Origin of the sequence: Pseudomonas schmalbachii, assembly GCF_017589465.1 — a bacterium.
Taxonomy (GTDB): Bacteria; Pseudomonadota; Gammaproteobacteria; order Pseudomonadales; family Pseudomonadaceae; genus Pseudomonas; species Pseudomonas schmalbachii.
The window spans coordinates 518,559-576,229 of record NZ_JAELYA010000001.1; the positions used below are offsets into that span (position 1 = coordinate 518,559).

Sequence of the window (57,671 nt, forward strand, 5' to 3'; positions counted from 1 at the left end):
GTGCAATCTCGCGGGTCTGGTAGTGACCATTCCCTACAAGGAATCCGTGCTGCCGCTGTGCACCGAACTCACCGACGCGGCTCGGCAGATCGGTGCGGTCAACGTCCTGCGCATCGACCATGAGAGCGGAGCGCTGATCGGCACCAACCTCGACGGCGAAGGCTTCGCCCGCGGTCTGCTCGGCCAGGGCCACAGCATTCGCGGCCAGCACATCTACATCGCCGGCGCCGGTGGCGCGGCCAAGGCCATCGCCCATGCGCTGGCCAACTACGGCGCGGCGTCCATCGGCATCTACAACCGTACCGAGAGCCGCGCGCGGCAACTGGTGCAGGAACTGCGCGCCCATCACCCGCAGCTGCAGGCCGAGATCGCCGGACCGGCACCGGAGCACTGCACGCTGGCGGTGAACGCCACTGCGCTGGGACTGAAACCTGGCGATGGCCTGCCCTTCGAGCTGGATCGGCTGCCAGTCGGCGCGCTGGTCGCCGAGGTAGTGATGAACCCGGACATGACCCCGCTGCTGTGCGCCGCCGCCGAACGTGGCCACCCCGTGCATCTGGGCCGGCACATGGTCGATGCGCAGATCGGAGCCATGGCGCGCTTCTTCGGCCTGGCCTGAGCAGGAACGATGCGGCCTCGCCCTGCACGGCGCCGCGATACCCCGAGAACAATGACAATTGAAGGGCTGGATAGCGGTATGACTCGACAAACCACCGAACAAGCGACGACGCAGCGATACGCGGAACTGGCCGGCAAGACCGTCTTCGTCACCGGCGCGGCCAGCGGCATCGGCCTCGCCATGGCCAGGGCGTTCGCCGCCAACGGCGCGAACCTGGCGCTGTTCGACATCAATGGTGCCGCCCTGGAGCAGGTTCGCGCCGAGCTGGGCGAAGCGCATCCCGGCATCCAGCTGGAAGCCATCGCCGGCTCGATCACCGATCCGCAGGTGGTGGACGACGCGGTGCAGCAAACCGTGGAGCGCTTCGGGCGGATCGACGTACTGCTGAACAATGCCGGTATCGCCATGAACCGCCCGACCCTCGAACTGAGCGCGGATGACTGGCGCCGGGCAATCGATATCAACCTCAACGGCGTCTTCTACTGCGCGCAGTCGGCCGGCCGCCGCATGGTCGCCCAGGGTGGCGGGGTGATCCTCAATACCGCCTCGATGTACGGCCTGAGCGCCGCCCCCGAACGCGCGGCCTACTGCGGCAGCAAGGCCGCCGTGGTGATGTTGACCAAGGTGCTGGCCATCGAATGGGCCAGGTCCAACGTGCGGGTCAACGCCATCGCTCCCGGCTATGTGCAGACCGCCCTGGTCGACCAGCTGGTGCGCGACGGACGCATGGACCTCGATGCCCTGACCGCCCGCACCCCGGCCGGGCGCCTCGCCCAACCGGAAGAGATCGCCGGCGTCGCCCTGTTCCTCGCGGCCGACGCTGCCGCCTTCATCAATGGCCAGACCCTCGTCGCCGATGGCGGCTGGACGGCTTACGGCTACATCTGACCCGAGAGACGAACACCATGGCAGAACATATTTCGCTGTCCCCCGCGGCAGCGTGGGTGGAGCTGCGCGCCACCGAACAGGACTGGAAGGACGCCGACCCGACCGTGCTCGGCACGCTGCTGGCGCACATGCACCTGATCCGCGCCTTCGAGGAATGCGTGCTGGAGCTGGCCTCCGAGGGCCTGGTCCATGGACCTGCGCATTCCAGCATCGGCCAGGAAGGCGGAGCCGCCGGCTCCATCGTGCCGCTGGTCGCCGCCGACCAGATCAACGGTTCCCATCGCGGGCATCATCAGTTTCTGGCCAAGGCGCTCGGTTACCTGAATCCCGCCGGCATCGATCCCCTGGCGCCGCTGAGCAGCGAAGTCGAGAACCTGCTGCAACGCACGCTGGCCGAGATCCTCGGCCTGGCTGACGGCTTCTGCCGTGGACGTGGCGGCTCCATGCACCTGCGCTGGCAGGAGGCCGGCGTGCTCGGCACCAACGCCATCGTCGGTGGCGGCGTGCCGCTGGCTGCCGGCGCCGCCTGGGCCCACCGGCATGCCGGCACCGATGCCGTGGCGGTCACCTACTTCGGCGACGGCGCGGTGAACATCGGTTCGGTGCTGGAGACTATGAACCTGGCGGCCGCCTGGCAGCTGCCGCTGTGCTTCTTCATCGAGAACAACCGCTACGCGGTATCGACCACCGTCGAGGAAGCCACCGCCGAACCGCGCCTCTCCGCCCGCGGCGCGGCCTTCAACATTCCCAGCTGGCGCGTCGACGGCATGGACCCGCTGGCGGTCTACCTGGCGATGCAGGAAGCGCTGGCGCACATGCGCGCCGGCAAGGGGCCGACCATCATCGAGGCCAACGTCTACCGCTTCTTCCACCAGAACGGCGCCTTCCCCGGCAGTGCGTTCGGCTATCGCAGCAAGGAAGAGGAACAGGCCTGGCGCGAGCGTGACCCCATCGATCACCTCGGCCGGCGCATGCAGGAGCGCGGCCTGATCGACGCCGGGCAGATCGCTGCACTGCGCGGACGCGCCCAGGCGGCCATGCAGCGCGCCGCTGCCGCACTAACCGAAGCCGACGTCGGCGCCCGCGCGGGCAAGCGGCGGATTCGCCTCGACCTCTGGCCAAGCCCGGACTTCTGCAACGTCGGCGTGCGCGGCGATCTGTCCGAGTTGCAGGGCGCGCGTACCGCAGAGGAAGCCGGTTTCCAGGGCAAGCTGGAGAAGCACAAGTTCATCGACGCAGTGGCAGACGTGATGACTCGGCGCATGGAAACCGACCCGGGCGTGGTGGTCATGGGCGAGGACGTGCATCGCCTGAAAGGCGGCACCAACGGAGCCACCCGTGGCCTGAAGGAGCGTTTCCCGGATCGCGTGCTCGGCACGCCGATCAGCGAAAACGCCTTCGTCGGTCTCGGCGGCGGGCTGGCAATGGACGGCCGTTACCGTCCGGTGGTGGAGTTCATGTATCCCGACTTCATGTGGGTAGCGGCGGACCAGGTGTTCAACCAGATCGGCAAGGCCCGGCACATGTTCGGCGGCGACATCGAGGTGCCTTTCGTCCTGCGCACCAAGGTTGCCATGGGCAGCGGCTACGGCTCGCAGCACTCCATGGACCCGGCGGGCATCTTCGCCACCAGCCCCGGCTGGCGCATCGTCGCGCCCTCCACGCCGTTCGACTACATCGGCCTGATGAACGCCGCGCTGGCCCTCAAGGACCCAGTGCTGGTGATCGAGCATGTCGACCTGTATGCCTCGTCGGGCATGGCCCCGGTCGAGGATCTCGACTACCAGATCCCGTTCGGCAAGGCCGCCATCCGCCGCAGCGGCAAGGAAGTGACGGTACTGACCTACCTGTCGATGGTCGCCCATGCCCTCGAAGCCGCCGAACACAGCGGCATCGATGCCGAGGTGTTGGACCTGCGCTGGCTCGACCGCGCCAGTCTCGACTGGGAAACCATCGAGGCAAGCATCCGTAAGACCAACAACGTGCTGATCGTCGAGCAGGGCTCGGTCGGCACCTCGTATGGCGGCTGGCTGGCCGACGAAATCCAGCGCCGCTGCTTCGACTGGCTCGACCAGCCGGTGCAGCGCGTAACGGGCAGCGAAGCGTCACCGAGCATTTCCAAAGTGCTGGAGCGTGCCGCCTGCGCGCGCACCGAAGAGGTGGTCGTGGGCCTGCATCGCATCATGCGCGACAAGGGCGCCGCCTGAGCGGAGGGAACAGCGAAATGACCATTCACATGACCGCCCCCCTCGAAGTGGGCATCGCCTGCCGCGATCTGCTCGCGCAACGCGCTTTCTATGAAGGCGTGCTGGGCCTGCAGTTCATCAGCGAATTCCTTGTCCCGGCCGACAAGGCCAGCGCTGCCGCACTGTGCCCCGAGCACTACATCGTCGTGCGTCTGCAGACCAACCGTGGCGAGCGCATCAAGTTGCTGGCGCGGGCCACGCCGACCGCAGCCGAGGCGCCCGGCGAGTGGATTCTCGACCGGCCGAACGCCACCTATCTGACCTTCATCCTCGACGACATCGACGCCGCCATCGCCGATCTGCAGCGCGCCGGAGTCGAGTTCATGACCGGCCCGCAGCGTGTGGAAGTGCGGCCCGGCGTTTACCTGGCGTTCTGCCGCGACCCCGAGGGCAACGTCCTCGAACTGGTGCAGTACGAAAACATTGGCGACTACCGTCCCGACCTGATCAACGGAGCGAGCTGACATGGCAAAACTCATCCGCATGCCGGAAATTGCCGCCAACGGCACCTCCGCCGTGCTCAACGAATGGCTCAAGCAGGAGGGCGACGCCATTGCCGTCGGCGATGTCCTCGCCACCATCGAAACCGACAAGGCCCTGGTGGACTTCACCGCCGACGAGGCTGGCGTGCTCGGCAAGATCCTCAGCCCGGCCGGCGAGGATGTTGCCGTGGGCGCGCCCATCGCCGTGCTCAGTGCGCCGGGCGAGAATGGTGTGGACATTCAGGCGTTGCTGGGCGCGGCTCCCGAGCCTCAGGCCGCAGCGCAAGCGCCTGCAATCACCCCTGCCACCGGGAACACTGCCGTAGCGCCCGATGCCGAGCGCATCAAGGCCAGCCCGCTGGCCCGGCGTCTGGCCAGGGAACAGGGAGTGGATATTGCCACCCTGCAGGGCAGCGGCCCGCACGGGCGGATCGTCAAGCGCGACGTGGAAGGTGCCCGTCCGGCGCCCCCCGCACCAGTTCCCATGCCGCCACCGGTCGCTCCGGCGGCCAGCATCGCTGCGGTGGACTATGAGGAAATCCCGCACTCGAACATGCGCCGCACCATCGCCCGCCGCCTCACCGAGAGCAAGGCCAGCGTGCCGCACTTCTACCTCAAGGTGGAATGCCGGATGGACCGGCTGAACGACCTCCGCGCCCAGGTCAATGCCAGTGCGCCGCGCAAGATCTCGGTCAACGACTTCATCGTCAAGGCGGTCGCCGCGGCGCTGCTGGAGTTGCCGGCGATGAACGTCAGCTGGACCGATACCGCGCTGCGCCGCTACAGGCAGGCGGATATCGCAGTAGCGGTCGCCACCGACAGCGGACTGATCACCCCGGTGGTGCGCGATGCCGGCAGCAAGTCGCTGTCGCGCATAGGCAGCGAGGTCGCCGAACTGGCCGAGCGTGCCCGCAGCGGACGCCTGGCTCCGGCGGAGTACCAGGGCGGCAGCTTCACCATCAGCAACCTCGGCATGTACGGCATCGAGGAGTTCTCCGCGATCATCAATCCGCCCCATGCGGCGATCCTGGCCGTGGGCGCCACCTCGCTGCGCCCGCTGGTCGAGGATGGCGCGCTGGTGGTGGCGCCGGCGATGACCGTGACGCTCTCGGCCGACCACCGCGCCATCGACGGTGCCCTGGCCGCGCAGTGGCTGGCGGTGTTCAAGCGCATCATCGAAAACCCGTTGGCGATACTGGTCTGAGGCGGCGATGAGTACACAGGAATTCGATCTGATCGTCGTCGGTGGCGGCCCGGGTGGCTATGTCGCGGCGATCCGCGCCGCACAGCTCGGCATGCGTACGGCGCTGGTGGAAAAGGCCCAGCTCGGCGGCATCTGCCTGAACTGGGGCTGCATTCCCACCAAGGCGCTGCTGCGTTCGGCCGATGTACTGCGGCTGGTGCGCGATGCAGGACGCTTCGGCGTCACCGTTGGCGCCCCGCAGGTGGATCTGCCCGTCATGGTCGCCCGTTCACGTGCGGTGGCCGGCCAGTTGCAGCGTGGCGTCGAGCACCTGATGAAGAAGAACGGCGTCAGCGTGATCAACGGCCACGCCCGTTTGGCGGGACCGCACAGGTTGCAGGTGACCCGCGACAGCGACTCACTGATGCTGGCGGCCCCGCACATCATCCTCGCCACCGGCGCGCGGGCACGGCAATTGCCGGGACTCGAAGCGGATGGCTGCAGCGTCTGGTCGTACCGTGAAGCCTTGCAGCCCTCTGCCCTGCCCCGGCGCCTGCTGGTCATTGGCGCCGGCGCCATCGGCATCGAGTTCGCCAGCTTCTATCGTGCGCTGGGCAGCGAAGTCAGCGTGGTGGAAATGGCCGAGCGCATCCTGCCAGTGGAGGACGCGGAGATTTCCGCCCACGTCGCCGACTCGCTGCGCAAGGACGGCATCACCCTGCACACCGGCAGCCGGCTGAAGTCGCATCGCCGGGTGGCCAGTGGCTGGCAGGTTGAACTGGAGGGTGCCAGCACCGAGACCCTGGAGATCGACGTGATCCTCAGCGCCGCCGGCATCGTCGGCAATGTCGAGGATCTCGGCCTGGAAGGCACCGCGGTCAAGGTGGAGAAAAGCCATATCGTTACCGACCGCTACTGCGCTACCGGCGAGCCCGGCGTCTACGCCATCGGCGATGTCGCCGGCCCGCCGTGGCTGGCGCACAAGGCCAGCCACGAGGCGCTGATCTGCGTGGAGAAAATCGCCGGCCTCGATCCGCATCCACTGGACGCCAGCCGCGTTCCAGCCTGCACTTACAGCCATCCGCAAGTCGCCAGCGTCGGTCTGACCGAGGCCCAGGCGCGCGAAAGCGGGCGCGACGTGCGCGTCGGCAAGTTCCCCTTCGCCGCCAACGGCAAAGCCATCGCCCTGGGTGCAACCGGCGGCTTCACCAAGGTGGTGTTCGATGCCGGCAGCGGCGAACTGCTCGGCGCGCACATGGTCGGCGAGGAAGTCACCGAAATGATCCAGGGCTACGCCATCGGCCGGGAGCTGGAAACCACCGAAGCGGAACTGATGGCCACCATCTTCCCCCACCCGACCCAGTCGGAAGCCATGCACGAAGCCGTGCTGGCCGCCTACGGCCGGGCGCTGCACATCTGAATTCGAGGAATACGCAATGAACGATCTGAACAATGAGTCCCGCGAACGCTACGGTGTCGAGCCCGGCTGGGCATTCGGCAAATGCTTCGATGTGCGCTGGTCCGAGGTGGATGCCTTCGGCCACGTGAACAACCTAGCCTATCTGGGCTGGTGCGAGGAAACCCGCAATGCCTACATCGAGTCGCTGGGCGTGCCGTCCTTCACCCGCGACGCCCCGGGGCCGGTGATCAAGGAGCTCGGCTTCACCTACGACCGCTCGCTTGAGCACGCTGCAAGAATCCTCGTCACTGGCCGCGTCGCCTGGATTCGCAACACCAGCTTCCGCATGGAGTTCGCGGTCTGGAACGGCGCCCAGGTCGGTCACGGCCACGCCATCTGTATCTGGATGCTCAATGCGACGGGCGAAAAGGTGACCGTGTCGGACGAACTGCGCCGCCTGATCGTCGAGCGCGATGGTGCGGAGTTGCTGTCATCGCAGGCGCAATGACTTGGAAACAAATCTCCTTCGGGCGGGCCAGGTCAGTAACCTGTGCCCCGCCATATCAGCGAATGAGTCGTTTAACTTTCGCGCCGGGGCGCTGCGCACTCCGCTTGCCATCCGTACCAAATGCGAGTTGGGTGGCGGTCTTGCTGTTTCCCCTCAAGTGCAGCAACCGACATGCAGAAGAAGATTGCCGAGTTGGAACGAGGGTAGAACCCCACAACGATGAATACCTTTATAGCTACAGATGAGGGCGTGCTAACTACGCTGAGGCTCAATCAAAAAATCTTGGAGTGAACGAAATTTTCACCCTAGAAATAGCCCAAGAAAAAAGTAATAAATATCAACGAGAAATACTCACTGACTTGAATTGTTGGACTACTTTAGGATCACTTCCTTTGAAGAAGCGTTCGTAGGCCTCGATATCCTCGGTGACGATGCGCAGCATGAAGTCCACCGAGCCCATCAGCACATGGCACTCCAGCACCTCGGGGAACTCGCGGATCGCCTCGGCGAAGTCGGTCAGGTGATTGCGCCCGTGGGTGTTGAGCTTCACCTGGGCGAATATCTGCGCGTTCAGGCCGATCTTCTTGCGGTCCAGCAGGGTCACCTGCTTGCGGATCACTCCTTCTTCCTTCAGGCGCTGGATGCGCCGCCAGCAAGGCGATTGCGACAGGCCGATGCGTTCGGCGATCTCGGCGGTGGACAGCGTGGCTTCATCCTGCAACAGGGCGAGGATTCGCTGATCGTAGGCATCCAGCTCAGTGCGCATGAACAATTCCCAGATCAATTTATACGCGCATAGTTTATGCGTAGTTTCCGCCCATCCGCATCCAGATAGAACAACAAAACCATCCGACCGGCTGCAGAATGGCTTCATCCGATCCCACTCCCCGGAATGCCCATGAACCAGGCCCTGCACCTCCCCTCCAGTCCTGCCGACTGCCTGCCAGCCGACCTCCAATGCCGTCCCGATGGCTGGGGCGCCCGCCCGGAAGATGCCCATCACAGCGCGCTGTTCGACATCCAGGCGGAGGCGGAAGCCGACATCCTCTGCCGCCTGCTCAACCTGTTCGCCCTGCAGGGCTACCTGCCGGCGGAAGTCCACGCGCATCAGGAGGACGGCTGGATACAGGTGCGGCTGCGCCTGCATGCATTGCCGCGGCATCGCGCCGAAGTGATTGCCGCACGCATGCGCTCGATGGTGACGGTGAGCGAGGTCGGACTGAGTTTCCACACCTGCTGAGCGGCAGATTGTCCGTTCAGCGATACAGGCTGGCGCTATCGCGTTAGTCGGAAAGCCGGCGGCTGGGTAGATTCTCTCGAACCGTTCGCCTTGCCTGCGAGATCCGCCCCATGGCCCGCCCACGCCTGCTCCCCGACAACTTCACCCTGGCCCTGATCGCCACCGTGGCCATTGCCACCCTGCTACCCTGCGAAGGCAAGGTGGCGGTGGCCTTCAGCTGGATCACCAACGCCGGCATCGCCCTGCTGTTCTTCCTGCACGGCGCCAAGCTGTCGCGACAGGCCATCGTCGCCGGCGCCACCCACTGGCGCCTGCACCTGCTGGTGTTCGCCTGCACCTTCATCCTCTTCCCGATCCTCGGCCTGCTGCTCAAGCCAGTGCTGTCGCCGCTGGTGACGCCGGAGCTGTACCTGGGGATGCTCTATCTCTGCGCCCTGCCGGCCACCGTGCAGTCGTCCATCGCCTTCACCTCGCTGGCACGCGGCAACATCCCGGCGGCGGTGTGCAGCGCCTCGGCGTCCAGCCTGCTCGGCGTCTTCCTCACCCCGCTGCTGGTGCAGTTGCTGGTTGGCGCGCATGGCGATACCGGCATGTCGACCCTCGATGCGATCGGCAAGATCACCCTGCAACTGCTGGTGCCCTTCGTCCTCGGCCAGATGCTGCGGCGCTGGGTCGGCGCCTGGGTCGAGCGGCGCAAGCCGGTGCTGCGCTATGTCGACCAGGGTTCGATCCTGCTGGTGGTGTACACCGCCTTCAGCGCGGCGGTGATCCAGGGGCTGTGGCACGAAATCCCGCTGCCGGCGCTGGCCGGTCTGGTCGTCGCCTGCTGCGTGCTGCTGGCCCTGGCGCTGCTGGCGACCAGCCAGCTGGGCCGGCGCCTCGGGTTCTCCCGGGAGGACTGCATCACCATCGTCTTCTGCGGCTCGAAGAAGAGCCTGGCCACCGGCGTGCCGATGGCCCAGGTGCTGTTCGCCGGCGGCACCATCGGCGTGATCCTGCTGCCGCTGATGCTGTTCCACCAGATCCAGCTGATGGTCTGCGCTGCGCTCGCCCAGCGATATGCGCGGCGGCCGGAAGAACAATCGACAGGACTGATCGAAAGCTAACGAAAAAATCCAACGCCAGCAGAATGACGTTGGGCTTTCATGGGTAGGGCGGGTGAAACCCGCCAACTCGAAGATGCCTTGTGGCGGGTTGCACCCGCCCTACGATCGACGGTCGCTATGCCACCGGGGTGCGCAGGGTGACGAATTCCTCGGCGGCGGTCGGGTGGATGCCGATGGTTTCGTCGAACACCCGCTTGGTCGCCCCGGCCTTCAGCGCCACGGCGATGCCCTGGAGAATCTCCCCGGCTTCCGGGCCGACCATGTGGCAGCCGAGCACCCTGTCGCTATCGGCATCGACCACCAGCTTCATCAGGGTCTTTTCCTGGCACTCGGTCAGGGTCAGCTTCATCGGGCGGAAACGGCTTTCGAAGACCTTCACCTTGTGCCCGGCGCTGCGCGCCTCTTCCTCGGTCAGGCCGACGGTGCCGATGTTCGGCAGGCTGAATACCGCCGTGGGGATCAGCTTGTAGTCCAGCGGACGGTACTCTTCCGGACGGAACAGGTGCCGCGCTACCGCCATGCCTTCGGCCAGCGCCACCGGGGTCAGCTGTACCCGGCCGATCACATCGCCGAGGGCACGAATCGACGGCTCGCTGGTGTGGTAGGCATCGTCGACCTTGATGAAACCCTTCTCATCCAGATCGACCGAGACGTTCTCCAGCCCCAGGTTGTCCAGCATCGGCCGGCGCCCGGTGGCGTAGAACACACAGTCGGCCTCCAGCACGCGGCCATCCTTGAGGGTGGCGGCCAGCGTGCCGTCCGCCTGTTTCTCGATGCGTGCGATGTCGCTGTTGAACTGCAGGTTCATGCCCTTCTTGCCCAACTCGTCGCGCAGGTGCTCGCGCACGCTGCGGTCGAAACCGCGCAGGAACAGCTCGCGGCGATACAGCAGGGTGGTCTGCGCGCCCAGGCCATGGAAGATCGAGGCGAACTCCACAGCGATATAGCCACCGCCAACCACCAGCACGCGGCGCGGCAGTTGTTCGAGGAAGAACGCCTCGTTGGAGCTGATCGCATGTTCCTTGCCGGGAATATCCGGAATCTGCGGCCAGCCGCCGGTGGCGATGAGGATGTTGGCGGTGCGGAAGCGCTGGCCGTCGACCTCCACCGTGTGCGCGTCGCAGATGCGCGCGTGACCTTCCAGCAGGGTCACCCCGCTGTTCACCAGCAGGTTGCGGTAGACGCCGTTGAGACGCTGGATTTCGCGGTTCTTGTTGGCGATCAGGGTCGGCCAGTCGAAGGTCGCTTTTTCCAGGCTCCAGCCGAAGCCGGCGGACTGTTCGAAGTCCTCATGGAAGTGCGCTCCGTAGACCAGCAGCTTCTTCGGCACGCAGCCCACGTTCACACAGGTGCCGCCCAGGTAGCGGCTTTCCGCCACCGCCACCTTCGCGCCGAATCCGGCGGCGAAACGCGCGGCACGCACGCCGCCGGAACCGGCGCCAATCACGAACAGGTCGAAATCGAAAGACATCATCGTTCTCCGCAGGCAATTGCCGGGCAGCATACCTTATCCGGACTGGCCTATCCTGCGGGGAGACCCTGCTGGAGGAGCCGCCATGCGCCCTACCCTGACTCATCTGGCCCTGCACGTTCCGGACCTGGACGCCTGCATCGCATTCTACGAAGACTTTTGCGGCATGCGCGTGATCCATCAGCGCGAAGGCAAGGGCTCGCGGATCGTCTGGATGGCGGAGCCGGGCAAGGAGCACAGCTTCATTTTCGTCATCATGCCCGGCGGCGAATCCCGCCATCTGGCCGAGGACGACTACAGCCACTTCGGCTTCGCCGTGGACAGCCACGAAGCGGTGGACGCCATCGCCGCCAGGGCCGCCGAGGCCGGCTGCCTGATCTGGGCGCCGCGCCAGGAGCCTTATCCGGTTGGCTATTACTGCGGCGTTCGTGATCCAAGTGGTAATTACGTGGAGTTCAGTTACGGCCAGCCGCTGGGGCCGGGATCGGAGGCCATGCCGATTCCTGAACGCAGCCCGTAGGTTGGGCTGAGCGCAGCGAAGCCCAACGGTGCCATAGCTCGGCAGATGTTGAGCTTCGCTGCGCTCAGCGCCAACCTACAAATGAAAAAGCCACCCGAAGGTGGCTTTTTCGCAACAGGCGGGCTCAGTGCGCCTTGCCGGTCTTGTACAGGTGCTCGTAGCAGAAGTTGGTCGCGTCGATGTAACCCTCGGCGCTGCCGCAGTCGAAACGCTTGCCCTTGAACTTGTACGCCAGCACGCAACCGTCCTGGGCCTGCTTCATCAGGGCGTCGGTGATCTGGATTTCACCGCCCTTGCCCGGCTCGGTCTGTTCGATCAGGTCGAAGATGTCCGGAGTCAGGATGTAGCGACCGATGATCGCCAGGTTGGACGGCGCATCTTCAGGATTGGGTTTCTCGACCATGTTGTTCACGCGGAAGATGTCGTCGCGGATCATCTCGCCGGCGATCACGCCGTACTTGTTGGTCTCTTCCGGCGGCACTTCCTGGATCGCCACGATGGAGCAGCGGAACTGGTTGTACAGCTTGACCATCTGCCGGAGGACGCTGTCGCCTTCCAGATTCAGGCACAGGTCGTCCGCCAGGACCACGGCGAACGGCTCGTCGCCGATCAGCGGGCGGCCGGTGAGGATCGCATGGCCCAGGCCCTTCATTTCGATCTGGCGGGTATAGGAGAAGGTGCACTCGTCGATCAGGCGACGGATGCCGACCAGGTATTTTTCCTTGTCGGTGTTGCGGATCTGGCTTTCCAGCTCGTAGCTGATGTCGAAGTGGTCTTCCAGGGCGCGCTTGCCACGACCAGTGACGATGCCGATCTCGGACAGGCCTGCTTCGAGGGCCTCTTCAACGGCGTACTGGATCAGCGGCTTGTTGACCACCGGCAGCATTTCCTTGGGCATGGCCTTGGTGGCCGGGAGGAAGCGAGTGCCGTAGCCGGCAGCCGGGAACAGACATTTCTTGATCATGGGGGTCCTTCAGGGTGGACGTATGTGCCAGGTGCGCGAAGTCTAATGAGGCCGGGCACGCCTTACAATGCCCGCCCTCACTGGCATTGACCGGGGACAGAACAGCTGTCGCGCCCGATTCTGACCGCCCGGACAGTCGACGGTTCAACAGCGCCGCCGACCGCACCCTCAATCGCCGGCCGCATGCCGGTGCAGGTTCCAGCGCACCACGCCCCAGATCGACAGCTCGTCGCCCTCGGCGATGCGGATCGCCGGGTAGCGGTCATTGGCCGCCAGCAGGGCGAACTGCCCGTCGATGATGCCCAGCCGGCGGACCATCGGCTCCCCGTTCACCGCCGCCACCACGATCTCGCCGGCGGACGCCAGCAGCGAGCGGTCCACCACCAGCAGGTCGTCGTCATGAATGCCGGCGCCTGTCATCCCATCGCCATGTGCGCGGACTATGTAGGTATGGGAGCCGCCCAGGTCGAGCAGCGAATCCAGCGATACGCCCCCACCTGCCGGCACGGCAGCGGAAAACGGGAAGGCTGGAGCGGTGGAAGCGGATGCCAGGCATGCGGAGGCAGACATTGTCGGTTACCTGCAACGAATACTGTATATTCATACAGATAACAGAAGAAAGCAGGCCTGACAAGCGGCTCTTGGGCTGCATATGGCCAGATGCGACCATTCGGCTGCAGCCGTTGTCCGGCCAAAAGGCTGGGCTACCCTTACTGGGGCGAGGGCTATCAAGATGAATCCCGGTACGTTCGTGACACTCCTGATTCTCGGCTGGTTGCTGCTGGCTGCCGTCACCCTGTGGGCACTGCTGCGGGTGCATCGGCGCAAGGCCAAGCTGCACAAGGCCCTGGGCGCCACGGAAGAACGCTCGCGCCACCCTGCCGTTCCGCACTGACTGGCCTCGGCCCGCCCTCTCCTCCTCTCTCCTTCTTCTATAGGTCGCCGGTTACGCGGATCACTGCACCATCGGCGCGCCCATGCCGCTATCGGCCGCTCGATTCGTGGAAAGCCTGCCGGCAATCCGGTGAAACGCTTTCTGACGCACGGACAAAATTTTGTATACAAAGTCGTAGCCAATCACTTATTTCTTTGTCTACAGTAGCCGCACAACAATAAACATGAGCGTACCACCCATGAAAACGCCTTCTGCTGGAACGGCTTCCGTGCAACGTCCGGAAGACGAGAATCTCGGTATCGGTGCAAACATGGCCTATGGCCTGCAGCATGTTCTGACGATGTATGGTGGGATAGTCGCAGTACCCCTGATCCTCGGCCAGGCGGCCGGTCTGTCGCCCAGCGACATCGGCCTGCTGATCGCGGCCTCGCTGTTCGCCGGTGGTGTGGCGACGCTGCTGCAGACCCTCGGCATTCCCTTCTTCGGTTGCAAGCTGCCGCTGGTCCAGGGCGTTTCCTTCGCTGGCGTGGCGACGATGATCGCCATCCTCGGCGGCGGTTATGAAGGCGGCGGCATACCCGCGGTGCTCGGCGCGGTCATGGCGGCCTCCTTCATAGGGCTGCTGATAACGCCGATCTTCTCGCGCATCACCAAGTTCTTCCCGCCGCTGGTCACCGGCGTGGTGATCACCACCATCGGCCTGACGCTGATGCCGGTGGCCGCCCGCTGGGCCATGGGCGGCAACAGCCAGGCGCCGGACTTCGGCAGCATGTCCAACATCGGCCTGGCGGCGTTCACGCTGGCCGTCGTGCTGCTGCTGAGCAAGCTCGGCAGCGCTTCCATCTCGCGGCTGTCGATCCTGCTGGCGATGATCATCGGCACGCTTGTCGCTGCGGCGCTGGGCATGACCGACTTCTCCAGGGTCGCCCAGGGCCCGATGATGGCGTTCCCGACGCCCTTCCACTTCGGCATGCCGACCTTCCACATCGCCGCGATCATCTCGATGTGCATCGTGATCATGGTGACCCTGGTGGAAACCTCGGCCGACATCCTCGCCGTGGGTGAAATCATCGAGACCAAGGTGGACTCCCGCCGCCTCGGCGACGGCCTGCGCGCCGACATGCTGTCGAGCCTGCTGGCGCCGATCTTCGGCTCCTTCACCCAGAGCGCCTTCGCCCAGAACGTCGGCCTGGTCGCCGTCACCGGCGTGAAGAGCCGCTTCGTGGTGGCCACCGGCGGCCTGTTCCTGATCACCCTCGGCCTGCTGCCGGTGATGGGCCGGGTGATCGCGGCGGTGCCGACCTCCGTCCTCGGCGGCGCCGGCGTCGTGCTGTTCGGCACCGTGGCGGCGAGCGGCATCCGCACGCTGTCGAAGGTGGACTACCGCAACAACATGAACCTGATCATCGTCGCCACCTCCCTCGGCTTCGGCATGATCCCGATCGCCGCTCCGCACTTCTACGAGCACTTCCCGAGCTGGTTCGCCACCATCTTCCACTCCGGCATCAGCTCCGCCGCAGTGATGGCCATCGTGCTGAACCTGCTGTTCAACCACGTCAAGGCCGGCAACTCCGACCAGCAGTCGGTCTTCGTCGCCGCCAGCGACCGCACCCTGCGCTACCAGGACATCGCCGCGCTGAACGATGGCGACTACTTCCAGAACGGCAAGCTGTACGACGCCGACGGCAAGGAGGTGCAGATCGTCGACGACGAGCACGGCCACCACGCCCCGGAGTCCCGACGGCAGGGAATGCCGGCGACTGAAGGCAGCCATGCCTAGCGGCAGCTGAAACGAACGGGACCCCGCCAATTGGCGGGGTCTTTGTTTTTGCAGTCGTAGGTTGGCGCTGAGCTTGCGAAGCCCAACATTTGCCAGGCCATTGCAGTGTTGGGCTTCACTTCGTTCAGCGCCAACCTACGAACACGCCGTTCTGTTTCTACAACACCACATGTAAAAAATATCTGACCAACGCATACGACACTCTCTAGTCAACCCCAACAAATCAGCCGCTTACGAAACAGAACAATCGCTCGTCCGTCATTTTTTTCGTTCATCGACCATCTAATCGTTTGACATATTTTACGAGTTTGGCAGACTGCCCGACCGTTGTAGTAAGTGGTTACGCTTTCCTTGCGTGCTGGCTCCAGCACACCCGCCGCCCGCTTGCGACACACAAACAAAAACAACTCAGTCAGTCGCGGCGCCCCTGCCCAAGCCACGCTCGGCGGGACGGTGTCGGACGCGCCAACGGAAAGTACAAATGCTGATCTGGTTTGTAGCGGTATACCTGCTGATCACTGTCGCTGTCGGCTTCTACGCCACCACCCGCGTGCACAACTCCTCGGACTACGCTGCCGCTGGCCGGAGCATGTCCTTCCCCCTCGTCGTCACCATGGTGTTCGCCACCTGGTTCGGTTCCGAAGCCGTGCTGGGCATTCCGGCGACGTTCCTCGAAGAAGGTTTCGCCGGGATCGTCGAAGATCCGTTCGGCTCCTTCGGCTGCCTGATGCTGGTCGGCCTCATCTTTGCCCGTCCGCTCTACCGCCTGAACCTGCTCACCATCGGCGACTTCTTCCGCAAGCGCTTCGGCCAGCACGTGGAAATCTTCACCAGCCTGGTGATCATCATCTCCTACATGGGCTGGGTCGCCGCGCAGATCACCGCGCTGGGCGTGGTCTTCAGCGTGCTGTCCGACGGCGCACTGACCACCACCCAGGGCATGATGATCGGCGCCACCATCGTTCTGCTGCATACCCTGTTCGGCGGCATGTGGTCCGTTGCGCTGACCGACTTCCTGCAGATGATCATCATCGTCGCCGGCCTGTTCTACCTGGTCTGGCTGATCGGCGACATGGCTGGCGGTCCGGTCAATGTGATCAGCCACGCCGCCAGCGAAGGCAAGTTCACCTTCCTGCACGGCACCTCGGCCAAGGACATCGTCGCCTTCCTGGGAGCGGCGGTGACCATGATGTTCGGCTCGATTCCGCAGCAGGACGTCTATGCCCGCGTAATGTCGGCCAAGACCGAGAAGATCGCCTCGCGCGCCACCATGACCGGTGCCTGCTGCTACCTGGTCTTCTGCATGCTGCCGATCTTCCTGATCTACGCCGGCTCGATGATCGAACCGGAGATGGTCAAGCACTGGCTGGCCGAAGACTCGCAGCAGATCCTGCCGCACCTGATCCTGGAACGTACCCCGCTGTTCGCCCAGATCATGTTCTTCGGCGCCCTGCTCTCGGCAATCATGTCCTCCGCCTCGGGCGCCCTGCTGGCCCCGTCGGTGACCCTGACCGAGAACATCGTCAAGCACTTCCTGCCCAACATGACCGACCGCCAGGCCCTGCTGGCCATGCGTTGCAGCGTGCTGGCAATGACCCTCGCCACCTGCGTGTTCGCGCTGTACTCCACCGCGAGCATCTACGAGATGGTCGGCAACGCCTACAAGGTGACCCTGGTCGCCGCCGTGGTGCCGCTGTTCTTCGGTCTGTTCTGGAAGCGCGCCACCACCCAGGGCGCCCTGACCGCCATCGCATGCGGCCTGCTCACCTGGGTATCGCTGGAAATCGGCCATCAGGAAGGCGACTTCTGGCCGCCGCAGCTGGTTGGCCTGATCTGCAGCGCCGTCGGCATGATCGTCGGCTCCCTGGCCCCGCAGTTCAGCAAGCACCGCGGCGAGAGCGTCTCGGCCATGGCTGCCGCAGCCGGTAACTGAGTTGCAATGAAGAAGCCCCGCCTCGTGCGGGGCTTTTTCATTTCCGTCTCGGTAACGGTTGATACCGCCTGCTGGGCAGGGTGGTCACGAGCCCTGCGCACAAATAAATAGTCATTTATTTGACCATTGTGATTAATTTATCTTCCATTCGTCGGATATTTGACTCTTTTCCGTTACACCCATCTCCCTCCCTTCTGCAGCAACTCCTTGATTTGCAAGCCTCGCCGCGCACAAGCGGTGGGTCCGCCGAGCAAACGTCCGCGTTAAGCCAGCGAAACAGCAGTTTGGGCTGACCTAGACTCAGCCCATTGGCTCCCAGCGGAGGCGATCAGCATGCGCAAGTTGTTGATAGTCGTTCCTATTTTCGCCCTGGCGGCAGGCGTCACGGGCTTCTGGACCCGCCCCGATCCGGTGCCGGTCCGGCTGGCCGAAGTGAGCAGCGGACCGGTGGAAACCCTGGTCGCCAATACCCGCGCCGGCACCGTCAAGGCCTGCCGCCGCTCGAATCTCTCGTTCAAGATCGGCGGGCAGGTCAGCGAACTGCTGATCCAGCCCGGACAGCGGGTGAAAGCCGGCGACGTACTCATGCGCCTGCGCCAGGACGACCTGCAGGCACGCGCCGACGAAGCCCACGCCCGCCTCGACGACCAGCGCAACCTGCGCGAGCAGCGCTGCCAACAGGCCCTGCGCGACGGCCGCGACCTGCAGCGCCTGACCCACCTGGCCGAGCGCAACCTCGCCTCCCGAGACCTGCTCGACCAGAGCGCCACCCGCGCCCGCCTCTCGCGCCTGCAATGCGATGGTGCCGCCGCGCGCATCCGCGAAGCCGAGGCCGCGCTCGACCTGCAGCTCTCCCTGCTCGACCAGGCCACCCTGCGCGCGCCCTTCTCCGGCGTGGTGGCGGAAATCAACGGCGAGCTGGGCGAAGTGGTCACCCCTTCCCCGCCGGGCATCCCCACGCCGCCGGCGGTGGACCTGATCGACGACCAGTGCCTTTATGTGGAAGCGCCGATCGACGAAGTGGACGCCGCCCGCGTACGTCCGGGCATGCCGGTACGCATCACCCTGGATGCCCTCGGCGAGCGCAGCTTCGAAGGCGAAGTCGCGCGCATCGCGCCCTTCGTCCGCGAACTGGAGAAGCAGGCGCGCACCGTCGACGTCGAAGTGCGTTTCGCCCGCCTGCCGAAGGACGTGCCGCTGCTGAGCGGCTACAGCGCCGACGTGGAAATCCTCCTGCAGCAGCACCCGCGCACCCTGCGCGTGCCGACCGAGAGCGTGCTCGACGGCGGCCGCGTACTGCGCCTGGACCCCGCCAGCGGTCATCTGCGCGAACGGAAGGTCGAGATCGGCCTGACCAACTGGCGCTGGAGCGAAGTCACCGCCGGGCTGGATGCCGGCGACAGGGTGATCGCCGGCCATGACCGCGAGGGAGTGCGGGACGGCGCCCTGGTGACCGCCCTCGACACACGGGAGAACACGCAATGATCCACCTGCGCCAGATCAGCCGTTCCTTCCACCTTGGCGAGCAGCAGGTGCCCGGTCTCGACGCCATCGACCTGGATGTCGCCGAGGGCGAATACCTGGCGATCACCGGTCCATCCGGCTCGGGCAAGTCAACCCTGCTGAACATCCTCGGCCTGCTCGACGCGCCTGACTGCGGCGAATTCTGGCTGCGCGGCGAAGCCACCGCCGCCCTCGACGAAGCCCGCCGTGCCGCCCTACGCAGCGAGCGGATCGGCTTCGTATTCCAGGCTTTCCACCTCATCCCGCGCCTGACCGCCCTCGACAACATCGAACTGCCCATGCTGCTCGCCGGCATTCCTCCCGCCGAACGACGCCAGCGCAGCCTGGCATTGGCCGAGCGTCTGGGACTGCAAAGACACCTGCAGCACCATCCCGGTGAACTGTCCGGCGGCCAGCGCCAGCGCGTCGCCATCGCCCGCGCCGTGGTGATGCGGCCGAGCCTGCTGCTGGCCGACGAACCGACCGGCAACCTCGACAGCCAGTCCGGCAACGAGGTCATGGGCCTGCTGGAAGAACTCAACCGCGACGGACTGACCCTGATCCTCGTTACCCACGACCTCCAGCACGCCGCCCGCGCCCACCGCCGCGTACAGATGTGCGACGGACACATTTTCGAGGAAGCCTGGGCAGGAGCCGCCTGATGCGCGGCGAGGATGTCTGCCATCTGTGCCTGGCCACCGTGCGCAGCCATCGCACGCGCAGCGCCATGCTGCTGCTGGCCGTCGGCATCGGCGTCCTCGCGGTGAACCTGCTGACCGGTCTCGGCGAGGGCGCGCGCGCCTATGTGCTCGGCGAACTCGGCCTGCTCGGGCGCAACGTGCTGATCGTCCTCCCCGGGCGCAACGAAACCACCGGCGGCATGCCACCGGTCAGCGGCACCTCCGCACGCGACCTGACCCGCGCCGACGCCGCCGCACTGGCCCGCCTGCCCGGCGTACGCCATGTCGCCCCGGTACATGCCGGGCACATGGAAATCAGCCAGGGCAATCTGCGCCGCGAAGCGCTGACCGTCGGCACCACCGCCGCCTTCTTCGCCATCCGCAAACTCAGCCTCGCCCAGGGCCGCGCGCTGCCGGAGCGCGACAGCGGCCGGGTCGAGGATGTCTGCGTGCTCGGCGCCCGCCTGCGCGCCGAACTGTTCGGCAGCCGCACTGCCCTCGGCCAATGGCTGCGTGCCGGAGACCGGCGCCTGCGGGTGGTCGGCATCCTGGCCGCTTCCGGCGAATCGCTGGGCATGGATATCGACCAGGCACTGCTGATCCCGGTAGCCAGCGCCGAAGCGCTGTTCAACCGTAGCGGCCTGCTGCGGGTATTCGTCGAGACCAGCGCGCAGATCGACAGCACCCGCGAACGAATCCGCGCGCTGCTGGCGGAGCGGCACCAGGGCGAGGAGGACGTCACCCTGGTCAGCCAGGATTCGCTGCTGGCCGGCTTCGACCGCATCCTCTCCGCGCTGACCCTGGCACTGGCCGCCATCGCCGCCATCAGCCTGCTGGTCGCCGGCCTGCTGATCATGAACGTCACCTGGATCGCCGTGATGCAGCGCAGCGCGGAGATCGGCCTGCTCAAGGCCATCGGCGCCAGCACCGCTCATATCCGCGCCCTGATCCTCGGCGAAGCCGCCCTGCTCGCCCTGCTCGGCGCCGCTGGCGGACTGGCGCTCGGCGAGTGCCTGCTGTGGATCGGCCGCCTGTTCAGCGCGCTTCCTTTATATAGCCCGTGGTGGGCCCGCCTCGGCGCCCCGGCCCTGGCGCTGGCCGCCGCGCTGCTGTTCGCCTGGCTGCCGGCCGCGCACGCCGCGCGCCTCGCCCCGGTCCAGACCCTGCGCCCGGCGCGGAGCGGCTGATGCGCTGGGACGACGGCCTGCGACTGTGCAGCCTGGCGCTGCTCGAACGGCCGCTGCGCAGCCTGCTGTCATTGCTCGGCGTGGCCATCGGCATCTCCGCCGTGGTGGTCCTCACCGCCATCGGCGAAGGCCTGCGCGGCCGGGTGCTGGAAGGCTTCTCGCAGTTCGGCACGCGGGTGATCACCGTACGCCCCGGCCGCATGCAGACAGGCGGCCTCGGCGGCCTGCTCGCCGGCACCCGCCCGCTGAGCATCGCCGACGCCGAAGCGCTGCGCCGCCTGCCCCATGTGCAGGCGGTGCTGCCGATCATCCACGGCAACGGCGACATCGAGGCACCCGAGCGCTCCCGCCGCGTCGATATCTACGGCACCGGCGCCGACCTCGTCCGCGCCTGGCAGGTCCGCATGGCACTCGGCCGCTTCCTCCCGCCGGCCAACGACGGCCGCTCGCCGCCCAACGTGGTCCTCGGCCACCGCCTCAGCCAGGAACTGTTCGGCGCAGCGAATCCGCTGGGCCAGCGGGTGCGGGTCGGCGGCATGCGCTTTCGCGTCATCGGCGTGCTGGAAAGGAAAGGCAACCTGCTCGGCTTCGACCTCGACGACATCGCCTACATCCCGGTGGACTGGGCCGAGCAATTGTTCAACCGCGAGGGACTGGTCAAGGCCCAGGTACTGTTCGACGAGAGCATCCAGGCCCCGGTCTTCGTCGAGCAGGTACGGGAGCTGCTGGTGGCGCGACACCGCCAGGAAGACTTCACCCTCACCGCCCAGGACACCCTGCTCGGCAGCCTCAACCGCATGCTCGCCGCCCTCACCCTCGGCGTCGCCACGCTGGGCGGTATCTCGCTGCTGGTCGGTGCGGTGGGCATCCTGACGGTCATGACCACGGCGGTCAGCGAGCGGACAGCGGAAATCGGCCTGCTGCGCTCGCTGGGCGGTTCGCCTGGGCAGGTGCTTGGGTTGTTTCTTGGCGAAGCGATTCTGCTGTCACTGGCGGGAGGATTGCTCGGGCTTGCTCTAAGCGCAGTATTGCTGGGTGGGCTGCATCTTCTGGCTCCGGGACTGCCGCTTGCACTCAATCCGTCGCTGGCGCTGATTGCGCTGGTCCTCGCTGCAGTGGTTGGGGTGCTGGCCGGATTCACCCCGGCACGCCATGCCGCGCGGTTGCAGCCGGTGGAGGCGTTGAGGTGTGAATAGATCAGGACTCAATGCGAAGGACTGTAGCGATTCTGCAACGTCAGATCCTTCCGCCGAGAAGCAATGGAGATATTTGTCCGCCACTTAATACGCAGAAAATCTCATTTGGAGGAAAAAATAACGCTCTCTTCTTTCACCATAGCAACCTTAGAGTCAAAAATTATTCGACTCTATTTTCGCACCTCGTAAAGCCACATAGCAACCATAAAATATTTACAGAACGAGGCCCTACATGAACAACACAAACCAGACACAAGATAAAGAAGCAAGGGATGATATATTTCGCACCTACGCCTGGAATTACTTCACACTTCATGCAGACCAGCGAATAAAGTCATTTCAACTTTACATCACTCTCTGCACTGCCATAAGCGGCGGCGCCACCTTACTTATGAAAGATGAAAAAACACCCCTTTGGTCGGCAGCTTATGGAATTTTGCTTATAGTACTTTCCATTATATTTTGGCTAATTGATAAACGAACCAGACAACTGCTCGAAAATGCAAAGGCAGCATTAAAGACCCTAGATCTACAGCATAATTTGCCAAAAGTTGAAAATATGCCACACCCCTGTTGCATAATCCCTCGAGAAGAAGCACTAAAAAAAGACCGCCCTTGGTATAAGAGCTACACATATACCAACTGCTTCTGGGGTGTATTCTCACTCTTTTCAGCCCTTGGCTTTGTTTATTGTGTTTTTATTCTGTATCAAAATTTTTGCCCAATGAAATTTTAGCACTCAACTACAGGAAATAATTCACGGCTTTCTACTCTACCTAAAGGATGGATTGGCGTAGGGTGGACAACGCTCTGCTTGTCCACCATTGCCTTGAATCCCACGCCGTAGCCCCAATCCCACCCGTTCCTAGTAGTGCCCTGGCACCCCCGATTCGCCTATCTTGGCCGGCATCGAATTTTTGAGGCCGATCAACCATGAAACATCGCGTCAACGTCCTGGGTGTAGGGGTCACACAGCTCAGCCTGCCGGGCGCTGCGCCGGATGTGGTGGCTCTGGCTTCCGAAGCCAGTCGTCTGGCTCTCGCCGATGCGGGCATCAATCATGAGCAGGTCAAGAGCGCGTATGCCGGTTTCGCCGGGGGCAATCTCCAGCGCGGGTGCGGCGTGCAGGGCATGGATCTGATCGACATGCCCGGTGTCAGCGCGATGACCTTGGGCTGCGCGACTGCCGCGTTCTCGCTGGGCCGGCAGGTGATCGAGTCGGGCTCGGCGGACTGCGTGCTGGTTATCGGTGCCGAAGCGCTCGAAGCGAACGCAGAAGAGCTGGATTCTGCCTTCGCCGGCCGCCTGCCCGCCTTGAGCAAGGCCCACACGCTGGGCAACGAGCCGCTGGCGCAGCAGATCCTCGCCGGTGCCGCGCGGGAGTACATCGAACGCCATGGCGCCAGCACGGAGAGCTTCGCCAGTGTGGCCCTGAAGGCCCACCGGCACGCCAGCCGCAACTCGCAGGCACTCCATGCGCAACGGATCACGCTGGACGATGTGCTGGACTCCGAAGCGCTCATCGACCCGTTGACCCGCCTGCAATCCAGCCAGCACGTCAATGGCGCGGCGGCGGTGATACTGTGCTCGGACGCGTTCCTCAGCAAGATCGGCGACAACCGGCCGGTACGTATCGTCGCGCAGGCGATTGGCCGGGAACCATTAGGCGCCACTGGCGACAGCTTTACCTGGGCCTCCGGCCATGAACTGAATGCGGCGACGGCTCGACAGGCGTATGAGCAGGCCGGGTTCGGGCCGGAAGAAATCGACGTCTGCGAGCTGGACGACACCACTTCCGCCAGCGAGCTGCTGGCCTACGAGGCGCTCGGCTTCTGCCCGGAAGGCGGAGCCGGGAAGTTCATCGCGGACGGCGGCAACACCTACGGCGGCGCCGTGGTGATCAACCCGTCGGGCGGCGCGCTCGCTGGCGGCAATGCCCGCGGCGCGACCCCGCTGGCCCAGTGCGCCGAGCTGGTCCGGCAGTTGCGCGGGAGCGCCGGGGAGCGTCAGGTGGAAGGCGCGAGAACCGCATTGCAACAGTGTATCGGTCTGAGCGGTGCGAGCCTGGTGACCATCTACCAGTGCGATTGACCAGGGCGGTGGAAAACGCTTCGCGGTTTTCCACCCTACCCGGGGTCACGTCTGCGTAGGGTGGACAACGCTCTGCTTGTCCACCGCCCCTCGCCTTTCGTGACTTGAACTCAAATATCCTTTTCCCTGTCCCGCATTCCACATGGGTATCGCTCAACCCATCCTCCGGGTGTACCGTCACGAGTCCGAACAGCACACTCACCCGGACAGGAATGACACATGGATCTTGGAATCGAAGGCCGCTGGGCGGTGGTCTGCGCGGCCAGCAAGGGGCTCGGCAAGGGCTGCGCCCGGGCGCTGGCCCGCGAGGGCGTCAATCTGGTGATCAATGCCCGCGGCGCGGAAGCGCTGGAAGCCACCGCGCAGGAGCTCCGCCAGCTCAACCCGGCTATCGAGGTGCGCAGCGTCGCCGGTGACGTCGGCCAGCCCGATGTTCGCGCTGCCCTGCTTGCCGCCTGCCCGCAGGTGGACATCCTGATCAACAACGCTGGCGGGCCGCCTCCCGGTGACTTCCGCGACTGGCAGCGCGAGGATTGGCTGCGCGCGCTGGAGCTGAACATGCTGACGCCCATCGAACTGATCAAGGCGACGGTGGACGGCATGGCCGAGCGCGGCTTCGGCCGGGTTGTGAACATCACCTCGTCCGCGGTGAAAGCACCCATCGACATCCTCGGCCTGTCCAACGGCGCGCGCAGCGGCCTCACCGGCTTCGTCGCCGGACTGGCGCGGCAGCCGCGGCTGGCCGGACGCAACGTGACCATCAACGCCCTGCTGCCCGGCTCATTCGATACCGACCGCCTGCGCAGCACCCTGGGCGACGATCCGGAAACCGCTGCCGCCGAAAGCATCAAGGCCATCCCGGCTGGTCGCTTCGGCACCCCCGAGGAGTTCGGCGCATTCTGCGCCTTCATCTGCAGCGCCCATGCCGGCTACCTGACCGGGCAGAACCTGTTGCTCGATGGCGGAGCGTATCCGGGGGCCTATTGACACCCCATAGGTGGACAAGCGGAGCGTTGTCCACCCTACGAACTGAAACTCATACCTGTAGGAGCCAGCTTGCTGGCAATCAGCCTTGCTCGCCGGCAGCATCGACATGTGTATGAAACTCTGGATCGCCAGCAAGAACTAGGCGTCCCCCTGGCTCCTACAGGTCCGGTGTGTTGTTGTTTCCCGGAGTAAAAAAACGGCGCGCCACCGTTTCCGGTGGGCGCACCGAGAATTCGGAACGGGCGCTGGCCGCGCTGCATGTGCAGGCGTTCGACCGCAAGCACCTGGGTGCGCTGGTCGACCTGCTGTCGGCCGCCATCCTGGAGGAGAGGCCCCACAGCGCAAGCGCAAGGCCGTGGAGGCCGGGTACGAGCAGGGTCTGGTCCGCATACTCATCGACGAAGGTCCGCTGACCGAGAAGCTGCACCGGCGACTGACCGAGGAAAAGGCAGTCAAGGGCGAGGTACTGGTGTGGGCGCGCAATCACAATCTGATCGAGTGAACATCCGCTGGGCTGCCGGCGACATTGCGCCGTCGGCAGCCCGTCGCTGTGGCGATCAGCGCATGCCGTCGGTACGCAGCGCTGCCGGGGTGAAGTCGAAGGTCTTGGCCTTGAAGCCGTATTCGGTGCTGCGCGGCTCCTCGTTGCGCAGGCCGAGCACAAGGTAGCGGCCGGCGTTCAGGTCATACAGCGCCTCGGCTGCCAGGTAGGTGGCCTGCTGGTCGTAGCGGTATAGCGCGTGGCCCTCGCCGACCCGCCACAGCTGGCCGCGACCGTCGTAGTGATCGACCTCGGCGATCTGCCAGGTGTCCTCGTCGATGTACATGTGGCGCTTGGCATAGATATGGCGCTCGCCCTGCCTGAGGGTCGCGACCACTTCCCATACGCGGTGCAGCTCGTAACGGGTGTGGTCCGGGTTGATGTGGCCGGCCTTGATGATGTCGTCGTACTTCAGGGCCCTGGATTCCAGCTGGTAGCTGTTGTACGGGATGTACAGCTCCTTCTTGCCAATCAGTTTCCAGTCGTAGCGGTCCGGCGCGCCGTTGAACATGTCGAGGTTGTCCGCCGTGCGCAGGCCGTCTGCAGCCGTGCCCGGGCCGTCGTAGGCGACCTGGGGAGCGCGGCGCACGCGGCGCTGGCCGGCGTTGTAGACCCACGCCAGGCGCGGTTCGGTGAGCTGGTCCAGCGTCTCGTGGGCAAGCACCACGGTACCGGCGAGACGCGCGGGTGCAGTGACGCGCTGCTTCACGAAGTACAGCAGGTTGTCCTTGCGCTCGACGGGTAGGTCGGGGATCTGCTTCGGATAGACCTGCTCCTCCTCGAAGCGCACCGCCGTGTAGGCGCCGTTGGCCTGCGGGGTGGCCTGGACGTAGCTGCGCTTGTAGTTGCCGCCGAGATAGCGGGTGACGTGGTTCCACACCACCTCCACGCCATTCTTCGGAATCGGGAAGGCGTAGTAACCGCTTTCGGCGAAATGGCTCAGGCCGTTGCCGTCATTCACCGGCTGTACGTTCAGGGCGCTCTGCTTCGCCGCTTCCATGATCGCCGGCGGCACGCTCGCCGCGCGGTGGGTCGGATACACCGGGATGCGGTAGGTCTGCGGGTAACGCTTGAACATCGCCATCTGGCCGTCGGTCAGGTTGGCGCGGTACTGCTCGGCGTTGGCGCTGGTGATGACGAACAGCGGTTTCTCATTGGCGAACGGGTCGGTGAGGAAGCCATTGGCCTGGACCGGCGCGGCATCCTTCGGCAGTCCGCCGGTCCAGGCCGGAATGGTGCCGGCGGCGTTGCCTGCCTTCTCGGCGCCGAGCGGAGTCAGGCTGGTGCCGAGCTTCGCCGCTTCGACCGCCGGAACGGCCGCCATTACCTGGCTGGCCAGGAGGGTGAGCGCGAGGATGCAGCTCTTCGTGATGATCGTGTGCATGGTTCTTTTCCTGACTGGCCTTAGAAGTTCACGCCGAAGCTCAGCGAGACGAAATCGCGGTCGACGTCGGTGTTGAAGTCGCCACCGAAGTTGTTGGTGTAACTGAGGCTGGCGGTGTAGGTGTTGCGGTAGTCGGCGTCGAGCCCCAGGCCGACCGACTTGGCGCCCTCGTTGAATACCGGGCCGTAGCCGTCGACGTCGTGCGACCAGAACAGGTTCGGCACCAGGTTCACGCCGGCGAACACGTCGCTGTACTTCAGGTTGGTGAAGACGCGGTAGCCCCAGGAGTTTTCGGTGAAGTAGCCGTGACGGCCACCCTGGGTGATGTCGCCGAACACCGAGTCGCGGCCGTAGCGCTGCTTGTCCAGGGATTCCAGGCCGCCGATGTGGGTCACGCCGAACTCGGCGGCGACACTCAGCGAATCGGCGCCCAGCACCGGGTCGAACAGATGCAGGACGGTGGTCTGCGCCTGGGTGACTTCCTTGCGCTTCCAGCCCTGGAGGACCTGGCCTTCCTCGGCCTGGACGGTCGGCTCGATGTCGCTGCCGGTAAGGGCGCGGAAGGTCGGGTTCAGCGCGCCACCGAACAGGTCGGCGGTGTTGATCGACACCGGCAGGTTCGGCCGGTAGCTGATCTCGCCGCTCCATGCGGTACCCGTGGGCAGCGTGGTGGCGAAGCTAAGGCCATACAGGTGGATGTCTTCCGGGTAGTCCAGGAAGTACGTGGTGTTGCCGGCGCCGGTGGCCAGACCCAGGGCAAACGCCAGGTCCGGATCGCTCGCTGCCAGGTCGGCGAAGCCCGGATCGTTCTGGATGAAATTGGTCACGCCACTGGCGGTGCGCAGGCTGAATTTCGGCGCGCGCGAGTGGTAGTTGATGTAGTAGGCGCCGTATTCCGCGCCTTCGCCGAGCCAGTGCATGGCGAAGCCGTACTGGCCGCTGTCGCGCGGGTCGTTGTTCTTCTCGCGGCCGACGACCACGCCTTCGGGATCGGTGATGTCGAAGCCAAGGCCGGCATTGGCGGCGATGGGCTGCAGCGGACGGATGGCGGCCAAGCCACCGTTCAGGTTCCTGTTGCAGCCCTTGGCGACCGGGTCCGCGCCGAAGAAGGTGCCACAGTTATCCAGCGCGTAGGGTTTCCACTCCAGCTGGTAGAAGGCCTCAAGGTTCAGGCTGTCGGTCAGGCTCTGGGACATGTAGAACATGTTGACCGGAATCAGCCCTTCCTTGAGCTCCGAGCCGGGGCGACGCAGGGCGGCCACGTCCAGCGGGTTGATCGAGTTGATCGAGTTGCCGATGAACAGGCTCTCGCCCCAGCTCAGTACCTGCTGGCCGACGCGAACGTTGCCGGGGCGTTCGGCGATCTCGTATTTCTGCGAAACGAACGCATCGAGGAACTCCGCGCCGGACGAGCGCGCGGACATCTCGCGGCCGTCATCGCTGATCTGCTTGAACGGGCGATCCTCGTCCTTCAGTTCGAAGTCGTACCAGTACTTGCCACGCACGAAGACGCTGGTGTCCTGGTAGCGCAGTTCGAGATCGTGCACGCCCTTGAAGATCTTCGAGAAGGTTTCGCCCTTGTCGAAGTTCAGGCGGCCGTCATCGCCGGATGACGAAAAACCGTTGCCTCCGTTGGTGACGTCGATCAGGTCCTGGGACGAGCTCTGGGTCTGCCAGCTGGCGCCAATCGACAGTGCCGAGTCGAACTGGCCATGGACTTCCCCAATGTCAAAAGAGACGGCGAATGCCGGAGCAGTCATCGCCGCCGAAACTGCCGCTGCCAGCAGGCAGCGCTTGTAGGTAGTGATACGCACTGATTTTTCCTTGTTGTCGTTGAGTCACGTATCGGGCGGGGATGTTGGCGCTCCCTGCCCTGTCGCCTGTATCCCAGGCGAGGCTCAGCCGTGGTTCTGCAGGTAGCAGATCACGGCCTGGCGCTCCTCGGCCTTGCGCAGGCCGCCGAAGGCCATGGAGGTTTCGGGGAACATCCTTGCGGGGGCGGTCAGCCAGTGATCGAGTCGTTCGAGACTCCAGGTATCGTTCGCGCCGGCGAGGTCGGAGGAATAGGTGTATCCCTTCACCGCGCCGATCGGCCGGCCGACCACCCCTTGCAGATGCGGGCCGACACGATCGGCATCCAGCGCATGGCAGGCGCTGCACTTGGTCTGGAAAACTTGCGGGCCGTTGGCGCAGTCGGCGGCATGAGCGGCGAAGCCGATGGCCAGCATGGCGCTGCCGGCGAACAGGTGAGTCAGGTACTGCATGGAGAGGTTCCCCAGTTGGATTTCACGGAGAACCTAAGGTGGCATTCGGCGGGCAATCGATAATTGCTGAGGTACGCCAGAGATTTGCCATTGGGTGCCAATCGGGAAGCATCCCTGGGTATAGCTTCGCTCAACGCCAGTCTACGTAGCTGAGTACGACTGATGCCTCGGAACTGTGGGAGCAACTGTCTTGCGACTGAAGGTGCTTTTGTAGGGTGGACAACGCGAAGCTTGTCCACCTCCCCGTCGCACTGCGCTTGATGGTGGAAAAGGCTTCGCCGTTTTCCACCCTACGGTCTGTGTGTAGGTTGGCGTTGAGCGAAGCGATACCCAACACGTTGGATTTCGCGACGCCGGAAGACCAGGCCAAATGGAGAGGGATCAGTGCGGTGGCACGTAAGGATCAGGCGCTCCACTCTCGATCGGCGGGTACTTTGCAAAGCTCGCCTTGAGCTGGCCGGCGATACCCATCATTCGAGGCAGGGCCCAGGTATTTTCCAGCATCACATTATTCTCCTCGCGCAGGTCGGTCAGCAGGTTGTAGAGGCGCGGTATCGCCAACGGCACCGCCGGGTCGTACATGTTGTCCTGCTGGATGAGCTGCAGCTTCCAGTTGCGCCACTTGATGGCCGACAGGCGATCGGCCACGTAGGCCGGGAAGCCTTCACGATTGGAGTTCTGCTGCTTGCCGGTGAGGAAATCCATCTGGTCCACCCCGTCCACTGCACGGTCGCTCGGGACCTCGGCGCCGCCGACATGGGCGAGCGTCGGGTAAAGATCGACGATGTGGACGATCTCGTTGCTCACCCGACCGGCCGGCACATGCCCCGGCCAGCGCATGATGAACGGCGCCCGCAGGCTGGCCTCCATGGCAGTGAAATATGTGCCACGCCAGGGGCCGTTGGCGCCCTCCCACGGGTGCGTGGCTTCGCCGCCGTTGTCGCTGGCGAGGATCACCAGGGTGTTCTGCTCGACGCCGGCGGCCTTCAGGGCATCGAGGATCTGGCCGGCACGGTGGTCCACTTCGGCCAGGGCGTCGGCCCAGGAGCCATTGCCGGTCTTGCCGACGAATGCGGGATTCGGCAGCGTCGGCATGTGTACGAGGGAGAAGGGAATGTAGGCAAGGAAGGGTTTGCCAGCCTCTGCATTGCGCTTGATGAAGGCCGTCGCCCGCTCGGTGATCTCTTCGTCCAGGGTGCGTTTGCTGGCGAGATCGAGCTTCTTGACCTTGCGCGCGGCCTCGCCCTTGCGAGCCTCGTAGATGTACTGCGCAGGCACCAGTTTTTCGTCCCAGCCCTGCTTGCTACCGATGCTCGGTAATACACCGTTGCTCTCGTCGGCGTTGGACCACATGACTTCGTCGTAGGTACGTGGCACGCCATACCACTCATCGAAGCCCTGGTTGGTCGGGAAGCGTGCTTCGCTGCTGCCGAGGTGCCACTTGCCCCAGATGCCGGTGGCATACCCCTTCTCGGACAGCAGTTCCGCCAGGGTGACTTCCCAGAGCGTCAGGCCATCCGGCGAACCGACGCGCGGGACCTTGTAGGTACCGGAACGGATCGAGAAACGCCCCGTCATCAGCGCCGAACGGGAGGGGGTGCATTGTGCCTCGACGTTGAAGTTGGTCAGGCGCACACCCTCGGCGGCCAACTGGTCGATGCGCGGCGTTTCGGCACCGCGCAATACCCCGCCGCCATAGACCCCCAGCTCGCCGTAGCCGAGGTTGTCGTAAAGCATGACGACGATGTTTGGTGGGGGCGTGGTCGCGCAGGCGAATGGGCTTGTCAGCAGTGCGCCCAATAGCGCCAGGCACGACAGACGGGATTTCATGAGTCTTCCTCCGGGTGCTACCGGTTGATGGAAAGAGAATAGGTAGCTTGCAAGGACGGTAGCGGGGACAGAAGGGCAAGAATCTTCTTCCTGCGCCACGGAATTGCCATTCGGCGCCGTTTCCACCCCAAACAAGGGGATGCGGCCCGACTCCGCTTGTGGGAAATTTTAAGCCTTTGTTACGGTTTGCCATGACCGGCGGCCAAGGCACTCGATCGCGCCCGTTGCGTACGCTGGCGAGAGTCGAGCAGACCTCGATGCACGGCACCAGGCGGCTCAGAGGAGCTCTTCGAACATGTCCCGCCTTAAACACACCGTCTACGCCGAAGCGCTATTGCAGTGGTACAGCGCCATTTTCCGGCCCTATCTCGCCGAAGTCGGGCTGGACGAGGAAGTCCTCGAACGTCCGGATGCGAAGATTCCGCTGAACCAGTACTACGCACTGCTGGAAATCGCCGCCGAGCATACCGACCCATGCCTGGGCCTTCGCCTCGGCGTGGGCCTGCTGGGTGCGCACCGCAGCAGCCCCATGGGCGGCGTCGGCCATGCGGTGCGCAGCGCACCCGACGTGCGGACGATGCTGGACTGCGCCAATCGCTACATCGTCGTGCATTCCCACGCCTGCGAAATGGCCTGGAGCCTCAAGGGCGGACGCCTGGAAGTCCTCTATCGAATGACCGACCCCAGCGTCATCCAGCGGCGCCAGGATGCGGAGTTGACCATCGGCCTGCTGTTTGCCCGCCTGCAGGAGGCGACCCGCAACCGCTTCACGCCACTGCGTGTGGATTTCGCCCATGCGCGGCCAGCCGACATCCGCCTGCATCAGGAAATATTCCAATGCCCGCTACGCTTCGATCAGCCGGTCAACATGCTGGTCTGGCCTGGGGAAATGCTCGACGAGCCCCTGGCGACGGCCGATCCGCGCCTGTACCAGGCCCTTCTGCCGGGACTGGAAGAACAGCGCCGCCGACGCCTTGCCGACACCGACCTGACGACCCGCATCGGCCTGGTGATCGAGGCGAACCTAAGCACTGGAAGGATCAGCATCGACGACGTGGCCAGCGAGCTGTGCATGAGCCGGCGAACCCTGCAGCGACGGCTGCAGGAGCTGCAACTGGAGTTCGTCGAACTGGTGGAGGAAATCCGCCAGGCAATGGCCATCGACCTGGTCAGCCAGACCTCCTTCAGCCTCACGGAGATCGCCCTGAAGCTGGGCTACAACGAAGCCAGTTCGTTCACCCGCGCCTTCCGCCGCTGGACCGGCGTCACGCCGCTCAAGTTTCGCCAGCAGAAGCAGAAGTAGGGAACCGCCGGGACGGATCAATCAAAACGTAGGGTGGATGGCGCTCGTCCATCCACCATTTCCTGGCACCCATCCTACGGACGATGCTCCGCCCTACCCGCCTCAGCCCAGCAGTTCCCTGGTCCGCAAGGCCGCCTTGCTGCCGGCGCCGATGGCTCCGTCGATGAAGCCGCGCCAGCCTTCGCCGTGGTCGCCCTGGCCGAAGATCACACGGCCGCGATCCTTCTGGAAGTGGTCGTAGTACTTGCCCAGCCAGTTCGGCTTATAGCTGCAATAGGTGCCGCGCGCGTACGGATCGAGAGTCCACTCGTAGCCGTAGCACTCCTCGACCTCCAGATCCGGATAGAAGGAGCTCACCACCGCCTGAACGGCGTCGCGGTCCTGGATGTCGAGCTTCTCGGGATCGGCGCCGAAACCAACGAAGATGGTGTGATCCTCCGCCTTGGCATAGGTCGCCAGCAAGTTGAGCGGATGCTCGGAACCGGCCACCCCGAGGCGCTTGCCATCTTCCGGCAGCTTGCCCCTGGTGCGGATGAAGACCTTGATCCCGCTGCCGGAGTGCTTCTCCTTCGCCGCCTCGACCAGCGCCGGGTCCAGCGCCGGGCTGAAGGCGATGCGCGGCAGCACGTTCATCGGCACCGCCACGATGACAGCGGCCGCGCGAATGGTTTCGCCCTTCTCGGTGGTGATCAGGACACGCTTGCCCTGCTCTTCGACCTTGGCCACTGGCGTGGACAGGCGAACCTCCGGCTGGCCCTCGTCGATCATCGCGTTGATCAGGCTAATGGTGCCGTCCTTGAAGCTGTAGCGGCCAATGGCGTCCACGAACGAGGTCATGTTCCAGCCCGGCAGCGACCACCACCGTGCAACGTCGGCATAGGAGGCGCGATCGCTGGTGGTATGCGCGATGCCAGCGACGTAGGCATCGATGAAGGAGCGCTGCAGGGGGGTGAGTTTCAGTTGGGCGAGGCGATCGGCACCGCTCATGCCGTCGACCGCGAGCAGCTCGTTCCAGGTGTGCCTGGCGTCGTAGGGACGCTCCCAGAGCTTGGGCGCGTTGGCGAAATACTCCTTGACCGCCTTCGAGATGCCGATCATGTCCTCAAGCTTGGGCTCGACCGATTTACCCTCATGGATGACGCGGATGGTCTGCTTCTCTTCGACGAACGGCTCGGGGGTTTCTTTGAGCTTCAGCCCGTAGCGCTGCACTTCGGCCCAGACGAACGGCTGGGTCCAGTGGATCCAGGTCCCGCCCAGCTCGATCTTGTGGCCCGCGAACTCGCTGCTGAAGGTACGCCCGCCGAGGCGGTTGCGCGCTTCCAGGATCACTGTCTTGTAGCCATTCTTCATGCTGTCGCGCGCCGCGGTCACGCCGGCGAAGCCACCGCCGATGACCACCACGTCGTAGTCGCAATCGGGATTTTTCGGCTTGCCCTTCCCGCCCACTGCAGCCGCGCCAACCTGGGCGGCTCCAACTGCCGCCACCGCTCCGGCAGCACCTACCACCCCAGCATTGCGGAGAAACTTGCGGCGGCTTACGCCATCACCGTTTTTGTCAGCCATATCCACACCTTTCATCGTTGTCGTAACGCCTTTCGGCAGTTACCGAAACATGCCAGAGCGTGGATCAGCGCAATTGCCAGGCGACGCCAATGATTTGCCATTGGGTGCCAGCCCTGCGCTGCGCCGGAACCGACGCGCCGCTGGATCGGCGGCGCGTCCGTCCTTCAAACGGCCAGGCCGGCCAGTTCGTCGCGGACGTGGGCCGGAATGCTCGCCGAGAGCCGGCTATCGCGGTCGACATAGACGTAGACGACTTCGCCGATGGCGGAAGCTTCATCCTCGTCGTTGCGGAACACCCCGAGTTCGTAGCGGGCGCTGCTGTTGCCCAGGTGCGAGATGCGCAGGCCGACGTGGACCCGGTCCGGGAAGGTGATGGGCGCGAAGAAATTGCAGTTGGATGCCACGATCAGCCCGATGACCGGGCTGTTGCCGATATCCAGGGTGCCGCTTTCGACCAGGAACTCGGTGATCGCCGTATCGAAGAACGAGTAGTAGACGACGTTCTGCACATGGCCATAGGAGTCGTGGTCGCCCCAACGCGTGGTGACTTCGTAGGAACGCACGAAGTCCTTGCGGCGCGGGCGGTCGTTGCGAGCGCTCATAGCACCTCCCGGTACAGGGCACGGGCATCGTCCAGATGCACTTCACGGGGGTTGTTGCCGAGCAGACGGCTCTGGTTCATCGCGTCCTGCGCCAGCGCTTCGAGGTCGTCCTCGCCGATACCCACGTCGCGCAGGCGGGTCGGCAGGCGCAAACGGGTCGGCAGTTCGGCGAAATGATCGGCCAGCGCCAGCGCCTTGCTCCGCGCGTCGCCTTCGAGGCCAGGCAGGACGATGTCCGCCAGTTCTGCATAGAGCGGCGCCGCCGCGTCCAGGTTGAAGCGCAGTACCGCCGACAGCATCAGCGAGTTGGACAGGCCATGGGGCACGTGGAAGCGCGCACCCAGCGGATAGGCCAGCGCGTGCACCGCCGCCACCGGCGAATTGGCGAAGGCCATGCCGGCGAGGCAGGCGCCGAGCAGCATGTCTTCCCGGGCCTGGATATCCGCGCCGTTGGCGCAGGCGCGCTCGATGCTGGCGGACAGCAGGCGCAGCGCCTCGCGGCCCAGGGAATCGGAAATCGGGTTCTTGCGCTGGCGGCTGGTGTAGGACTCGATGGCGTGGACCATGGCGTCGATGCCGGTGGCCGCGGTGACATGCGGCGGCAGGCCGACGGTCAGGTCGGCGTCGAGCACGGCGAGGTCAGGCAGCAGCATGGGCGAGATGACGACGTTCTTCTCGCCTGCGGCAGTGGTCACCACGGATACGGCGGTCACTTCCGAGCCGGTTCCGGCGGTCGTCGGCACCAGCACCAGCGGCAGGCGCGGGCCGCGGGCGCGTTCGATGCCGAACACATCCGCCAGCGACTCGCCACTGCGCGCCAGCAGGGCCGCGAGCTTGGCCGCATCGAGCGAACTGCCGCCGCCGAAGCCGATCACGCAATCCGCCTTGCAGTCCTTCGCAGCATCCACTGCGGCCAGGATGACGTGCTCCGGCGGGTCTGCCTGTACGTCGGCGAACAGGCGCAGCGCCACGCCCGCCTGGGTGAAGCCGTCGAGCACGGGCTGCAGCAGCCCGGCGCCGACTACCCCGGGGTCGGTGACCAGCAGCACCGAGCGGCAGCCCATGCTGCTCACGCGCTCTGCCAGGCGCGTAGCGGCGCCGCGCTCGATGAGGATGGATGGTGTGGTATTGAATGTCAGCGTACGCATCGTGACTCCGCCCATGATCTTGGCCAGTTGAGAGGAGCACGTAGCGCCAGGACGGCGCAGACGCCCACTCCCCGTTCCGGCGGCCAGCATAGGCAGCCGGAACGCTGCACAAATCCCCTCAGGAAGGGGGGGATTCCGCCCAGGCTGCCCACGGCGGGCAACTTCACTTCCTGGTCCCGGACGCCTCGGCGACAGCAGGCTGCATGCAGCTCGCCGGCTTGAAGTGGAACGAGCGGGCGATCATCTGGTCATCGAAGAGAATCTTGTACTGGCAGACCTTGTCCGGCTGCCCGTCCGGCTGGCGGAACTTCAGGACGTAGTCCCATTCCCGGACGTTGAACAGACCTTCCGAGTAATGCGGCGGACCGATCAGTTCGAACAGCTGCTTCTTGTCCATGCCTGCGCGAATCCTGCCCAGGTTTTCCAGGTTCACGTAGATGCCGTCGGAGCGGCTGGCCTCCGCTACGGTCCTGAATACCGGGTTGTCGGTCCTGCCCTCGCCGTCCACCTTGCTGACGGTGGTGCCACAGGCGGCGAGCATGGCCAGGGTGCAGCCGGCGAGAAGGCTGCGGCTGAAGGAGTTGTTGAGCTTGAACATGATTGCCTCGAATGTTGCGAATCTGGCTGGAAGGGCCCGGCGTGCGCCGGGCCTTGTCTCAAGGGAGATGGCTTACCACTGGTAGCCGACGCCGACCGACACACCCGCGTCGCCCTGGGTCGTGGTGCTGCCCTGCAGCTTGGTCACCCACTTGCCGTTGTCGGAGATGCGCGATACGCCGACCGCCAGTGCGCCCTGGCCGCGATAGGTGCTCGTGGCCACCGACGCCATGCTGGCGCCCGCTTCATAGGGTTGCGGCAGGGTGGCCATAGCCATGGCTCCGGCGATACCGGCGCTGAGGGTGTCGTCCTGTTCGGCCAGGTCGTCCTTCAGCTCGTTGTAACGCTTGTCGGTGTAGTCGTTGGCGATGTTGGCGACGTCGCCCATGCTCCTGTTCAGCTGCGCCACGTTCACCGCATCGGTATCCGCCGTGCCGGCGGCCACGTGGGTGATCTGCCGCTCGGCGCCGGCGCTGCCCACCGAGACGCTGTTGGCGCGATCCGCCAGCGAGTTGTTGCCCAGGGCGACCGAGTTCTCCGCCGTTGCCCTGGCGCTGGTGCCCATCGCCACGCTGTTGTCGCCGGAAGCCACCGCACCGGCGCCGCCGGCCACGGAGTCGCGTCCAGTGGGCTTCGGCTTGGGCAGTTTGCTGGTGTCGTTCACCTGGAACATGCCGTCCGTACCGTTGCGGACGTTGCTGACTTCGCCTTCGACCCTGGTCACGCGGTTGTCGACGTGGGTCACACGGTCGTCGACATTGGCGACCCGCTTGTCCATGTTGACGACGCTGGTGTTCACCTGGCTGATCGAGTCGTCGGTGTACTTCTTCGACTCGGCGACAGCGCCATCCAGTTGCCGCAGGTTCACCGCATCGGTCGCCTCCTTGCCATCGGCGACATTGCTGATGGTGCGGGTTTCGCCGGTAGCGGCGTTGCCCACCGAGACAGTGCCGACGCTGGCGTTGGCCGCGTTGGAGTACTTGCCGGTGTAGTTCTCCGCGCCACGGCCGTTGTCGCTGGCGCCCTGCCCCAGGGCCAGGCTGCCATCGGCAGAGGCACTGGCACCCTCACCCATGGCGATGGAACCCTTGCCGCTGGCCTGGGCGTTCGGCCCGACGGCGACGGAGTCGACTCCGCTGGCGACCGAGTCGGCCTTGGTGGAGTTGGCGTGGAAGTATTTGATGCCCGCGCCGTTGCTGATGTTGGTGATGCTGCCCTCGATGGTGGTGACGCGACCATCGAGGTTGGTGATGTTGGTGGTATTGGCGTCCACCTGCTGGTTGGTCGCATACAGCTGCGAACCATTGATCGCATCGGTGGAACTGGCGCTAATCGCACCGGCTGCCACATTGGTCAGCACCTGCGCGGATCCCGGAGCGTAGACACCGCCACCGGACGCAATCAACGACAGCATGTCCGTGCCAGTGCGCTGCACCGGACCGATCGTACCGTTGTCGATATTGTTGGTGATATTGGCGATGTTCTGGTTGGTCGCATTCAACTGCGAACCATTGATCGCGTCAGTGGAGCTGGCGCTGACATCGCCAGCGGCGACGTTGACGATCTTCTGGCTACCCGCGTCGATTCCACTGATGGTCACGCTCGGGCCGCCAGAGATGGTCAGACCGTTGGTATCGATCATGGTATTGCCGGCGATCACCGAGTTGAACTCCGGGTTCTCCGCCATCAGCAGCTGCAGGTTGCCGCTGGCGTCCACCTCGGTCCTCAGGTTGGCGCCCGAATAGGTGCCATCGGTAGCTCCACCGCCCACGACGCTGACGGTTTCACCCAGCTTCTTGTCCACCGCGCCGCTGTTGCCAGCGAAGGTGATCGGCGTATTGGCCAGGTCGTTCAGTTGCGAAACGTTGACTGCATCGCTGTCGGCCACACCATTCGCCACGTTGGTGATGGTGGTGCCGCCGGTATGGGTGCTGCTGTCGTAGCTGTCGCCACCCAGGGTGATGTGATTGTGGGTGCCGTCGTCGTACATCACCGCGTCCGCGGTGGCGCTGCCGACCACGCCCTTGAGCTGGGCCACGTTAACGGCATCGCTGTCGGCGCTACCGGCGGCCAGCCCGGTGATCTGGCGGAATTTGGCGTTGCTGGCATCGCCTATGGAAAGCGCGGCGAGAGTGCTCTGGGTTGCGTTTATTGGCGCTGCCTGCTCCGCGCTTGCACCCACCGGCACATAACCGGCGATGCCAGCTGCGATATTGGCCACCGAACCCGAGCCCAGGGCGATGGCGTCGTCCTGACTGGAGATGGCGCCATTGCCGATGGCAATCGAGGATTTGCCGGTGGCGAAGGTTTTTTCGTCACCGATAGCCATGGACAGCGACTTGGTGAGCTGATTGTTCAGGACGATGCGGCCGCCGTTGACGTAGAGTTCGTTGCCGAGGGTCAGGGAGTTGGTGCCGTCCGCCTGGGTGCCGGTGCCGTAGAAAAGTACGCGACCGGTCTGGCTGGCCTTGTCGTCCGACTTGCAATTGGTGTTTTTGCCGTCGTACTTCCAGCCCATGTCTCCGGACTTGCCGGTGTCATGCACGAACTGGCAGCCCGCATCCTTGCCGTCGTTGAGATAGATGCCCGGATTGCCATCGATGCCTTGCTCGTAGGTCGAGCCGGCGGCGCCCATGGCGTCATCCAGGCAAGCCCCGGTCAGGGCCCCGAAGCCCAGCGCCATCATGGCACCGCGTGCACCGGCAGACGAATGAGTGCCACCGCTGGACTTGCCCTTGCGATGGGCGAATTCCGATGCCACACACCAGCAGCGTTGCACGGTGGACCATACCAGCCGATAGATTTTGTTCATGAGTGCCTCCTTTCCGATGGGCACGGGGCCCCCGGTTTCAGCGAGTTGAAGGGAAGAAATGCGAGTGGAGCTGTCTGGTTGGGGTCAGTAGTGACCGACCCATGGCCGTATTGGGCTCAGAGCCGGACAGTCCGAAACCGGGAGGCTCTGCGGATGGGCACAGACCTTGCCGTCATGTCGGCGAGCTGCACTGTCGGAATGGAGGCGCTGGTGGGTAGCGCGGGGAAGTCCGTTTCCAGGTACAAGCTCGCCGCCTTGCGAGCCGGCTTGGGTCCTGGAGGAGATGTTCATGCTGGTAACGCTGGGTAAGTGGGAATGGCGTGAGAATACGCAGGCCACCCGGAGGGAAATACCAGGAGGGATTTAGCGCGTTGTAGGGGATCGCCTACAGGCGAACTCCGCGTCGCCCAAAGCCCCAACGCCAGGATGTGACCGTAGGAGCGAGCTCTGCTCGCGAACCTCGGCCCCGCAAAAGCTTCGCGAGCAGAGCTCGCTCCTACGGGCTGCATTGCCCACCGCAGGTTGGCGCTGAGCAACGCGAAGCCCAACATCGCCATCGTTGGGCTTCACTACGTTCAGCACCAACCTACGCGAGCTATGACCCAGCCACGTAGCCAGGATGCTACGTAGCGTCACCCGTAGGATGGGTCGAGCAAAGCGATACCCATCTAACCCCTACCGCACCGCCGGCAGCATCAGCCTGACCGTCATGCAGGTCCCCTCCCCCGGGCTGCTTTCCAGCTCCATCGAGCCGCCCAGCAAGTCGACGAGGCGCTTGCAGATCGCCAGGCCGGTTCCGCTGCCGCCGCGCCGGATTCTCTGGCTGTCGGTGCCTTGCCTGAACAGCTCGAAGACCTGCTTCTGCTCGGCAAGCGGAATGCCGATTCCGCTATCCCTCACCGACAGGACGACCTCGGTAAGCCCCTTCCCCCGGCCACCGGCCTTCAGCTCCACCAGGACCTTGCCCACGTCGGTGAATTTCAGCGCGTTGGCCAGCAGGCTCTCGGCTATGCGGCGGAACGCGTCCCTGTCGACCCAGACATCCGGATGCCGGGCTCCCAGAGTGTTCAGCTCCAGTTGCAGTCCCTTTCCCTCGGCAATGGCTGCGTAATCCGCCACTTTTTCACGGAGCAGCGTTTCGATGTTCAGGGACTCGGGGTTCAGCGGGTGGCTACCTGCTTCCAGTCGCAGGAAGCTGCGGAAGTCATCGAGGGTTTTCTGCAGGCTTTTTGCGGCGGCATCGGCAACCGCGAGCACCTCGTCCTGTTTCTGCCGGTCCGCCTGATTGCGGGCGAGTTCGAGCATGGCCGCGATGCTGTTCAGCGGTCCGCTCATTTCCGCGGTAACGGACGAGAGAAAGGCCAGCTTCTCCCGGCTGGCCTCTTCGAGACTCCTGTTCAGCTTCTGCAGGTCGAGCAGCGCCATGTCCTGATCGGTGATATCCAGGTTCCCGCAAATCAGTCCTACCACCTCGCCACTGCTGTCGCGGTACGGCTGCCCCCAGTGACGCAGGAGTCTTCGACTGCCCTTGATGTTGAACACGACATCTTCGCAATAGGGTTCGCCACGCTTGATCGCGGCGACCATGCCGTCATGGAAGAATCGGGTGTTTTCCCCGTCGAATACATCGGTCTCATGGATCTTTCGGCCGATGACGTCCTCCAGCCGGACATCGAACTCTTCCAGGTACTGCCTGTTGCACATCACCATCCGCCCTTCCGTATCGCGGACGGCCACCGTGCCGGGCATGGCGTCGATCACGTTGTGCAACAGTTCCAGCTCGTGCTGCTGGACCTCATCGAGCATCGGCGAAGCGTGGGACTCCTCCGTACCGCCAACCGGCTTCACCAGTCCGTTGCGCCGGGCGATATCGATGAGTTCCAGGGGAGAGTGCGCATGCAGCTTGTGCATCATGCGGCTCTTGTAGGTGGCCACGGTCTTCTCGCTGAGCAGGAGCTGGGCACCGATGGCCGTGTTGCCCATGCCCTGGGCCAGCATCTGCAGGACGGTCAGCTCGCGCCCGGAAAGCTCCTTCAGCGCGCCCGCCTCGCCTTCGATCCCTGAAACCGGGTGGGTGATATCGCGCGGGAAGTAGGTGTTCCCGTTCAGCAGCGCCCTGACAGCCAGGCTCAACTGCCTGAGGTCATCCTGCTTGCTGACGAAGCCCGCCGCCCCGGCCTCCAGGCAACGCGCAGCGAAGTACTCCGGGCTCTGTGCAGTGAGAACCAGGACTTTCACGTCGGGGGCCTGCTTGGAAAGGCGCTGGATGATGTCCAGCCCACCCAGCCCCGGAACGGACAGCTCAACGATCATCAGGTCCGGACGCCGCTGGCGCGCCAACGCCAGCGCCTCGGTGCCATTGCCGACCTCCGCCACCACGGCATGGCCTTCCGCGTCCATCAGCAGGCGCAGCGCATGCCGGGTGACGGGCTGCTCGTCGACGATCATCACGGTGCTCATCTTCGGCGTCCTGTTATGCCGTCACGCATACGCCATAGCCTAGAACACAGGCGCTCGCGAGGCGGGACGGCCGCCCACGCATCGCCCCGCCAGATTGAATCCACCCGTTTCTCCACCCGTCTCCACCAGCAATTCCACCCCCGGTTGGACGCGGTGTCCCGCCTGCGCCTGATAAAAATCCGGCATCTCGGCGACTTCGCCGCCGACTGCCCGAGAATCGGCCCGGACGGGAACCCTCATGACTGACCTGCTGCTCAACGAACGCGAGCTGGAATTCCAGCTCTACGAAATGCTCGACACCGAGGCGCTGCTGCAGCGCCCGCGCTACGCCGAGCATGACCGCGGCGTATTCGACGAAACCCTGCGCACCGCGCGTACCGTCGCCGCCGAATACTTCGCGCCGCACAACCACAAGGGCGACGCCGAGGAACCGACCTTCGACGGCCAGCGCGTGCACCTGATCCCGGAAACCAAGGCTGCCTGGGACGCCTTCGCCGACGCCGGTTTCCTCGCCGCGCACCACGATGCGGAAGATGGCGGCCTGCAACTGCCAGAAGTGGTCCTGCGCGCCTGCACCGCCTATTTCTACGCGGCGAACATCTCCACCGTGGCCTATTCGTTCCTCACCATCGGCGCCGCCAACCTGGTGAAGAGCTTCGCCGCGCCGGAACTGCGCGAGCGCTTCCTGCCGTCGATGCTGGACGGCCGCTTCAGCGGCACCATGGCGCTCACCGAACCGGGCCAGGGCTCGGCGCTGGGCGATATCCGCACCACCGCGCGTCCGGCGGGCGACGGCACCTACCGGGTGTTCGGCCAGAAGATGTTCATCTCCGGCGGCGACCACGAGCTGACCGACAACATCGTGCACATGGTCCTGGCCCGCATCGAAGGCGCGCCGGCCGGGGTCAAGGGCATCTCGCTGTTCCTCGTGCCGAAGCGCCTGGTCAACGCGGACGGCAGCCTGGGCGAGCGCAACGACGTGGCGCTGGCCGGCCTGCTGCACAAGCTGGGCTACCGCAACACCACCTCCACCGTGCTCAGCTTCGGCGAAAAAGACGGCGCGGTGGGTTATCTGGTCGGCGAGGCGCACAAGGGCCTCTCCTACATGTTCCAGATGATGAACGAGGCGCGCATCGGCGTGGCCCTCGGCGCGTCGTGCCTGGCCTACCAGAGCTTCATCCATGCGCTCGACTACGCCCGCGAGCGCCCGCAGGGCCGCCTGCTGAGCAACAAGGACCCGCTCAGCCCGCAGGTGCGCATCGTCCAGCACCCGGACGTGCGGCGCATGCTGCTGCAGCAGAAGGCCTACGCCGAAGGCAGCCTGTCGCTGTGCCTGTACGCCAGCAGCCTGGTGGAAGACGCCCACAGCGCGCCCAGCGAGACCGAACGCAGCAACGCCGCCGAACTGGTCGAGCTGCTGATCCCGATGGTCAAGTCGTTCCCCTCGCGCTATGGCGTGATGGCTTCCGACATTGGCATCCAGGTGCTCGGTGGCGCCGGCTACACCCGCGAATATCCGCTGGAGCAGTACTACCGCGACAACCGCCTGAACCCGATCCACGAGGGCACCGAAGGCATCCACGGGATCGACCTGCTCGGCCGCAAGATCGGCCAGAACGGCGGCGCCGGTTATCGCCTGTTCCTCGCCAAGGTCCACGCCACACTGGTCGAGGTTAGCGCCGACGCCACCTGCGCGCCGCTGGCCGCGCGCCTCGGCGATGCCCTCGGCATCCTCGAACAGGTCACCGCCGAACTGCAGGACCAGGTACGCGCCGACGCCGCCCTTGGCCATGCCAACGCCACGCTGTACCTCGATGTGTTCGGCCGCGTGCTGGTCGGCTGGCTGTGGCTGCGCATGGCGCGCATCGCCAGCGGAGCGCTGGAGGCCGGAGCCGAAGGCAGCGAGGCCGATTTCTACCGCGGCAAGCTGCAGGCGGCGCGCTACTTCATGGACTGGGAACTGGCCACCCTCGAAGGCCAGGCCCGCGTGCTCCGCGAGGGCAACAGCGTGTGCTTCGACATGCGGGACGAGTGGTTCTGACCCGCTTCACGCCGACCCTACAAAAGAATCCGTAGGGCGGGTGAAACCCGCCACCGACACATACGAATTGGCGGGTTGCACCCGCCCTACACATCGATAACCCGCCAAGGGATCAACATGAACTCACTGATCAACTACCGCGTCGAAGGCAATCTCGCCCTGATCGGCCTGGCCCGTCCGCCGGTCAATGCCCTCGGCCAGCCGCTGCGCGCAGCCCTCCTCGACGCCTATGAACGCGCTTCCGCCAATGCCGACGTGCAAGCCATCGTCATTCACGGCGACAGCGGCCTGTTCACCGCCGGCGCCGACATCAGCGAGTTCGGCAGCGAAGCCTCCTTCGCCGCGCCGGACCTGCCGAGCATCCTCGTGCGCCTGACCCAGTCGAGCAAACCGCTGATCGCCGCCATCGGCAGTATCGCCCTCGGCGGCGGTCTGGAGCTGGCGCTGGCCTGCGGCTATCGCATCGGCGAGGCCAAGGCGCGTCTCGGCCTGCCGGAAATCAACCTCGGCCTGCTGCCGGGTGCCGGCGGCACCCAGCGCCTGCCGCGTCTGATCGGCGCAGAGCCGGCGCTGGACATGATGATCTCCGGCCAGCCGATCAATGCCTCCCGCGCGCTGCAACTCGGCCTGCTCGACCGCCTCGCAGACAGCGCCGAAACCCTGCTGGACTCCGCCCGCGCCTTCGCCGCCGAGCTGCTGGCGAGCAACGCCCCGGCCCGCCCGGCCGAGCGCTTCGCCCAGCCGGCCGCCGGCCTGCCTGCCGATTTCTTCGCCAGCTTCCGCGCCAGCAACGAGCCGCGCTGGAAGAGCCGTCTGGCCCCGCGCCTGGTACTGGCGGCGGTGGAAGCGTCCTGCCGTCTGCCGCTGGAACAGGGCCTGGCCCGCGAGGGCGAGCTGTTCAGGCAGGCCGAGGACTCGGCGCAATCCGCCGCGCTGCGCCATGTGTTCTTCGCCGAACGCGAGGCCGGGCGGATTCCGGGGATCGACGCCGACCTGCCGCTGCGCAGCATCGAGAAGGTCGCGGTGATCGGCGCCGGCACCATGGGCGGCGGCATCGCCATGAACTTCGCCAACGCCGGCATCCCGGTGACGCTGCTGGAGCAGAAAGCCGAGGCGCTGGACCGTGGTCTGGCGCAGATCCGCAAGAACTACGAGATCAGCGTCAAGCGCGGCAAGCTGACCGAAGCGCAGCTGGAGCAGCGCATGGAGCTGCTGCAGGGCACGCTGGGCTATGCCGACCTGGCCGACGCCGACCTGGTGATCGAGGCGGTGTTCGAGAAGATGGAGATCAAGCAGCAGGTGTTCCGCACCCTCGACGAGGTGTGCAAGCCGGGCGCGATCCTCGCCACCAACACTTCCTCGCTGGATGTCGACGCCATCGCCGCCGTCACCCGTCGTCCGCAGGATGTGATCGGCCTGCACTTCTTCAGCCCGGCCAACGTCATGCGCCTGCTGGAAGTGGTGCGCGGCAAGGCCACCGCACCGGACGTGCTGGCCACCACCATGAAGATCGGCAAGCGCATCGGCAAGATTCCGGTGGTGTCGGGCGTGTGCTTCGGCTTCATCGGCAACCGCATGCTCGAACCGTACAACCGCGAGGCGCATCGCCTGGTGCTGGAAGGCTCCACGCCGGCGCAGGTGGATGGCGTGCTGACCGCGCTCGACCTGAACATGGGCGTCCTGTCGATGACCGACCTTGCCGGCGTCGATGTGAACTTCCTGGTGCGCGACGGCAACCGTGCCGCCTTCGCCAACGATCCCAGCTACTACATCCTCGGCGACGAGCTGTACAAGCTGGGTCGCTACGGCCAGAAGACCGGCCGTGGCTTCTACCTCTACGAAGGCCGTGATCGCAAGGACGACCCGGAAGTGGTGGAGATCGCCGAACGCGTCGCCGCCGAGCTGGGCGTGGCCCGCCGCGCGGATATCACCAACCAGGAAATCCATGACCGCTGCCTGTTCATGCTGATCAACGAGGGTATCCAGCTGCTCGACGAAGGCATCGCCCTGCGCGCCAGCGACATCGACCTGGTGTGGATCAACGGCTATGGCTTCCCCGGCCATGTCGGCGGCCCGATGCACTACGCCGAGACCCTCGGCCTGGACACCGTGCTGGCCGGCATCCGGCGCTATCGCGACGAACTCGGCAGCCACGGCGAGATGTGGTTCCAGCCGGCGCCGCTGCTGGAACGCCTGGTCGCCGCCGGCAAGACCCGTATCGAGAAGATCTGAATTAACCCCCTCTTCCTCCGGGAGAGGGTTGTGGTGAGGGCGACCACGCATCCCCTCCCCCCAACCCGCTCCCGGTGAGGGGACCCAATCGCTCTACAGGACACCATCATGAAAGAAGCCGTCATCCTCTCCACCGCCCGCACACCGATCGCCAAGGCGTTCCGTGGCGCCTTCAACAACACCACCTCGCCGACCATGGCCTCCTTCGCCATCCGCGCCGCCGTCGAGCGCGCCGGCATCGAAGCCGCCGAGATCGAGGACCTGGTGATGGGCACCGGCATGCCCGCCGGCACCGCCGGCTGGAACCTCGGCCGCATGAGCGTGCTGGCTTCCGGCCTGCCGCTGTCGGTCAGCGGGCAGACCATGGATCGCCAGTGCGCCTCCGGCCTGATGGCCATCGCCACCGCGGCCAAGCAGATCATGGTCGATGGCATGCAGGTCACCATCGGCGCCGGCCAGGAGCACATCAGCCTGGTGCAGAACCGCCACACGCAGTGGATCGATGAATTCCACGACGCCCAGCTGCTGGCCAACGTCCCGCACGCCTATATGCCGATGCTGCAGACCGCCGAGCTGGTCGCCGCGCGCTACGGCATCAGCCGCGAAGCGCAGGACGCCTACAGCCTGCAATCGCAGCAGCGTACCGCCGCGGCGCAGGCCGCCGGGTTGTTCGCCAGCGAGATCGTGCCGGTCAGCGTGACCAAGTCGGTCACCGACAAGGCCACTGGCGCGGTCAGTTACGAGCAGGTGAGCCTGTCGCTCGACGAAGGCAACCGTCCGCAGACCAGCCTGGAAGACCTGACCAAACTGAAGCCAGTCATCGAAGGCGGCTGCATCACCGCCGGCAACGCCAGCCAGCTCTCCGACGGCGCCAGCGCCTGCGTGCTGATGGACGCCCGCCTGGCCGAGCAGCGCAACCTGGCGCCGCTGGGCGCCTATCGCGGCATCGCCGTTGCCGGCCTGGCGCCGGAAGAGATGGGCATCGGCCCGGTGCTGGCGGTGCCCAAGCTGCTCAAGCAGCACGGCCTGAGCGTCGACGACATCGGCCTGTGGGAACTCAACGAAGCCTTCGCCTGCCAGGTGCTGTACTGCGCCGAGAAGCTCGGCATCGACCCGGCCAGGCTCAACGTCAATGGCGGCGCCATCGCCATCGGCCACCCCTACGGCATGAGCGGCGCCCGCATGGTCGGCCACGCCCTGCTGGAAGGTAAACGTCGCGGCGTGAAGTACGTCGTGATCACCATGTGCGTCGGCGGCGGCATGGGTGCCGCCGGCCTGTTCGAGGTGTTCTGATGGAAAAGAATATTTTCTCCCTGTCCGGCAAGACCGTTCTGGTCACCGGCGCGTCCAGCGGCATTGGCGCGCATTACGCCAGGACTGTCGCCCAGTACGGCGCTCGTGTGGTCATTGGCGCGCGCCGGGTCGACCGCCTGGAGCAGTTGGCCAGCGAAATCCGTGATATGGGGCGTGAAGTGCTGGCCGTCGCGATGGACGTCACCAGCCGCGAAAGCGTAGAGGCGGCCTTCGATGCGGCGGAAGCCGCGTTCGGCGTGGTCGATGTGGTGGTGAACAACGCCGGCATCGGCCAGGAAAAGCGCCCGCTGGATATCACCGAGGAAGACTGGCGCGCCATGATGGCAACCAACCTCGACGGCGTCTGGCGCGTCGCCCAGGTCGCCGCGCAGCGCCTGGCCAAGGCCGGTCAGCCGGGCAACATCGTCAACATCGCCTCGATGCTCGGCCTGCGCGTCGGCGCCAACCTCAGCCACTACTGCGCGGCCAAGGCCGCGGTGGTCCAGCTGACCAGGTCGCTGGCGCTGGAACTGGCTCGCAACAAGATCCGCGTCAACGCCATCGCGCCTGGCTACTTCAAGACCGAGATCAATGACGAGTTCTTCGAGACCGAGGCGGGACAGGGCTACATCCGCAACCAGGTGCCGATGCGCCGCCTGGGCCAGCTGGAAGAACTGGACGGCGCCCTGCTGCTGCTCGCCAGCGACGCCGGTTCGTTCATGACCGGTTCGGTGCTGTCGGTGGACGGCGGACAGGCCAACAACCAGGTCTGATCGATCCTCCGCACATGACAAAGGGCGCCTCGGCGCCCTTTTTCTTTTGAAGGTGGAAAAGGCTTCGCCTCACCCCGTGGCAGACCCAGAACCCGCGTAGGTTGGCGCTGAACGCAGTGAAGCCCAACGGTGCCATGGCTCGGCAGATGTTGGGCTTCGCTGCGCTCAGCGCCAACCTACGATGATCAGCTCCGTAGGATGGGTTGAGCGAAGCGATACCCATCACCTGACGAACATCAGCTAGATGGTGGAAAAGGCTTCGCCGTTTTCCACCCTACGAGGCCGGTGGCTCCTACCAAGAGCAGGGTTTCGGAGATTTGCGGGGCATAAAAAAGAAGGGCGCCGTGTGGCGCCCTTCCCTTTCATCCAACCGTTACACCGCTGGCGCTTCGCCGTCCAGGCCGGATTGTTCGGCCGCGACAGCTTCCGTGACTTTGGCCGCCCGAGCCCGCTTGGCCGCCGGCACCTTCTTCGCCGCCGCGCGTGGCTTGGTCGCCTTGGCTTCCACCTTCTCCACCACAGTCTTCTCGCCTTCGGCCCCCGTGAGCTTCCTCATCTCCTCGAACGACTCGTTGAGGCAGCGGGAGAGGAATTCCGGGTCAGGCAGGACGTTGGGCGCGCTGGTCATCGAAATGAACAGCTTCCCGCAGTAGCTGGTGGGGTTGAAGATCAGCGACAGGCCATCCACCAGAGGGCCTACGCCGCCCCAGTGCACCAGCTTCGCCCCGAGCATGTAGAGCGGCACGTTGGGGCCGGGGACGTTGGTCACCATGCAGTTGTGCAGCACGACCGGGCCCTTGCCGCCCATGCCGGTCGCGGTGGCGAGACGGCCAGCCAGGCCCAGCGTGGCGGGCGGCGTGAATTTCTGCAGGTCGGTGAGTTCGCGGGCGCCGATGGCCTGCTGGACCGTCTTGGATTCCGAAGTCGCCGCCTGGATCGCCTGCAGGCGCTCGAGCGGGTCGTCGAGATTTGTGCCCAGCGGGAAACGCAGCATGGAAACCGTATTGCCGGCGGTCTGGTTCTCCGACGAGTCCTGGCGGGTGTTCACCGGTGCCAGGGATACCAGGGATTTCGCCGGCAGTTCGTCCTTCGCCACCAGGTAGCGGCGCAGGCCGCCGCCGATCAGGGCGAGTACCGCGTCGTTGACCGTGGCCCCGGGAACGAGATTCTTGATCCGCTTGATATCGGCCAGGTCCAGGGTCACCGAATCCCAGACGCGCCTCGCCGAAACATCCGCGTTGAACCGCGTGCGCGGCGCCCCGCCGTCACCGGCAAGCAGCGAGCGGGCGAAACTGCGCACGCCGGTGGTGGCCAGCTTGGGCAGCACGCGCGCCAGCGGCACGGCCATGCGTACCGAGGCAGAGACATTGTCGGTAAGCATGCGGGTGACGGCGTCCATGTAGCGGAAGCGCGTACGCTTCGCCTCTGCCGTCTTCCTGGCGGCCGTTACCGGCACCGACTTGCCCCTGGCGCCGGCCAGATCGTGCAATGCCCAGGTCAGTTCGGCGGCGGCGGTGCCGTCGGTGGCGGCGTGGTGGGTCTTGGTCAGGATGGCGAAGCTGCCCTTGGGGATGCCCTCCACGTTGTCCAGGCCCTCGATTACGTACATCTCCCATGGCGCGCGGGAGAGATCCACCGCCCGGGCATGGATGCGCGATACCAGGATGCAGAACTGCCGCCAGTCGCCCGGCTTGGGCAGGGCGAAATGGCGGACATGGAAATCGATGTCGAACAGATCGTCCTCGACCCAGTACGGATATCCCAGGCCGAACGGCACCTGCACGATCTTCCGGCGGAACGTCGGCGAGGCATCGAGCCGGCTTTCGATATGACGCACGACGTCCCGGAAACCGAGGCGCTGCCCCTTCACGGTCGACTGGTCGTAGATGTAGATCATCGTGCAATGCGATGCCGCGTGCGGACGATCCACGTTGAGGAACATGGCGTCGAGGCCATTGAGCTTGCTGATCATTGGAGCACCCACAAGGCAAAAGGTGGAGGTTGAAGAGGAAGCGCGTCAGGCCTGGTCGACAACCAGCGGATCGAGCACCCCGCGCATGGCTTCCGGCAGCGGTTTCGGCCGGCGCGATTCGCGGTCCACGTAGACATGCACGAAATGCCCCTGCGCGGCCGCTTCGTCCTCGCCTTCGCGGAACAGGCCGATCTCGTAGCGCACGCTGGACGAACCGAGGCGCGCCACGCGCAGGCCGGCATCGATCACGTCCGGGAAGGCGATGGAGCGGAAGTAGTTGCACCGGGTCTCGACCACCAGGCCGATGGTTTCGCCGCGCTCGAAATCGAGCACGCCGGCTCGCATCAGGTACTCGTTCACCACGGTGTCGAAGTAGCTGTAGTAGTTGACGTTGTTGACGTGGCCGTACACGTCGTTGTCCATCCAGCGCGTCGGGATGCGCAGGAAGTGGCGGTAGCTGTCACGGCTGGAAGCAGCGGGTTTCATGATGGGAACTTCCTGTCGTTGTCCTGGCTCGACCGCGCCCCGGCCCTGCCGGAGTGCGGCAAGACCGGGAATGGTCGGATCAGTTGTTGGCCGGAGTGGCGCCCTGCAGCTTCATCAGCGCCTGCTTCAACGCCAGGCTCTGGTAGTTGATGCCGGCCGCGTTGAGGCTGACGCCGGGCTGGAACGGGTACTGCGGAATGGTCGCCATGAACTTCTGGATTTCCGCCTGCACCGGCACGAACAGCCACATCTGGTCGCCCATCCAGCGGGTGAACATGCTGGATTCGCGGCGCGCGGTTTCGAACGGGTCGGCCTTGAGGTTGGTGATCATCGGCCAGTTGGTGACCTTGCGGCTGCCGCTGCCGATGCTGCCTTCGTTCTCGGCGAAGCTGATCTTCCAGTCCTTCCAGCGCAGCGCGTTGAGATCGCCGGCCTGACCGAAATAGAAGTACTCCTCGCGCGGGCTGTCCTTGGCTTCACCCTTGAAGAACGGCAGGAAGTTGTAGCCATCCAGATGCACCTTGAACTGCTTGCCGTTGAGCTGCGCGCCCTTGGCCATGTCGGCGACCAGGGTGTTGTCGCCCGCGGCGGCGGCCAGGGTCGGCATCCAGTCGTTGTGCGCGATCAGGTTGTTGTAGTGACTGCCCGGCTTGAGCACGCCCGGCCACTTCACCAACAGCGGCACGCGGTGGCCGCCCTCGTTGCTGCTGCCCTTTTCGCCGTAGAACGGCGAGCTTGCGCCATCCGGCCAGGTGGCCTTCTGCGCACCGTTGTCGGTGGTGTAGACAATGATGGTGTTGTCGGCGATGCCGAGGTCGTCGAGCTTCTTCAGCAACTGGCCGACGTGGTCGTCGTGTTCCAGCATGCCGTCCGGATACAGGCCGATGCCGCTGCGCCCTTCGGAGCCTTTCTTCAGGTGCGTCCAGACGTGCATGCGGGTGCTGTTGAACCAGATGAAGAAGGGTTTGTCGGCCTTGTGCGCCTTGTCGATGAAGTTCTCGGTGGCCTGCACCAGTTCGTCATCGATGGTTTCCATGCGCTTGCGGGTCAGCGGGCCGGTGTCCTCGATCCTGCCGTCTGCGTAGGAGTGGATCACGCCACGCGGACCGTATTTCTTCCGGAATTCCGGGTCTTTCGGGTAGTAGTAGGTCTCGGGCTCCTCCTCGGCATTCATGTGGTAGAGGTTGCCGAAGAATTCGTCGAAGCCGTGATTGGTCGGCAGGTGCTTGTCACGATCACCCAGGTGGTTCTTGCCGAACTGGCCGGTGGTGTAGCCCTGCTGCTTCATCGCGTCGCCGATGGTCGGCGCCCAGTCCGGGATACCGTGCTCGGAACCGGGCATGCCGATGGTCAGCAGTCCGGTACGGAACGGATGCTCGCCAGTAGCGAAGGCGGAACGCCCCGCAGTGCAGGACTGCTCGCCATAGGCATGGGTGAACAGCGCGCCCTCACGGGCGATACGGTCGATGTTCGGCGTCTCGTAACCCATCATCCCCTGGTTGTAGGCGCTGATGTTGTAGTAGCCGACATCATCGCCAAAGATCACCAGGATGTTCGGCTTGTCCGCCGCCTGTGCGCCGAGGGAAGCCCCCAGCATGGATGCCGCCAGGGCGAGCCTTGGCAGCCATTTTCCGAAGGGTGGCATGTCGTTCTCCATTGTTGTGTTTGTTGGGAGTTGGCGCGCTGTTGTTCAGCCGCCGACCGCGATCAGCCGTTCGCTGCCGCGCCATTCACTGACCCGCCGCGCCGCATCGCCCTCGGGGTGGTAGGCGTGGCAGCTGCCGATGACCCAATGCCTGGGCATCTTGAAATCGGGATCGGCCAGGGCGCGCTGGCGTATGCGCTTCTGCAGGATGGGCGCCATGGTCTGGATCACCGTGGTGGCCATCGGGCCGAGCAGTTCGGTGAGGTGCGTGCAGCCTTCGACTCCGCCGACCAGTTCGGCCACGTGCTTCTTGAAGCCGGAGCCGATGCGCAGGCCCTTGAGGGCGGCGTAGGCCTCGTTGACGCTGGCACAGACGGGTGTCGGTGCCTCTTCGGTGACCGCCTCGATATGCTGGATCACCATGCGCTCGTCGACCGTCATGCGGATGACCATCTGGTGCAGCACGCCGCCGGCCGGCACGGTGCCGTAGACGAATTCGGTGTCGATGCCCTTGGTGTCGACCAGGTGCCCTTCGAAATCGAACATCCCGTCGCTGCGCTGGTAGCCGGTGCACAGCACCTGGCGGGTATGCAGCAGTCTGCGGGTAATCTGCCCAGCGGATTCGTGGTCGTTCATCTTCGCCTCCTCACCATCGCTATCTGCGCCGTCCCTGGCGCCACGGGCAGAAGTCTCGTGGTTGACCGCCGCCCGTGAAATCCATCCTGTCGCCTTGAATCAGACGTTGCCGATGCCGCCGCCGCAGACCAGTACCTGGCCGGAGACGTAGTCGGATTCCGGGATGCAGAACAGGTACACGGCGCCGGCCGCTTCCTCGGTGTTGCCCGGACGGCCCAGCGGGACCATGGTCTTGGACTGCTCGACGATGGCCGGGCTGATGCCGACCTTGATCTCGCGGCCTTCGATGTTGATGTAGTTCGGATCGCCCTCGACCGGCTGGGTCTGGCGGGTCTCGATGTGGCCGAAGGCGACGGCGTTGACGTTGACCTTCATGCGGCCCCATTCCTTCGCCAGGCACTTGGTCATGCCGAGCACGCCGGACTTGGCGGTGGAGTAGTTGACCTGGCCCGGGTTGCCGCCGGCGGAGGTCGAGGAGATGTTGACCACCTTGCGGTTGACCACGCGGCCTTCGGCGGCCTCTTTCTTGGCCATGGCGCTGATGATCGGCTGGGCGGCGCGCAGGATGCGGAACGGCGCGGTGATGTGGCAGTCGATGATCGCGTACCACTGCTCGTCCGACATCTTCTGGATCACGTTGTCCCAGGTGTAGCCGGCGTTGTTGACGATGATGTCGATGGTGCCGTAGCTGTCCATCGCGGTCTTGACGAAGCGGTCGGCGAAATCGACAGCGGTCACGCTGCCCACGCAGGCGACGGCTTCGCCACCGGCGGCGCGGATTTCGGCGACCACTTCCTCGGCCGGGCCGGCGTCGAGGTCGTTGACCACCAGGCGGGCGCCATCGGCGGCCAGTTTCAGGGCGACGCTGCGGCCGATGCCGCGACCGGAGCCGGTCACCAGGGCTACTTTGCCTTCGAGCTTTTTCATTGTTCCGTTCCTGTTCAGATTCTTGTCATTTGGCGGGTTGCACCCGCCCTACGCCCGTTCATGTGTAGGGCGGGTGCAACCCGCCAGACCGTGTGTTATCGATCCAAAGCCACCACGGCCTCGCCGGTCAGGCGCGGCTCGCCGTACTGGTTGGCGCAGAGCAGTTCGATGCGCACGCGCTTCTCGCCATCGACCTCGAATTTCTCGACGATGCGACCGCTCAGGTGCGGGATGTGGCCGAGCTGGGTGATGCCGACGAAGCGCACCGACAGGCTGCGAATTTGCGGCTGCGGCACCCAGGCGGTGAGCAGGCGGCCGAGGTAGGCGGCCGAGAGCATGCCGTGGGCAAAGACGTCCGGATAACGCGACTTGCGGGCGAAATCGATGTCGATATGCACCTGGTTGTGATCGCCGGACGCACCGGCATACAGCGCCAGGGTGGTGCGGTCGACCGGCGGCAGGGTCAGAGGCGGAAGCTGGTCGCCGACCTGCACATCGCTGTACTGGGGAATGTTCATGGTCGGCTCCTCAGCGCTGCACGGTGGACGACAACACGTCGGCGATATGCTCGCCACGCTGGTTGGTCACGCGCGTCTCGGCGACCACGAACTGCAGCGCCCCACCCTTCTTCTCGTACACGTCGGCGACCCGCGCGTCGAAGGTCAGCACGTCGCCGGCGAAGGCCATGCGGTGGTAGGTGAAGCTCTGCTCGCCATGCAGGATGCGGCCGAGATCGAAGCCGTAGACGCCTTCGATGATGTGGTCGGTATCGCGCCCTTCCCGCTCCAGGCAGAAGAGGAAGGTCGGCGGCATCGGCAGCGAGGGATAGCCGGCCGCGCGGGCGGCTTCCTCGTCGGTGTAGACGGGGTCGGTCTCGCCGATGGACTTGGCGAAGAAGCGCAGGCGGCCCTTTTCCAGCTCGGCGGTGGTCACGCCGAGCGAGCGCCCGATCAGACTCTTGTCTGCCATTTCACTGGTTCCTGTAGAAAAAGATGCGCACCATAGGGTCTGTTGACGTTTCGTTCCGAACCGCGTTGCTGCGTCAAATGGCGCCAGGCTAGGCGCGGGACGCAGGGAATGGTCGTTCCCTTGCCAAGTCCCGCAACGACGCATGGCGCCATTTGCCGCGCAACCCGAAGGGACGGGCCTGTTTTTGAGCGGTGCCGCGTTGCTCGTCGTTCATTTGGAATGACCAAACCACTCTCCTCGCGCCTTGCCCCGCGCAAAAACAGGCTCCGTCGCGGACGGAACTAAACGTCAACAGACCCTAGCGGGCGCGCAACCAAGGGAAAATCAGCCGCGACCGAACAGGGTCACGATGCCGGCGCCACCCAGGCCGAGGTTGTGCTGCAGGGCGTGCTGCAGACCTTCGACCTGACGGGCACCCGCGCTGCCACGCAGCTGGTGGGTCAGTTCAAAGCACTGCGCGAGGCCGGTGGCGCCCAGCGGGTGGCCCTTGGACAGCAGGCCGCCGGACGGGTTGATCACCACCTGGCCGCCGTAGGTGTTGTCGCCGTCCATGACGAACTTCTCGGCACCGCCGACCGGGCAGAAGCCCAGGCCTTCGTAGGTCAGCAGTTCGTTCTGGGCGAAGCAGTCATGCAGTTCGCAGACGCGGATTTCTTCCGGGCCGACGCCAGCCTTCTCGTACACCTCGAAGGCGGCCTGGCGGGTCATGCCGACGCCGACGACGCTGATCATCGACGGCGGATCGAAGGCTTCCGGCTGGTCGGTCACCAGGGACTGGGCGAGGATGGTCACGTCGGTACGCAGGCCGTGCTTTTTGGCGAACGCTTCGGAAACGATGATCGCCGCGGCGCCGCCGCAGGTTGGCGGGCAGGCCATCAGGCGGGTCATCACGCCGGGGAAGATCACCTGGTCGGCCATCACGTCTTCGGTGGTGACGATCTTCTTGAACACCGACAGCGGGTTGTTGGCGGCATGGCGGCTGGCCTTGGCGCGGATCGCCGCGAAGGTCTCCATGCGGGTGCCGTACTTCTCCATGTGCTCCTTGCCGGCGCCGCCGAAGAACTTCAGCGCGTCGGGCATGCCGATGCCTTCCGGGAAGATGCGGTCGGACGTTTCGTGACCCTTGCCGTAGGTGATCGGGCGGTCGGTCCAGTGCGCCTTCAGGGCGCCCGGCTGCATCTGCTCGAAGCCGAAGGCCAGGGCGCAATCGACGATGCCGGCTTCCACGGCCTGGCGCGCCAGGTACAGCGCGGTCGAGCCGCTGCCGCAGTTGTTGTTGACGTTGATCACCGGGATGCCGGTCAGGCCGACTTCGTACAGCGCCGACTGGCCGCTGGTGGAATCGCCGTATACGTAGCCCGCGTAGGCCTGCTGCACGAACTTGTAGTCGATGCCGGCATCCTTCAGCGCCAGGCGGATCGCCTCGGCACCCATCTCGATGTAGGTACCGCTCTGGCCGGGTTTGGCGAACGGGATCATGCCGACGCCGGCAACGTAGGTTTTCTGCGACATCACTTTCTCCATGGTCGGTTGACAGGGCTGCGGCCGTCCCGCTCCGCGCAGGGCGATCGACACAACTCATGGATTCATGGTTACGCAGCGCGGCGGACCGGACATCCCCCTACCCCGGACCAACCTCCCCCTCCCGTCGAGGGGGGAGGCGGCACTCGCGCACCGCCAGCCGGCCCGCGAGCCCGCCCCCTGCGCATGACTTTTCCCTGGCGCCACAAAAGCCCCCTTGCACACCCCCCACCTCACGGGGGGGAAAGTCGCGGGGGGTCGAGGGGAGGTGCAACAGACGCGCCGGGTACAGGATTGGCCGCGGTTAACAAAACAACAACAAGTCCATCGTTTGCGGGGCCTGGACATTTCCCTGCCACGGCCACTGGCCGCGAATGCCGGCTGGACTGCCAGCCGATCCACCACACGTAACCGGAGCGTCGAATGACAACAACAAGAAAGTACGGAGCCTTCCAGCCGCAACTGCTGGCCGTCGCCGTCGCCATGGGTGTGAGCGCGCAGGCTCATGCCGTCAGCTTCAATATCGGGGAGATCGAAGGACAATTCGATTCGTCGCTGTCGGTCGGCGCGAGCTGGTCGGTGCGCGGACCCGATCCCAAGTTCGTCAACGCGGCCAACGTCAGCGGCCTGCGCGGTCAGTCGGCTACTCGTACCGCGGACGACAACCGGCAGAATTTCAAGAAGGGCGAAACCTTCTCGAAGATCTTCAAGGGCGTGCACGACCTCGAACTGAAGTACGGCGACAGCGGCGCCTTCGTGCGCGGCAAGTACTGGTACGACTTCGAACTGAAGGACGAGCACCGCAACTTCTACGACATCGACGACAGCGGCCGCGACCGCGCGGCGAAGTCCTCCGGCGCCCAGTTCCTCGACGCCTTCGTCTACCACAACTACAACCTCGGCGACCTGCCGGGCAACGTGCGCCTGGGCAAGCAGGTGGTGAGCTGGGGCGAGAGCACCTTCATCCAGAACAGCATCAACTCTATCAACCCCACCGACGTCGCCGCCCTGCGCCGCCCGGGCGCCGAGGTGAAGGAAGGGCTGATCCCGGTGAACATGTTCTACATGTCCCAGGCGCTGACCGAGAACCTCACCGCCGAGGGCTTCTACCAGATCGAGTGGGACAAGACCGTGGTCGACAACTGCGGCACCTTCTTCGGTTCCGATCCGCTGCCCCAGGGCTGCAACGACCGCCTGGTATTCGCCGGGCCGGACCTGGCGCCGGGCGAGGCGGCCAATACCGCGACCGCCGCGCAAATCCTTGGCGGCACGGTGCGCGACGACGTCTACATGCCGCGCCTGAAGGACAACGACGCCAAGGACAGCGGCCAGTTCGGCGTCGCCCTGCGCTGGTTCGTGCCGGAACTGAACGACACCGAGTTCGGCGCCTATGCGATGAACTACCACAGCCGCAACCCGTACCTGAGCTTCCAGCAGACCACCGTACCCTCGATCACCGCCGGCCAGATCGGCGCCCTGCGCACCCAGCTCGCCGCCGCCGGCCGCACGCCGGCGCAGATCGCCACCGCGGTCCAGGTCGCCGCCGCCCAGCGCCAGTTCGACCAGGTCCGCGCCGCGCGCTACTTCGTCGACTATCCGGAAGACATCCGTCTCTACGGCCTGAGCTTTCAGACCAACGTGGGCGGCACCTCGCTGGGTGGCGAAGTCAGCTACCGGCCGAACATGCCGCTGCAGATCAACACCGCCGACCTCAACCTGGCGGCCCTGCACGCGACCGATCCGGCCAACTTCACCACCGTCACCTCACCGGTCTTCACCTCCGGCCAGACCGCC

The 57,671-nt window shown here is 65.0% G+C and carries 49 protein-coding genes (2 of these 49 cut by a window edge); 27 read left to right on the top strand and 22 right to left on the bottom strand.

Features of this window, described 5'->3' with window-relative positions; genetic code table 11:
- The 7 genes from JFY56_RS02135 to JFY56_RS02165 form a co-directional block, all read left to right on the top strand.
- On the top strand, window positions 1-619 hold the 3' portion of the coding sequence (locus JFY56_RS02135; protein ID WP_208311828.1) for a shikimate dehydrogenase family protein. 173 nt of this gene lie to the left of the window's left edge; only the last 619 of its 792 coding nucleotides appear in the window; its start codon lies beyond the left edge, outside the window; it ends in the stop codon at window positions 617-619.
- A 78-nt stretch (window positions 620-697) separates the two neighbouring features.
- Window positions 698-1,507, top strand: a complete 810-nt coding sequence (locus tag JFY56_RS02140; RefSeq protein ID WP_208311829.1) for an SDR family NAD(P)-dependent oxidoreductase — start codon at window positions 698-700, stop codon at window positions 1,505-1,507.
- Window positions 1,508-1,524: 17 nt separating this feature from the next.
- Entirely contained in the window at window positions 1,525-3,714 is a 2,190-nt protein-coding gene (locus JFY56_RS02145) for an alpha-ketoacid dehydrogenase subunit alpha/beta (RefSeq protein ID WP_208311830.1), read from the top strand.
- Window positions 3,715-3,743: 29 nt separating this feature from the next.
- Window positions 3,744-4,217 (top strand): VOC family protein, encoded by a 474-nt coding sequence (locus JFY56_RS02150; protein WP_236032393.1) that lies wholly within the window; start codon window positions 3,744-3,746, stop codon window positions 4,215-4,217.
- A gap of 1 nt (window position 4,218) precedes the next feature.
- Window positions 4,219-5,439, top strand: a complete 1,221-nt coding sequence (locus JFY56_RS02155) for a pyruvate dehydrogenase complex dihydrolipoamide acetyltransferase (RefSeq protein WP_208311832.1) — start codon at window positions 4,219-4,221, stop codon at window positions 5,437-5,439.
- Between the two features lie 7 nt (window positions 5,440-5,446).
- Entirely contained in the window at window positions 5,447-6,838 is a 1,392-nt protein-coding gene (gene lpdA, locus JFY56_RS02160; RefSeq protein ID WP_208311833.1) for a dihydrolipoyl dehydrogenase, read from the top strand.
- Between the two features lie 16 nt (window positions 6,839-6,854).
- Window positions 6,855-7,325, top strand: coding sequence for an acyl-CoA thioesterase (locus JFY56_RS02165; protein WP_208311834.1), 471 nt, complete (start codon window positions 6,855-6,857; stop codon window positions 7,323-7,325).
- A gap of 337 nt (window positions 7,326-7,662) precedes the next feature.
- Here the strand turns inward: JFY56_RS02165 and JFY56_RS02170 are convergent, their stop codons facing one another.
- Complete coding sequence (locus JFY56_RS02170) at window positions 7,663-8,091, bottom strand: Lrp/AsnC family transcriptional regulator (RefSeq protein ID WP_208311835.1); 429 nt, start codon at window positions 8,089-8,091, stop codon at window positions 7,663-7,665.
- 132 nt (window positions 8,092-8,223) lie between these two features.
- Between JFY56_RS02170 and JFY56_RS02175 the strand changes: the two genes are divergently transcribed.
- Together JFY56_RS02175 and JFY56_RS02180 are read left to right on the top strand one after the other, a co-directional pair.
- On the top strand, window positions 8,224-8,565 hold the full coding sequence (locus tag JFY56_RS02175) for a hypothetical protein (RefSeq protein ID WP_208311836.1): 342 nt from the start codon (window positions 8,224-8,226) through the stop codon (window positions 8,563-8,565).
- 110 nt (window positions 8,566-8,675) lie between these two features.
- A complete protein-coding gene (locus JFY56_RS02180) occupies window positions 8,676-9,671 on the top strand; it encodes a bile acid:sodium symporter family protein (RefSeq protein ID WP_208311837.1) in 996 nt (331 codons plus the stop codon).
- A 115-nt stretch (window positions 9,672-9,786) separates the two neighbouring features.
- On the opposite strand, the gene gorA is transcribed toward JFY56_RS02180, so the two are convergent.
- On the bottom strand, window positions 9,787-11,142 hold the full coding sequence (gorA, locus tag JFY56_RS02185) for a glutathione-disulfide reductase (protein WP_208311838.1): 1,356 nt from the start codon (window positions 11,140-11,142) through the stop codon (window positions 9,787-9,789).
- A gap of 85 nt (window positions 11,143-11,227) precedes the next feature.
- Between gorA and JFY56_RS02190 the strand changes: the two genes are divergently transcribed.
- Window positions 11,228-11,662 carry a VOC family protein gene (locus JFY56_RS02190; RefSeq protein ID WP_208311839.1) on the top strand — a complete coding sequence of 145 codons (435 nt, stop codon included), beginning with the start codon at window positions 11,228-11,230 and terminating at the stop codon, window positions 11,660-11,662.
- A 124-nt stretch (window positions 11,663-11,786) separates the two neighbouring features.
- Here the strand turns inward: JFY56_RS02190 and galU are convergent, their stop codons facing one another.
- Together galU and JFY56_RS02200 are read right to left on the bottom strand one after the other, a co-directional pair.
- A complete protein-coding gene (galU, locus tag JFY56_RS02195) occupies window positions 11,787-12,626 on the bottom strand; it encodes a UTP--glucose-1-phosphate uridylyltransferase GalU (RefSeq protein ID WP_208311840.1) in 840 nt (279 codons plus the stop codon).
- A 168-nt stretch (window positions 12,627-12,794) separates the two neighbouring features.
- Window positions 12,795-13,196, bottom strand: coding sequence for a LexA family protein (locus tag JFY56_RS02200; protein WP_208311841.1), 402 nt, complete (start codon window positions 13,194-13,196; stop codon window positions 12,795-12,797).
- Between the two features lie 181 nt (window positions 13,197-13,377).
- On the opposite strand from JFY56_RS02200, the gene JFY56_RS02205 reads away from it, so the two are divergent.
- The 11 genes from JFY56_RS02205 (at window position 13,378) to JFY56_RS02255 (ending at window position 25,380) form a co-directional block, all read left to right on the top strand.
- On the top strand, window positions 13,378-13,521 hold the full coding sequence (locus tag JFY56_RS02205; RefSeq protein ID WP_208312532.1) for a hypothetical protein: 144 nt from the start codon (window positions 13,378-13,380) through the stop codon (window positions 13,519-13,521).
- A 238-nt stretch (window positions 13,522-13,759) separates the two neighbouring features.
- Window positions 13,760-15,301 carry a nucleobase:cation symporter-2 family protein gene (locus JFY56_RS02210; RefSeq protein ID WP_208311842.1) on the top strand — a complete coding sequence of 514 codons (1,542 nt, stop codon included), beginning with the start codon at window positions 13,760-13,762 and terminating at the stop codon, window positions 15,299-15,301.
- A gap of 481 nt (window positions 15,302-15,782) precedes the next feature.
- Complete coding sequence (locus JFY56_RS02215; RefSeq protein ID WP_208311843.1) at window positions 15,783-17,234, top strand: sodium:solute symporter family protein; 1,452 nt, start codon at window positions 15,783-15,785, stop codon at window positions 17,232-17,234.
- A gap of 333 nt (window positions 17,235-17,567) precedes the next feature.
- Window positions 17,568-18,719, top strand: coding sequence for an efflux RND transporter periplasmic adaptor subunit (locus tag JFY56_RS02220; protein ID WP_208311844.1), 1,152 nt, complete (start codon window positions 17,568-17,570; stop codon window positions 18,717-18,719).
- Window positions 18,716-19,399, top strand: coding sequence for an ABC transporter ATP-binding protein (locus tag JFY56_RS02225; RefSeq protein WP_208311845.1), 684 nt, complete (start codon window positions 18,716-18,718; stop codon window positions 19,397-19,399). Before JFY56_RS02220 ends, JFY56_RS02225 begins: the two co-directional genes overlap by 4 nt.
- Window positions 19,399-20,604 (top strand): ABC transporter permease, encoded by a 1,206-nt coding sequence (locus JFY56_RS02230; protein ID WP_208311846.1) that lies wholly within the window; start codon window positions 19,399-19,401, stop codon window positions 20,602-20,604. Before JFY56_RS02225 ends, JFY56_RS02230 begins: the two co-directional genes overlap by 1 nt.
- Window positions 20,604-21,800, top strand: coding sequence for an ABC transporter permease (locus tag JFY56_RS02235; RefSeq protein ID WP_208311847.1), 1,197 nt, complete (start codon window positions 20,604-20,606; stop codon window positions 21,798-21,800). The genes JFY56_RS02230 and JFY56_RS02235 overlap by 1 nt, the downstream gene beginning before the upstream one ends.
- 232 nt (window positions 21,801-22,032) lie before the next feature.
- Window positions 22,033-22,536, top strand: a complete 504-nt coding sequence (locus tag JFY56_RS02240; RefSeq protein ID WP_208311848.1) for a RipA family octameric membrane protein — start codon at window positions 22,033-22,035, stop codon at window positions 22,534-22,536.
- A 197-nt stretch (window positions 22,537-22,733) separates the two neighbouring features.
- Entirely contained in the window at window positions 22,734-23,891 is a 1,158-nt protein-coding gene (locus tag JFY56_RS02245) for a thiolase C-terminal domain-containing protein (RefSeq protein WP_208311849.1), read from the top strand.
- Between the two features lie 219 nt (window positions 23,892-24,110).
- Window positions 24,111-24,878: an SDR family oxidoreductase gene (locus tag JFY56_RS02250; protein ID WP_208311850.1), complete on the top strand. Its 768-nt coding sequence runs from the start codon at window positions 24,111-24,113 to the stop codon at window positions 24,876-24,878.
- Window positions 24,879-25,233: 355 nt separating this feature from the next.
- A complete protein-coding gene (locus JFY56_RS02255) occupies window positions 25,234-25,380 on the top strand; it encodes a hypothetical protein (RefSeq protein ID WP_208311851.1) in 147 nt (48 codons plus the stop codon).
- Window positions 25,381-25,435: 55 nt separating this feature from the next.
- Here JFY56_RS02255 and JFY56_RS02260 read toward each other — a convergent pair whose 3' ends face one another.
- From JFY56_RS02260 to JFY56_RS02275, 4 genes are all read right to left on the bottom strand, one after another.
- A complete protein-coding gene (locus JFY56_RS02260; RefSeq protein ID WP_208311852.1) occupies window positions 25,436-26,803 on the bottom strand; it encodes a DUF1329 domain-containing protein in 1,368 nt (455 codons plus the stop codon).
- A gap of 20 nt (window positions 26,804-26,823) precedes the next feature.
- Entirely contained in the window at window positions 26,824-28,563 is a 1,740-nt protein-coding gene (locus JFY56_RS02265) for a DUF1302 domain-containing protein (protein WP_208312492.1), read from the bottom strand.
- 138 nt (window positions 28,564-28,701) lie between these two features.
- On the bottom strand, window positions 28,702-29,067 hold the full coding sequence (locus tag JFY56_RS02270; RefSeq protein ID WP_208311853.1) for a c-type cytochrome: 366 nt from the start codon (window positions 29,065-29,067) through the stop codon (window positions 28,702-28,704).
- 381 nt (window positions 29,068-29,448) lie between these two features.
- Complete coding sequence (locus tag JFY56_RS02275; RefSeq protein ID WP_208311854.1) at window positions 29,449-30,897, bottom strand: arylsulfatase; 1,449 nt, start codon at window positions 30,895-30,897, stop codon at window positions 29,449-29,451.
- 295 nt (window positions 30,898-31,192) lie between these two features.
- Here JFY56_RS02275 and qhpR point away from each other — a divergent pair, with 295 nt between their 5' ends.
- Window positions 31,193-32,200: an AraC-like transcriptional regulator QhpR gene (qhpR, locus tag JFY56_RS02280; protein ID WP_208311855.1), complete on the top strand. Its 1,008-nt coding sequence runs from the start codon at window positions 31,193-31,195 to the stop codon at window positions 32,198-32,200.
- Between the two features lie 102 nt (window positions 32,201-32,302).
- Here qhpR and JFY56_RS02285 read toward each other — a convergent pair whose 3' ends face one another.
- From JFY56_RS02285 to JFY56_RS02310, 6 genes are all read right to left on the bottom strand, one after another.
- A complete protein-coding gene (locus JFY56_RS02285; RefSeq protein ID WP_208311856.1) occupies window positions 32,303-33,763 on the bottom strand; it encodes a flavin monoamine oxidase family protein in 1,461 nt (486 codons plus the stop codon).
- 164 nt (window positions 33,764-33,927) lie between these two features.
- Complete coding sequence (locus tag JFY56_RS02290) at window positions 33,928-34,365, bottom strand: acyl-CoA thioesterase (protein ID WP_208311857.1); 438 nt, start codon at window positions 34,363-34,365, stop codon at window positions 33,928-33,930.
- Window positions 34,362-35,513, bottom strand: a complete 1,152-nt coding sequence (locus tag JFY56_RS02295; RefSeq protein ID WP_208311858.1) for an iron-containing alcohol dehydrogenase — start codon at window positions 35,511-35,513, stop codon at window positions 34,362-34,364. The genes JFY56_RS02290 and JFY56_RS02295 overlap by 4 nt, the downstream gene beginning before the upstream one ends.
- Window positions 35,514-35,676: 163 nt before the next feature.
- Window positions 35,677-36,111 (bottom strand): outer membrane protein assembly factor BamE, encoded by a 435-nt coding sequence (locus tag JFY56_RS02300; RefSeq protein WP_208311859.1) that lies wholly within the window; start codon window positions 36,109-36,111, stop codon window positions 35,677-35,679.
- 72 nt (window positions 36,112-36,183) lie between these two features.
- Entirely contained in the window at window positions 36,184-38,922 is a 2,739-nt protein-coding gene (locus JFY56_RS24600; RefSeq protein WP_208311860.1) for a YadA-like family protein, read from the bottom strand.
- Window positions 38,923-39,597: 675 nt separating this feature from the next.
- Window positions 39,598-41,382 (bottom strand): ATP-binding protein, encoded by a 1,785-nt coding sequence (locus JFY56_RS02310; RefSeq protein ID WP_208311861.1) that lies wholly within the window; start codon window positions 41,380-41,382, stop codon window positions 39,598-39,600.
- Window positions 41,383-41,620: 238 nt separating this feature from the next.
- Here JFY56_RS02310 and JFY56_RS02315 point away from each other — a divergent pair, with 238 nt between their 5' ends.
- From JFY56_RS02315 to JFY56_RS02330, 4 genes are all read left to right on the top strand, one after another.
- Window positions 41,621-43,423: an acyl-CoA dehydrogenase gene (locus tag JFY56_RS02315; RefSeq protein ID WP_208311862.1), complete on the top strand. Its 1,803-nt coding sequence runs from the start codon at window positions 41,621-41,623 to the stop codon at window positions 43,421-43,423.
- A gap of 117 nt (window positions 43,424-43,540) precedes the next feature.
- Window positions 43,541-45,655: a 3-hydroxyacyl-CoA dehydrogenase NAD-binding domain-containing protein gene (locus JFY56_RS02320; RefSeq protein WP_208311863.1), complete on the top strand. Its 2,115-nt coding sequence runs from the start codon at window positions 43,541-43,543 to the stop codon at window positions 45,653-45,655.
- Between the two features lie 108 nt (window positions 45,656-45,763).
- Complete coding sequence (locus JFY56_RS02325; RefSeq protein ID WP_208311864.1) at window positions 45,764-46,948, top strand: acetyl-CoA C-acyltransferase; 1,185 nt, start codon at window positions 45,764-45,766, stop codon at window positions 46,946-46,948.
- Window positions 46,948-47,721 carry an SDR family NAD(P)-dependent oxidoreductase gene (locus JFY56_RS02330; protein ID WP_208311865.1) on the top strand — a complete coding sequence of 258 codons (774 nt, stop codon included), beginning with the start codon at window positions 46,948-46,950 and terminating at the stop codon, window positions 47,719-47,721. Before JFY56_RS02325 ends, JFY56_RS02330 begins: the two co-directional genes overlap by 1 nt.
- Before the next feature lie 373 nt (window positions 47,722-48,094).
- On the opposite strand, the gene JFY56_RS02335 is transcribed toward JFY56_RS02330, so the two are convergent.
- The 8 genes from JFY56_RS02335 to JFY56_RS02370 form a co-directional block, all read right to left on the bottom strand.
- Window positions 48,095-49,693, bottom strand: a complete 1,599-nt coding sequence (locus JFY56_RS02335; RefSeq protein WP_236032394.1) for a WS/DGAT/MGAT family O-acyltransferase — start codon at window positions 49,691-49,693, stop codon at window positions 48,095-48,097.
- Between the two features lie 45 nt (window positions 49,694-49,738).
- Window positions 49,739-50,179, bottom strand: a complete 441-nt coding sequence (locus tag JFY56_RS02340; protein ID WP_208311866.1) for an acyl-CoA thioesterase — start codon at window positions 50,177-50,179, stop codon at window positions 49,739-49,741.
- A gap of 79 nt (window positions 50,180-50,258) precedes the next feature.
- Window positions 50,259-51,824, bottom strand: coding sequence for an arylsulfatase (locus JFY56_RS02345; RefSeq protein WP_208311867.1), 1,566 nt, complete (start codon window positions 51,822-51,824; stop codon window positions 50,259-50,261).
- Window positions 51,825-51,869: 45 nt separating this feature from the next.
- Window positions 51,870-52,460 (bottom strand): DUF2889 domain-containing protein, encoded by a 591-nt coding sequence (locus tag JFY56_RS02350; RefSeq protein ID WP_208311868.1) that lies wholly within the window; start codon window positions 52,458-52,460, stop codon window positions 51,870-51,872.
- Window positions 52,461-52,559: 99 nt separating this feature from the next.
- The gene (locus tag JFY56_RS02355) at window positions 52,560-53,387 is read right to left on the bottom strand and encodes an SDR family NAD(P)-dependent oxidoreductase (RefSeq protein ID WP_208311869.1); all 828 of its coding nucleotides are present in this window, start codon (window positions 53,385-53,387) and stop codon (window positions 52,560-52,562) included.
- 95 nt (window positions 53,388-53,482) lie between these two features.
- Complete coding sequence (locus tag JFY56_RS02360; RefSeq protein WP_208311870.1) at window positions 53,483-53,905, bottom strand: MaoC family dehydratase; 423 nt, start codon at window positions 53,903-53,905, stop codon at window positions 53,483-53,485.
- 10 nt (window positions 53,906-53,915) lie between these two features.
- Entirely contained in the window at window positions 53,916-54,356 is a 441-nt protein-coding gene (locus JFY56_RS02365; RefSeq protein WP_208311871.1) for a MaoC family dehydratase N-terminal domain-containing protein, read from the bottom strand.
- A gap of 324 nt (window positions 54,357-54,680) precedes the next feature.
- On the bottom strand, window positions 54,681-55,868 hold the full coding sequence (locus JFY56_RS02370; RefSeq protein WP_208311872.1) for a lipid-transfer protein: 1,188 nt from the start codon (window positions 55,866-55,868) through the stop codon (window positions 54,681-54,683).
- Window positions 55,869-56,300: 432 nt separating this feature from the next.
- On the opposite strand from JFY56_RS02370, the gene JFY56_RS02375 reads away from it, so the two are divergent.
- A protein-coding gene (locus JFY56_RS02375; protein ID WP_208311873.1) for a DUF1302 domain-containing protein crosses the window boundary here: on the top strand, window positions 56,301-57,671 show its 5' portion. 561 nt of this gene lie beyond the right edge of the window; the window shows 1,371 of its 1,932 coding nt (coding positions 1-1,371); it begins with the start codon at window positions 56,301-56,303; its stop codon lies off the right edge, out of view.

Coding starts and splice junctions, on each gene's coding strand:
- JFY56_RS02230 (WP_208311846.1), top strand. CDS start 19,399: ATGCGCGGCGAGGATGTCTGCCATCTGTGCCTGGCCACCGTGCGCAGC.
- JFY56_RS02155 (WP_208311832.1), top strand. CDS start 4,219: ATGGCAAAACTCATCCGCATGCCGGAAATTGCCGCCAACGGCACCTCC.
- JFY56_RS02260 (WP_208311852.1), bottom strand. CDS start 26,803: ATGCACACGATCATCACGAAGAGCTGCATCCTCGCGCTCACCCTCCTG.
- JFY56_RS02250 (WP_208311850.1), top strand. CDS start 24,111: ATGGATCTTGGAATCGAAGGCCGCTGGGCGGTGGTCTGCGCGGCCAGC.
- JFY56_RS02180 (WP_208311837.1), top strand. CDS start 8,676: ATGGCCCGCCCACGCCTGCTCCCCGACAACTTCACCCTGGCCCTGATC.
- JFY56_RS02210 (WP_208311842.1), top strand. CDS start 13,760: ATGAAAACGCCTTCTGCTGGAACGGCTTCCGTGCAACGTCCGGAAGAC.
- JFY56_RS02245 (WP_208311849.1), top strand. CDS start 22,734: ATGAAACATCGCGTCAACGTCCTGGGTGTAGGGGTCACACAGCTCAGC.
- JFY56_RS02270 (WP_208311853.1), bottom strand. CDS start 29,067: ATGCAGTACCTGACTCACCTGTTCGCCGGCAGCGCCATGCTGGCCATC.
- JFY56_RS02225 (WP_208311845.1), top strand. CDS start 18,716: ATGATCCACCTGCGCCAGATCAGCCGTTCCTTCCACCTTGGCGAGCAG.
- JFY56_RS02200 (WP_208311841.1), bottom strand. CDS start 13,196: ATGTCTGCCTCCGCATGCCTGGCATCCGCTTCCACCGCTCCAGCCTTC.
- JFY56_RS02175 (WP_208311836.1), top strand. CDS start 8,224: ATGAACCAGGCCCTGCACCTCCCCTCCAGTCCTGCCGACTGCCTGCCA.
- JFY56_RS02140 (WP_208311829.1), top strand. CDS start 698: ATGACTCGACAAACCACCGAACAAGCGACGACGCAGCGATACGCGGAA.
- gorA (WP_208311838.1), bottom strand. CDS start 11,142: ATGTCTTTCGATTTCGACCTGTTCGTGATTGGCGCCGGTTCCGGCGGC.
- JFY56_RS02215 (WP_208311843.1), top strand. CDS start 15,783: ATGCTGATCTGGTTTGTAGCGGTATACCTGCTGATCACTGTCGCTGTC.
- JFY56_RS02370 (WP_208311872.1), bottom strand. CDS start 55,868: ATGTCGCAGAAAACCTACGTTGCCGGCGTCGGCATGATCCCGTTCGCC.
- JFY56_RS02290 (WP_208311857.1), bottom strand. CDS start 34,365: ATGAGCGCTCGCAACGACCGCCCGCGCCGCAAGGACTTCGTGCGTTCC.
- JFY56_RS02170 (WP_208311835.1), bottom strand. CDS start 8,091: ATGCGCACTGAGCTGGATGCCTACGATCAGCGAATCCTCGCCCTGTTG.
- JFY56_RS02275 (WP_208311854.1), bottom strand. CDS start 30,897: ATGAAATCCCGTCTGTCGTGCCTGGCGCTATTGGGCGCACTGCTGACA.
- JFY56_RS02310 (WP_208311861.1), bottom strand. CDS start 41,382: ATGAGCACCGTGATGATCGTCGACGAGCAGCCCGTCACCCGGCATGCG.
- JFY56_RS02355 (WP_208311869.1), bottom strand. CDS start 53,387: ATGAAAAAGCTCGAAGGCAAAGTAGCCCTGGTGACCGGCTCCGGTCGC.
- JFY56_RS02265 (WP_208312492.1), bottom strand. CDS start 28,563: ATGACTGCTCCGGCATTCGCCGTCTCTTTTGACATTGGGGAAGTCCAT.
- JFY56_RS02190 (WP_208311839.1), top strand. CDS start 11,228: ATGCGCCCTACCCTGACTCATCTGGCCCTGCACGTTCCGGACCTGGAC.
- JFY56_RS02145 (WP_208311830.1), top strand. CDS start 1,525: ATGGCAGAACATATTTCGCTGTCCCCCGCGGCAGCGTGGGTGGAGCTG.
- JFY56_RS02315 (WP_208311862.1), top strand. CDS start 41,621: ATGACTGACCTGCTGCTCAACGAACGCGAGCTGGAATTCCAGCTCTAC.
- JFY56_RS02165 (WP_208311834.1), top strand. CDS start 6,855: ATGAACGATCTGAACAATGAGTCCCGCGAACGCTACGGTGTCGAGCCC.
- JFY56_RS02365 (WP_208311871.1), bottom strand. CDS start 54,356: ATGGCAGACAAGAGTCTGATCGGGCGCTCGCTCGGCGTGACCACCGCC.
- lpdA (WP_208311833.1), top strand. CDS start 5,447: ATGAGTACACAGGAATTCGATCTGATCGTCGTCGGTGGCGGCCCGGGT.
- JFY56_RS02300 (WP_208311859.1), bottom strand. CDS start 36,111: ATGTTCAAGCTCAACAACTCCTTCAGCCGCAGCCTTCTCGCCGGCTGC.
- JFY56_RS02340 (WP_208311866.1), bottom strand. CDS start 50,179: ATGAAACCCGCTGCTTCCAGCCGTGACAGCTACCGCCACTTCCTGCGC.
- qhpR (WP_208311855.1), top strand. CDS start 31,193: ATGTCCCGCCTTAAACACACCGTCTACGCCGAAGCGCTATTGCAGTGG.
- JFY56_RS02285 (WP_208311856.1), bottom strand. CDS start 33,763: ATGGCTGACAAAAACGGTGATGGCGTAAGCCGCCGCAAGTTTCTCCGC.
- JFY56_RS02350 (WP_208311868.1), bottom strand. CDS start 52,460: ATGAACGACCACGAATCCGCTGGGCAGATTACCCGCAGACTGCTGCAT.
- JFY56_RS02335 (WP_236032394.1), bottom strand. CDS start 49,693: ATGATCAGCAAGCTCAATGGCCTCGACGCCATGTTCCTCAACGTGGAT.
- JFY56_RS02345 (WP_208311867.1), bottom strand. CDS start 51,824: ATGCCACCCTTCGGAAAATGGCTGCCAAGGCTCGCCCTGGCGGCATCC.
- JFY56_RS02240 (WP_208311848.1), top strand. CDS start 22,033: ATGAACAACACAAACCAGACACAAGATAAAGAAGCAAGGGATGATATA.
- JFY56_RS24600 (WP_208311860.1), bottom strand. CDS start 38,922: ATGAACAAAATCTATCGGCTGGTATGGTCCACCGTGCAACGCTGCTGG.
- JFY56_RS02220 (WP_208311844.1), top strand. CDS start 17,568: ATGCGCAAGTTGTTGATAGTCGTTCCTATTTTCGCCCTGGCGGCAGGC.
- JFY56_RS02325 (WP_208311864.1), top strand. CDS start 45,764: ATGAAAGAAGCCGTCATCCTCTCCACCGCCCGCACACCGATCGCCAAG.
- JFY56_RS02295 (WP_208311858.1), bottom strand. CDS start 35,513: ATGCGTACGCTGACATTCAATACCACACCATCCATCCTCATCGAGCGC.
- JFY56_RS02320 (WP_208311863.1), top strand. CDS start 43,541: ATGAACTCACTGATCAACTACCGCGTCGAAGGCAATCTCGCCCTGATC.
- JFY56_RS02330 (WP_208311865.1), top strand. CDS start 46,948: ATGGAAAAGAATATTTTCTCCCTGTCCGGCAAGACCGTTCTGGTCACC.
- JFY56_RS02360 (WP_208311870.1), bottom strand. CDS start 53,905: ATGAACATTCCCCAGTACAGCGATGTGCAGGTCGGCGACCAGCTTCCG.
- JFY56_RS02235 (WP_208311847.1), top strand. CDS start 20,604: ATGCGCTGGGACGACGGCCTGCGACTGTGCAGCCTGGCGCTGCTCGAA.
- galU (WP_208311840.1), bottom strand. CDS start 12,626: ATGATCAAGAAATGTCTGTTCCCGGCTGCCGGCTACGGCACTCGCTTC.
- JFY56_RS02150 (WP_236032393.1), top strand. CDS start 3,744: ATGACCGCCCCCCTCGAAGTGGGCATCGCCTGCCGCGATCTGCTCGCG.